54 protein-coding genes (2 of these 54 running past the window's edge) are annotated in these 55,978 nt (G+C 72.5%); 25 read left to right on the top strand and 29 right to left on the bottom strand.

From position 1 onward, the window contains the following. Nucleotides 1-543: the 3' portion of a L,D-transpeptidase gene (locus tag FKD65_RS36115; protein ID WP_141583313.1), read on the top strand. Its footprint begins 213 nt before the window's first position; only the last 543 of its 756 coding nucleotides appear in the window; its start codon lies off the left edge, out of view; the stop codon is at nucleotides 541-543. Between the two features lie 38 nt (nucleotides 544-581). Next, nucleotides 582-875: a hypothetical protein gene (locus FKD65_RS36110; RefSeq protein ID WP_141583311.1), complete on the top strand. Its 294-nt coding sequence runs from the start codon at nucleotides 582-584 to the stop codon at nucleotides 873-875. 53 nt (nucleotides 876-928) lie between these two features. Here FKD65_RS36110 and FKD65_RS36105 read toward each other — a convergent pair whose 3' ends face one another. The 4 genes from FKD65_RS36105 to FKD65_RS36090 all read right to left on the bottom strand — a co-directional run bounded on the left by FKD65_RS36105 (nucleotide 929) and on the right by FKD65_RS36090 (nucleotide 4,731). Next, entirely contained in the window at nucleotides 929-2,095 is a 1,167-nt protein-coding gene (locus FKD65_RS36105; protein WP_141583309.1) for a CU044_5270 family protein, read from the bottom strand. Further along, the gene (locus FKD65_RS36100) at nucleotides 2,095-2,649 is read right to left on the bottom strand and encodes an RNA polymerase sigma factor (RefSeq protein WP_141583307.1); all 555 of its coding nucleotides are present in this window, start codon (nucleotides 2,647-2,649) and stop codon (nucleotides 2,095-2,097) included. The genes FKD65_RS36105 and FKD65_RS36100 overlap by 1 nt, the downstream gene beginning before the upstream one ends. 109 nt (nucleotides 2,650-2,758) lie before the next feature. Next, nucleotides 2,759-3,466: a YafY family protein gene (locus tag FKD65_RS36095; RefSeq protein ID WP_141583305.1), complete on the bottom strand. Its 708-nt coding sequence runs from the start codon at nucleotides 3,464-3,466 to the stop codon at nucleotides 2,759-2,761. Nucleotides 3,467-3,780: 314 nt separating this feature from the next. Further along, nucleotides 3,781-4,731, bottom strand: coding sequence for an alpha/beta fold hydrolase (locus FKD65_RS36090; RefSeq protein ID WP_141583303.1), 951 nt, complete (start codon nucleotides 4,729-4,731; stop codon nucleotides 3,781-3,783). A gap of 173 nt (nucleotides 4,732-4,904) precedes the next feature. Here FKD65_RS36090 and FKD65_RS36085 point away from each other — a divergent pair, with 173 nt between their 5' ends. Next, nucleotides 4,905-5,693 (top strand): 3-hydroxybutyrate dehydrogenase, encoded by a 789-nt coding sequence (locus tag FKD65_RS36085; RefSeq protein ID WP_141583301.1) that lies wholly within the window; start codon nucleotides 4,905-4,907, stop codon nucleotides 5,691-5,693. 11 nt (nucleotides 5,694-5,704) lie between these two features. Further along, nucleotides 5,705-7,588 carry a helix-turn-helix domain-containing protein gene (locus tag FKD65_RS36080; protein WP_240809764.1) on the top strand — a complete coding sequence of 628 codons (1,884 nt, stop codon included), beginning with the start codon at nucleotides 5,705-5,707 and terminating at the stop codon, nucleotides 7,586-7,588. Nucleotides 7,589-7,719: 131 nt separating this feature from the next. Here FKD65_RS36080 and FKD65_RS36075 read toward each other — a convergent pair whose 3' ends face one another. The 5 genes from FKD65_RS36075 to FKD65_RS36055 all read right to left on the bottom strand — a co-directional run bounded on the left by FKD65_RS36075 (nucleotide 7,720) and on the right by FKD65_RS36055 (nucleotide 12,408). Then, nucleotides 7,720-8,709, bottom strand: a complete 990-nt coding sequence (locus FKD65_RS36075; RefSeq protein WP_141583297.1) for a branched-chain amino acid ABC transporter permease — start codon at nucleotides 8,707-8,709, stop codon at nucleotides 7,720-7,722. 124 nt (nucleotides 8,710-8,833) lie between these two features. Next, nucleotides 8,834-9,694, bottom strand: a complete 861-nt coding sequence (locus FKD65_RS36070) for a branched-chain amino acid ABC transporter permease (protein ID WP_141583295.1) — start codon at nucleotides 9,692-9,694, stop codon at nucleotides 8,834-8,836. Nucleotides 9,695-9,706: 12 nt separating this feature from the next. Further along, the gene (locus FKD65_RS36065; protein ID WP_141583293.1) at nucleotides 9,707-10,945 is read right to left on the bottom strand and encodes an ABC transporter substrate-binding protein; all 1,239 of its coding nucleotides are present in this window, start codon (nucleotides 10,943-10,945) and stop codon (nucleotides 9,707-9,709) included. A gap of 10 nt (nucleotides 10,946-10,955) precedes the next feature. Next, nucleotides 10,956-11,648: an ABC transporter ATP-binding protein gene (locus FKD65_RS36060; protein ID WP_141583291.1), complete on the bottom strand. Its 693-nt coding sequence runs from the start codon at nucleotides 11,646-11,648 to the stop codon at nucleotides 10,956-10,958. Next, nucleotides 11,635-12,408: an ABC transporter ATP-binding protein gene (locus FKD65_RS36055; protein WP_141583289.1), complete on the bottom strand. Its 774-nt coding sequence runs from the start codon at nucleotides 12,406-12,408 to the stop codon at nucleotides 11,635-11,637. The genes FKD65_RS36060 and FKD65_RS36055 overlap by 14 nt, the downstream gene beginning before the upstream one ends. A 261-nt stretch (nucleotides 12,409-12,669) precedes the next feature. Between FKD65_RS36055 and FKD65_RS36050 the strand changes: the two genes are divergently transcribed. Next, nucleotides 12,670-14,061, top strand: coding sequence for a tannase/feruloyl esterase family alpha/beta hydrolase (locus FKD65_RS36050; protein WP_141583286.1), 1,392 nt, complete (start codon nucleotides 12,670-12,672; stop codon nucleotides 14,059-14,061). On the opposite strand, the gene FKD65_RS36045 is transcribed toward FKD65_RS36050, so the two are convergent. Together FKD65_RS36045 and FKD65_RS36040 are read right to left on the bottom strand one after the other, a co-directional pair. Continuing rightward, nucleotides 14,051-14,311: a hypothetical protein gene (locus FKD65_RS36045; protein ID WP_141583284.1), complete on the bottom strand. Its 261-nt coding sequence runs from the start codon at nucleotides 14,309-14,311 to the stop codon at nucleotides 14,051-14,053. The genes FKD65_RS36050 and FKD65_RS36045 overlap by 11 nt on opposite strands. 304 nt (nucleotides 14,312-14,615) lie before the next feature. Beyond that, nucleotides 14,616-15,644 (bottom strand): PHP domain-containing protein, encoded by a 1,029-nt coding sequence (locus tag FKD65_RS36040; protein ID WP_205718368.1) that lies wholly within the window; start codon nucleotides 15,642-15,644, stop codon nucleotides 14,616-14,618. An 84-nt stretch (nucleotides 15,645-15,728) separates the two neighbouring features. On the opposite strand from FKD65_RS36040, the gene FKD65_RS36035 reads away from it, so the two are divergent. The 4 genes from FKD65_RS36035 (at nucleotide 15,729) to FKD65_RS36020 (ending at nucleotide 19,856) form a co-directional block, all read left to right on the top strand. Further along, nucleotides 15,729-17,042, top strand: a complete 1,314-nt coding sequence (locus tag FKD65_RS36035) for a sensor histidine kinase (RefSeq protein ID WP_141583279.1) — start codon at nucleotides 15,729-15,731, stop codon at nucleotides 17,040-17,042. After that, nucleotides 17,039-17,704: a response regulator transcription factor gene (locus FKD65_RS36030; RefSeq protein WP_141583277.1), complete on the top strand. Its 666-nt coding sequence runs from the start codon at nucleotides 17,039-17,041 to the stop codon at nucleotides 17,702-17,704. Before FKD65_RS36035 ends, FKD65_RS36030 begins: the two co-directional genes overlap by 4 nt. A 150-nt stretch (nucleotides 17,705-17,854) precedes the next feature. Next, on the top strand, nucleotides 17,855-18,838 hold the full coding sequence (locus FKD65_RS36025; RefSeq protein WP_141583274.1) for an alpha/beta hydrolase: 984 nt from the start codon (nucleotides 17,855-17,857) through the stop codon (nucleotides 18,836-18,838). After that, nucleotides 18,831-19,856, top strand: coding sequence for an acyltransferase (locus tag FKD65_RS36020; protein ID WP_240809763.1), 1,026 nt, complete (start codon nucleotides 18,831-18,833; stop codon nucleotides 19,854-19,856). The genes FKD65_RS36025 and FKD65_RS36020 overlap by 8 nt, the downstream gene beginning before the upstream one ends. Here the strand turns inward: FKD65_RS36020 and FKD65_RS36015 are convergent. Beyond that, on the bottom strand, nucleotides 19,853-20,323 hold the full coding sequence (locus FKD65_RS36015; protein WP_141583272.1) for an NUDIX hydrolase: 471 nt from the start codon (nucleotides 20,321-20,323) through the stop codon (nucleotides 19,853-19,855). The genes FKD65_RS36020 and FKD65_RS36015 overlap by 4 nt on opposite strands. 3 nt (nucleotides 20,324-20,326) lie before the next feature. Further along, nucleotides 20,327-21,073 (bottom strand): helix-turn-helix transcriptional regulator, encoded by a 747-nt coding sequence (locus FKD65_RS36010; protein ID WP_141583270.1) that lies wholly within the window; start codon nucleotides 21,071-21,073, stop codon nucleotides 20,327-20,329. Nucleotides 21,074-21,195: 122 nt separating this feature from the next. On the opposite strand from FKD65_RS36010, the gene FKD65_RS36005 reads away from it, so the two are divergent. Continuing rightward, nucleotides 21,196-21,486 (top strand): hypothetical protein, encoded by a 291-nt coding sequence (locus tag FKD65_RS36005; RefSeq protein WP_141587300.1) that lies wholly within the window; start codon nucleotides 21,196-21,198, stop codon nucleotides 21,484-21,486. Nucleotides 21,487-22,934: 1,448 nt separating this feature from the next. Here the strand turns inward: FKD65_RS36005 and FKD65_RS36000 are convergent. From FKD65_RS36000 to FKD65_RS35985, 4 genes are all read right to left on the bottom strand, one after another. Beyond that, entirely contained in the window at nucleotides 22,935-24,371 is a 1,437-nt protein-coding gene (locus FKD65_RS36000) for a replication initiator (RefSeq protein ID WP_141583268.1), read from the bottom strand. Continuing rightward, the gene (locus FKD65_RS35995; RefSeq protein ID WP_141583266.1) at nucleotides 24,368-24,616 is read right to left on the bottom strand and encodes a hypothetical protein; all 249 of its coding nucleotides are present in this window, start codon (nucleotides 24,614-24,616) and stop codon (nucleotides 24,368-24,370) included. Before FKD65_RS35995 ends, FKD65_RS36000 begins: the two co-directional genes overlap by 4 nt. A gap of 502 nt (nucleotides 24,617-25,118) precedes the next feature. Further along, nucleotides 25,119-26,222 carry a recombinase family protein gene (locus tag FKD65_RS35990; RefSeq protein WP_168221292.1) on the bottom strand — a complete coding sequence of 368 codons (1,104 nt, stop codon included), beginning with the start codon at nucleotides 26,220-26,222 and terminating at the stop codon, nucleotides 25,119-25,121. A 27-nt stretch (nucleotides 26,223-26,249) separates the two neighbouring features. Then, a complete protein-coding gene (locus FKD65_RS35985; protein WP_141583261.1) occupies nucleotides 26,250-26,633 on the bottom strand; it encodes a recombinase family protein in 384 nt (127 codons plus the stop codon). Between the two features lie 345 nt (nucleotides 26,634-26,978). Here FKD65_RS35985 and FKD65_RS35980 point away from each other — a divergent pair, with 345 nt between their 5' ends. The 6 genes from FKD65_RS35980 to FKD65_RS35955 all read left to right on the top strand — a co-directional run bounded on the left by FKD65_RS35980 (nucleotide 26,979) and on the right by FKD65_RS35955 (nucleotide 32,977). Then, the gene (locus FKD65_RS35980) at nucleotides 26,979-28,004 is read left to right on the top strand and encodes an alpha/beta hydrolase (RefSeq protein WP_141583259.1); all 1,026 of its coding nucleotides are present in this window, start codon (nucleotides 26,979-26,981) and stop codon (nucleotides 28,002-28,004) included. A gap of 54 nt (nucleotides 28,005-28,058) precedes the next feature. Then, nucleotides 28,059-29,249 carry a CdaR family transcriptional regulator gene (locus FKD65_RS35975; protein WP_141583256.1) on the top strand — a complete coding sequence of 397 codons (1,191 nt, stop codon included), beginning with the start codon at nucleotides 28,059-28,061 and terminating at the stop codon, nucleotides 29,247-29,249. A 138-nt stretch (nucleotides 29,250-29,387) separates the two neighbouring features. Beyond that, the gene (locus FKD65_RS35970) at nucleotides 29,388-30,317 is read left to right on the top strand and encodes an ACP S-malonyltransferase (RefSeq protein WP_141583254.1); all 930 of its coding nucleotides are present in this window, start codon (nucleotides 29,388-29,390) and stop codon (nucleotides 30,315-30,317) included. After that, a complete protein-coding gene (locus FKD65_RS35965) occupies nucleotides 30,314-31,282 on the top strand; it encodes a beta-ketoacyl-ACP synthase III (protein WP_141583252.1) in 969 nt (322 codons plus the stop codon). The genes FKD65_RS35970 and FKD65_RS35965 overlap by 4 nt, the downstream gene beginning before the upstream one ends. A 56-nt stretch (nucleotides 31,283-31,338) precedes the next feature. Next, complete coding sequence (locus FKD65_RS35960; protein ID WP_141583250.1) at nucleotides 31,339-31,590, top strand: acyl carrier protein; 252 nt, start codon at nucleotides 31,339-31,341, stop codon at nucleotides 31,588-31,590. Between the two features lie 79 nt (nucleotides 31,591-31,669). Beyond that, nucleotides 31,670-32,977 carry a beta-ketoacyl synthase gene (locus tag FKD65_RS35955; protein ID WP_141583248.1) on the top strand — a complete coding sequence of 436 codons (1,308 nt, stop codon included), beginning with the start codon at nucleotides 31,670-31,672 and terminating at the stop codon, nucleotides 32,975-32,977. A gap of 81 nt (nucleotides 32,978-33,058) precedes the next feature. Here the strand turns inward: FKD65_RS35955 and FKD65_RS35950 are convergent, their stop codons facing one another. The 3 genes from FKD65_RS35950 to FKD65_RS35940 all read right to left on the bottom strand — a co-directional run bounded on the left by FKD65_RS35950 (nucleotide 33,059) and on the right by FKD65_RS35940 (nucleotide 35,688). Continuing rightward, on the bottom strand, nucleotides 33,059-34,219 hold the full coding sequence (locus tag FKD65_RS35950; protein WP_141583246.1) for a SpoIIE family protein phosphatase: 1,161 nt from the start codon (nucleotides 34,217-34,219) through the stop codon (nucleotides 33,059-33,061). Beyond that, nucleotides 34,203-35,030, bottom strand: coding sequence for an alpha/beta fold hydrolase (locus tag FKD65_RS35945; protein WP_141583244.1), 828 nt, complete (start codon nucleotides 35,028-35,030; stop codon nucleotides 34,203-34,205). Before FKD65_RS35945 ends, FKD65_RS35950 begins: the two co-directional genes overlap by 17 nt. 163 nt (nucleotides 35,031-35,193) lie before the next feature. Beyond that, the gene (locus FKD65_RS35940; protein ID WP_141583242.1) at nucleotides 35,194-35,688 is read right to left on the bottom strand and encodes a DUF3145 domain-containing protein; all 495 of its coding nucleotides are present in this window, start codon (nucleotides 35,686-35,688) and stop codon (nucleotides 35,194-35,196) included. Between the two features lie 329 nt (nucleotides 35,689-36,017). Between FKD65_RS35940 and FKD65_RS35935 the strand changes: the two genes are divergently transcribed. Genes FKD65_RS35935 through FKD65_RS35920 form a run of 4 tightly spaced genes read left to right on the top strand, consistent with a single transcriptional unit; the run spans nucleotide 36,018 to nucleotide 40,719 of the window. Next, nucleotides 36,018-37,208, top strand: coding sequence for a S8 family serine peptidase (locus FKD65_RS35935; RefSeq protein WP_141583240.1), 1,191 nt, complete (start codon nucleotides 36,018-36,020; stop codon nucleotides 37,206-37,208). A gap of 33 nt (nucleotides 37,209-37,241) precedes the next feature. Continuing rightward, nucleotides 37,242-37,766, top strand: a complete 525-nt coding sequence (locus FKD65_RS35930; RefSeq protein WP_141583238.1) for an RNA polymerase sigma factor — start codon at nucleotides 37,242-37,244, stop codon at nucleotides 37,764-37,766. After that, a complete protein-coding gene (locus tag FKD65_RS35925; protein WP_141583235.1) occupies nucleotides 37,763-38,209 on the top strand; it encodes a hypothetical protein in 447 nt (148 codons plus the stop codon). Before FKD65_RS35930 ends, FKD65_RS35925 begins: the two co-directional genes overlap by 4 nt. Continuing rightward, a complete protein-coding gene (locus FKD65_RS35920; protein ID WP_240809762.1) occupies nucleotides 38,206-40,719 on the top strand; it encodes a CHAT domain-containing protein in 2,514 nt (837 codons plus the stop codon). The genes FKD65_RS35925 and FKD65_RS35920 overlap by 4 nt, the downstream gene beginning before the upstream one ends. Nucleotides 40,720-40,846: 127 nt before the next feature. On the opposite strand, the gene FKD65_RS35915 is transcribed toward FKD65_RS35920, so the two are convergent. From FKD65_RS35915 to FKD65_RS35905, 3 genes are all read right to left on the bottom strand, one after another. Beyond that, nucleotides 40,847-41,677, bottom strand: coding sequence for a sulfurtransferase (locus FKD65_RS35915; RefSeq protein WP_240809761.1), 831 nt, complete (start codon nucleotides 41,675-41,677; stop codon nucleotides 40,847-40,849). Between the two features lie 74 nt (nucleotides 41,678-41,751). Continuing rightward, the gene (locus FKD65_RS35910) at nucleotides 41,752-42,924 is read right to left on the bottom strand and encodes an alkaline phosphatase family protein (RefSeq protein WP_141583231.1); all 1,173 of its coding nucleotides are present in this window, start codon (nucleotides 42,922-42,924) and stop codon (nucleotides 41,752-41,754) included. Further along, nucleotides 42,921-43,502 (bottom strand): DUF5998 family protein, encoded by a 582-nt coding sequence (locus tag FKD65_RS35905; protein WP_141583229.1) that lies wholly within the window; start codon nucleotides 43,500-43,502, stop codon nucleotides 42,921-42,923. Before FKD65_RS35905 ends, FKD65_RS35910 begins: the two co-directional genes overlap by 4 nt. Nucleotides 43,503-43,590: 88 nt before the next feature. Between FKD65_RS35905 and FKD65_RS35900 the strand changes: the two genes are divergently transcribed. Continuing rightward, nucleotides 43,591-43,908: a hypothetical protein gene (locus FKD65_RS35900; protein WP_205718367.1), complete on the top strand. Its 318-nt coding sequence runs from the start codon at nucleotides 43,591-43,593 to the stop codon at nucleotides 43,906-43,908. A 26-nt stretch (nucleotides 43,909-43,934) separates the two neighbouring features. Here the strand turns inward: FKD65_RS35900 and FKD65_RS35895 are convergent, their stop codons facing one another. Further along, complete coding sequence (locus FKD65_RS35895; RefSeq protein WP_141583227.1) at nucleotides 43,935-46,373, bottom strand: GNAT family N-acetyltransferase; 2,439 nt, start codon at nucleotides 46,371-46,373, stop codon at nucleotides 43,935-43,937. 168 nt (nucleotides 46,374-46,541) lie between these two features. Between FKD65_RS35895 and FKD65_RS35890 the strand changes: the two genes are divergently transcribed. Then, complete coding sequence (locus FKD65_RS35890) at nucleotides 46,542-47,465, top strand: carbohydrate kinase family protein (protein WP_141583225.1); 924 nt, start codon at nucleotides 46,542-46,544, stop codon at nucleotides 47,463-47,465. Nucleotides 47,466-47,513: 48 nt separating this feature from the next. Here the strand turns inward: FKD65_RS35890 and FKD65_RS35885 are convergent, their stop codons facing one another. The 5 genes from FKD65_RS35885 to FKD65_RS35870 all read right to left on the bottom strand — a co-directional run bounded on the left by FKD65_RS35885 (nucleotide 47,514) and on the right by FKD65_RS35870 (nucleotide 53,861). Continuing rightward, on the bottom strand, nucleotides 47,514-48,551 hold the full coding sequence (locus FKD65_RS35885; RefSeq protein WP_205718366.1) for a LysR family transcriptional regulator: 1,038 nt from the start codon (nucleotides 48,549-48,551) through the stop codon (nucleotides 47,514-47,516). A 688-nt stretch (nucleotides 48,552-49,239) separates the two neighbouring features. Further along, nucleotides 49,240-49,371 carry a hypothetical protein gene (locus FKD65_RS46410; protein WP_302931569.1) on the bottom strand — a complete coding sequence of 44 codons (132 nt, stop codon included), beginning with the start codon at nucleotides 49,369-49,371 and terminating at the stop codon, nucleotides 49,240-49,242. Nucleotides 49,372-49,683: 312 nt separating this feature from the next. Continuing rightward, entirely contained in the window at nucleotides 49,684-50,028 is a 345-nt protein-coding gene (locus tag FKD65_RS35880) for a hypothetical protein (RefSeq protein WP_205718365.1), read from the bottom strand. 278 nt (nucleotides 50,029-50,306) lie between these two features. Then, nucleotides 50,307-51,527: an IS110 family transposase gene (locus FKD65_RS35875; RefSeq protein ID WP_141583222.1), complete on the bottom strand. Its 1,221-nt coding sequence runs from the start codon at nucleotides 51,525-51,527 to the stop codon at nucleotides 50,307-50,309. Nucleotides 51,528-51,767: 240 nt separating this feature from the next. After that, entirely contained in the window at nucleotides 51,768-53,861 is a 2,094-nt protein-coding gene (locus FKD65_RS35870) for a RecQ family ATP-dependent DNA helicase (RefSeq protein ID WP_141583220.1), read from the bottom strand. Nucleotides 53,862-54,054: 193 nt separating this feature from the next. Here FKD65_RS35870 and FKD65_RS35865 point away from each other — a divergent pair, with 193 nt between their 5' ends. The 3 genes in view from FKD65_RS35865 to FKD65_RS35855 are tightly spaced (at most 51 nt apart) and all read left to right on the top strand, a layout consistent with a single transcriptional unit that may run on beyond the window. Then, on the top strand, nucleotides 54,055-55,383 hold the full coding sequence (locus FKD65_RS35865) for a threonine/serine exporter ThrE family protein (RefSeq protein ID WP_141583218.1): 1,329 nt from the start codon (nucleotides 54,055-54,057) through the stop codon (nucleotides 55,381-55,383). A gap of 51 nt (nucleotides 55,384-55,434) precedes the next feature. Further along, nucleotides 55,435-55,761: a hypothetical protein gene (locus tag FKD65_RS35860; RefSeq protein WP_141583215.1), complete on the top strand. Its 327-nt coding sequence runs from the start codon at nucleotides 55,435-55,437 to the stop codon at nucleotides 55,759-55,761. A 10-nt stretch (nucleotides 55,762-55,771) separates the two neighbouring features. Beyond that, a protein-coding gene (locus FKD65_RS35855) for a DUF6745 domain-containing protein (RefSeq protein WP_141583213.1) crosses the window boundary here: on the top strand, nucleotides 55,772-55,978 show its 5' portion. Its footprint extends 945 nt past the window's final position; 207 of the gene's 1,152 nt are visible here — the first part of the coding sequence; the start codon lies at nucleotides 55,772-55,774; the stop codon falls past the right edge of the window.

Below are 55,978 nucleotides of genomic sequence, written 5' to 3'. Positions count from 1 at the left end.
GGCGACAGCGCGGTCTGGAAGACGCTGTCCAGCCCCAACGAGATGGGCGCCACCAGGGTCTTCCTCGTCGACGCCAAGGACGGCGACTGGCTGAAGGTGCTGCTGCCGGTCCGGCCCAACGGCAGCACCGGCTGGGTCAGGGCGTCCGACGTCAAGCTGTCGTCGACGTCCCACCGCGTGGAGATCGACCCGAAGGCGTTCACGTTCACCGTCTACGACGGCGACAAGGTGCTGCGCACCGGGAAGGTCGCCACCGGCGAGGGCGGCACCCCGACCCCGGCCGGCCGCTTCTACTTCACCGAGCTGGTCAGGCCGCCGGACCCGGGCGGGGCCTACGGCGCGTACGCGTTCGGGCTGAGCGGCTTCTCGCCGACGCTGAAGACGTTCGCCGGCGGCCCCGGCCAGCTCGCCGTCCACGGCACGAACCAGGCGTCGGCGCTGGGCGGCAAGGCCAGCCACGGCTGCGTGCGGGTCGGCAACGACGACATCACCTGGATGGCCAAGAACCTGGCGATCGGCACGCCCGTCGTCGTCAAGGAATGAATCGACAGCGGAATGAAACGACACCGGAAGGAACATCAATGCGTCTGAAGTCCCTCATCGCGGCCGTCGCGCTGGGCGTCGGCCTGGCCGGCACCGGCATCGCCACCGCCGAGGCCGCCACCGCCACCCCCCGCCCGACCGCCACACCCGGCGTCACGACCCCACCCCAGCGCCCCGGCGCTTCGACCCCGCCCCAGCGCCCCGGCGCTCCGGTCCCGTCCGCGCGTCCCAGCGCCCCGCCCCAGCGCCCCGGCGCCCCGGCGCCCAGCGAGCCGCCGAGGGCCATGCCCCCCGGCAAGGCCATCCCCAAGACGCCCAACTACACCGGCTGACCATGACCGCGGGCCCGCACGTCTCCCGGCGTGCGGGCCTCGCCGCCGTCTCGTCAGGACGCGGGGACGGCTCCGATCCCCTTCACCCAGCCCTGGTGCTCGAAGGCCAGGTACTCACTGCCCTCCACCTTGCCGGGGACGGCGGTGTACCGCTCCTCGTAGTCGAGGAGTTGGGCGCTCGTGCGGTCCACGACGAGCCGCACGTCCGTGCCCTGCGCGGTGATGGCCACGCCGGGCCTGCCCATCCGGTCCTTGACCTGTCCGGTCACGCGGACGGTCGGGGTGTGCGCCAGGATCCGGTAGAGGGCCGCCCGGGTGCCGGGAGTGGTCGGGGCCATGAACAGGTCCCAGGCGCTGACGAACACGTACTGGCCGAAATCGGCCGGGGCGGTGTAGCCGTGCGCGCCGCCCCGGAGGTCCTGCCGCCACAGCCCGCGAAGGTATTTCTCCAGACCGCTCTCGGTCGCCGGCAGCTTCGGGACCTGCTTCCACTCGATCTCGTGGGATCCGATGGAGGGGTTCACCAGGTGCGAGCCCTTGCGGTAGGTGACCGTGTCCGGCTTCGAGGCGGTCGTGCCGCCGTTGACGTCGAGCGGCGGCGAGCCCGCCGCCTTCCAGGCCGCCTCGTCCTTCTTCGTGGGGAAGGTGAGCTTGATGTCGAGCGGGCCGTGAGTACGGAACCGCATGCCGGTCCCGGACTGAGCGCACGCCCAGTCCTCGTAGCTGGCCGCGGTCCGCGCCTGGAAGTTCTGGGTCTTGCGCGCGGGCCTCGCTCCGCCCGGACCGGGCTTGTAGGGCAGGATGTCCTGCCACGTGCGGGTCCGCTTGTACCAGCAGGCCCCGTGGGTGGCGGGCTGCTTGGCGGCCGTCGTCGCGCTGGCCAGCAGGAACGAGCGGGTGTCGAGCGTCTCGTCGTGTCCGGCGCCGGGGCCGGGGCCGGGGCCGGGGCCGGGGCCGGGGCCGGGGCCGGGGCCGTCCGACGGTAGGCCGACGGCCAGCGCCGTCGCCGCAGCCGCCGCCACCGCGGTCACCCCGGCGGCGAGGGCCAGCCGCCGGCCCGGCCGCCGCGTCGGGACCGCGCGCCGGTGCGCGGTCGAGGCGACGGCGCGCGCCCGGACCTGCGCCGTGCCGGGGCGCCGCGCGAAGGCGTCGTCGGCGAGTTCGGCGACCGCCGCGGGCTTCAGGGCGACGATCAGGTCGTCGAGTTCGTCCTGCTTCATCATTTCTCCTGGATGACTCGCGGGCGCGGGGCGCGTCCGTGCGCTCGCGCGGTGCTTTCCTGGGACGCCTCGATCGCCCTGGCCAGCCGGCGGCGTCCCCGGTGCAGCCGGACGATGAAGGCGGTGCGGGAGCAGCCCGCGGCACGGGCCGCCTCCGCCGGGGCGAGACCGTGCCAGGCGGTCAGGGTGACCGCTTCGGCCTCCTTGGCGGGAAGGGAGCGCAGGGCGGCCACCGCCTGGTCGCGGGCTATGAGGTGGTCGGCGACGTCCCAGGCGTGCAGGTCGGTCTCGGTGGTGAGGCCGGCCAGCCGGTCGACCAGTCCGCGCGCCCGGCCCGCCGCGCCGTGCGACTGGCGGACCAGGTTCCTGGCCACGCCCAGCAGCCACGGGAGCGGCTGGTCGGGGATCTCGTCGATCTTGCGCCACGCGACGGTGAACACCTCGCCCGTCAGGTCTTCGGCGGCCTGAGGGGCGGCCCGCAGCACGACATAGCCGAAGACGTTGCGGTAGTACGTCTCGTAGAGGCGGGTGAATCGGGCCTCTTGCTCGTCCACGCCACCTCCTCTCTTCTCGGGGCCGGTACGCCGAGAAGTCGGAGAAGGCCGCGGCGGATTACACGACGGGCCGCGAATTCATCGGCGACCACGCCGCGGCCACGGATGCTCAGACGAATTCGAGAGGCCGGAAGGTGTAGTCGGGCGGGATGTCGTCGTGCATGGCCTCGACCGGGCGGTCGGGGGCGGTCTCCTCCAGGAGGGCGGCGCGGCGGACGCGGTCGGTGCGGAACACGCGGCGCTCGCCTCGCATGCGGCACCAGGCCGTCAGGTACCAGCCTTCGCCGGACGCGGTGAACGTGACGGGCTCGACGTCGCGTTCGGTCTCGGTGCCGCTCCGGTCGACGTAGGTGAGGCGGACGACCCGGCGGGTGCGGATGGCCTCCTCCAGGACGGTCGGCACGGAGGCCGGGCCGCCGCCTTCGGCGGGCGTCAGGAAGCGGACGCGCTGGGCGAGCTCGCGGGCCGAGGCGCTGTCGGCGGCCGACATCGCCGCGACGATCTTGTGCAGGGCGGTGCGGGCCGCCCGGGAGTACGGGGAGCCGCCGGCCCGGGACAGGGTGATCGCGAGTGCGACGGCCTCGGCGGGGGTGAAGTTCAGCGGCGGCAGCGTGCGGCTCTTGTCGATGCTGTAACCGCCGCCCCGGCCCACGTCCGCGAAGATCGGCACTCCGGCCTGCTGGAGCGCGCCGATGTCGCGCTCGATCGTGCGGACGCTCACCTCGTACCGCGCGGCCAGCTCCCGCGCGCTGACCCGGCGCGGGGCGCACGCGCGCAGCTCCTCCACCAGTGCGTACAAGCGGTCGGTGCGGTTCACGCGCCGACCGTACGCGCGGGGTCCGACAATCGGCACCCGACCGGGGAGCCAGCGAACCCGGCACGTCCGGGGGCCCGGCACCTCGGAGGACAGGGCACGTCAAGGAACGGGGCACGTCCGAGAGCACCGCACGTCCGAGAGCACCGCACGTCCGAGAGCACCGCACGTCCGAGAGCACCGCACGTCCGAGAGCACCGCACGTCCGAGAGCACCGCACGCTTAGAGAGCAACGGGCACGGTGCTCTCAGAGGGACAGGTGCGGCACCGTCAGAGGGACAGATGCAGCGCCGTCAAAGGGGACAGGTGCAGCGCCGTCAGAGGGCGCGGAGGAAGCCGATCAGGGCTTCGTTGACCTCGGCGGGGCGCTCCTGCTGCGTCCAGTGGCCGCATCCGGACAGCCAAACGGTCTCGCGCAGGTTCGGCACGAAGTCGCGCATCGAGTCGATCGCGTCCCGGGCGCCGACCGCGACGAGGTCGCGGTCGCCCGCGACGTAGAGGGCGGGCGGGCCGATGGGGGCGCGGTGCCAGGCGGCGGTGAGCTCCCAGTTGCGGTCGAGGTTGCGGTACCAGTTGACGGGGCCGGTGAAGCCGCTCTCCGCGTACTCCTCGACGTAGGCGGCGATGTCCTCCTCGGTGAGCCAGCCGGGCAGCTTCTCGGGGTCGGGGAGGCCGTCGAGGAAGCCGCCGCCCTCCGGGGCGATCAGCGGCGGGCACGGGCCGTCGCCCGACACCCCGTACAGCATCCGCCGGAACGTCGCGGCCCGGTCGCGGTCGAGCTCGGCCTCCGGGACGTCCGGCTGCTGGAAGTGCACCATGTAGAAGCCGTCGCCGAACATCCGGCGCATGGACTCCACGGGAGGCCTGCTGCTGCGCGGGCGGTGCGGCACCGACAGGCCGACCACGCCGCGCACCTTGTCGGAGCGCATCTGCGCGGCGGCCCAGGCGACGGGGGCGCCCCAGTCGTGGCCGACGACGACGGCGCGGTCCGCACCGAGCCGGTCGATGAGCCCGACCGCATCCCCGGCCAGGTGCAGGATCGAGTACTGGTTCGCTTCCGCGGGGCCGCCCGTCCGGGCGTAGCCGCGCTGGTCGGGCGCGACGGCGTGGAACCCGGCCTCGGCGAGCGCGGTGAGCTGGTGCCGCCAGGAGTACCAGCACTCGGGGAAGCCGTGCAGGAGGAGCACGAGCGGCCCTTCGCCCGCCTCGGCGACGTGCATGCGCAGACCGCTCTCCGAGCGGACGAAGCGGTGCGTGATCTCGTGCATTCATACCCCTCGCGGCATGGGCGGCCCGTGCGGGCCCAACGGTAGCCCCCCGGGTCGGCACAGGGGACGCAGGAGGAGGAAACGGCTGAATCCGGCGGGCCCATACCGTCCGGTGGTGGATTGTGTGCGCGGGCCACATGGGAGGGCGGGGCCGCGCTCCATAGGTTCTGCGCATGACGAGCGTGACACCGCGGTCTGCCGCGGGGACTTCGGGGACGCTGGATCTGGCGGGCAGGCGCGCCCTGGTCACCGGCGGCGCGAGCGGGATCGGGCGCGCCTGCGCCCGGCGGCTCGCGGCGGCGGGCGCCGAGGTGGTGGTCGCCGACATAGACGGGGCCGCGGCGGAACGGGCGGCGGCCGAGTTCGGCGGCGTCCCGCTGCCGGCCGATCTGTCCGACATGGACGCCCTCGACGGGTTGGCGTCCGGTGTGGACATCCTGGTCAACAACGCCGGGATCCAGCATGTGGCGCCCGTCCAGGACTTCCCGCCGGAGATGTTCTCGCGGATCCTGCGGCTGATGCTGGAGGCGCCGTTCCGGCTCGTGCGGGACGCGCTGCCCGGCATGTACGAGCGCGGCTGGGGCCGCGTCGTCAACATCTCGTCCGTGCACGGCCTGCGGGCCTCGCCGTACAAGTCGGCCTACGTGACGGCGAAGCACGGCTTGGAGGGGCTGTCCAAGGTGATCGCGCTGGAGGGCGCCCCGCACGGCGTGACGTCCAACTGCGTCAACCCCGCCTACGTCCGGACGCCGCTGGTGGAGAACCAGATCGCCGACCAGGCCCGCACGCACGGCATCTCCGAGGACGACGTGGTCGAGCGGATCATGCTCGACCACGCCGCCGTGAAGCGGCTGATCGAGCCGGACGAGGTGGCCGAGCTCGTCGCCTACCTGTGCTCGCCGCCCGCCTCGATGGTGACCGGCACGTCCCTGGCACTCGACGGCGGCTGGACGGCGCACTAAGAATGAGCCGTATGACCTGCGGCGTCTTCCTCGAACTGCTGGCCCGCGAGGCCTCCCCCGTCGAGTTCGAGGGTCCCCTCGTCCAGGCGCGGGCGGAGGGCGCGTCCCCGGCCGTCCTGGAGGAGCTGGAGGCGGCCAAGCTGGCCGCGCTGCGGGTCCGGATGATCATGCGGCGGCACGCCCGCCGGGAGACCGAGCTGGCGGCGCTGTTCGAGACGGCGGGCGACCTCGCCGGGCTGCGCGACCTCGACTCGGTGCTGGAGGCGATCACCCGCCGCGCCCGGCGGCTGCTGAGCGCCGACATCGCCTACCTGACGCTGAACGACGACGAGCGCGGCGACACCTACATGCGGGTGACCGACGGGGCGGTGTCGGCGGCGTTCCGGCAGCTGAGGCTGCCGATGGGCACCGGGCTCGTCGGCCTGGTCGCGCAGACCGCGATGCCCTACAACAGCGCCCACTACCTCGGCGACGCGCAGTTCGAGCACCGGGGGTTCATCGACGACGCGGTGGCCGAGGAGGGCCTGGTCGCGATCCTCGGCGTGCCGATGCGGCTGGGCAGCCGGGTCATCGGCGTGCTCACCGCCGCGAACCGCAGCGAGCGCCCGTTCGACCAGGAGGAGGTGGCGCTGCTCGGCTCGCTCGCCGCGCACGCCGCCATCGCCATCGACAACGCGCGCCTCCTGGAGGAGACCCGCACCGCTCTGGCCGAGCTCAGCACCGCCAACGAGGAGGTCAAGGCGCGCAGCGCGGCCGTGGAGCGGGCGGCGCGCGCGCACGACCGGATGACCGCCGTGGTGGTCCGGGGCGGCGGCGTGGAGGACGTCGGCGCCGTCGTGACCGAGCTGCTGGGCGGCACCCTCCACGTCCTGGACGCCGACGGCCGCAGGCTCGCCACGACCGGCGCCGCTTCGCAGCCCCTCACCGACGAGGATCTGGGCGGGGTCTCCGCCTCGGCGCACTCCGCCCGCGCCCAGGGCCGCACGGTCAGGCGCGGCGACCTGTGGATCGCCTCGGTCTCCACCGGCGACGAGATGCTCGGCACGCTGGTCCTGCGGACCGCCGAAGAGGTGGACGACGCCGACCAGCGGATCCTGGAGCGCGCGGCCCTCGTCACCGCCCTGCTGCTGCTGTTCCAGCGGAGCGCCACCGAGGCCGAGGGCCGGGTGCGCGGCGAGCTGCTGGACGACCTGCTGTCCGGCCGCCGGACGGGCGCCGAGGCGCTGACGGCCCGGGCCCGGCGCGTCGGCGTCGACCTGGGCGCCCCGCACGTGGTGCTGTGCGCCAAGTACGACTCCCGCGAGCACCGGCCCCGCGCCGCCTTCTGGGCGTCGTCGTTCGCGGCCGTGGAGCACGGCCTGGCCGCCTCGCGCGCGGAGGAGATCGTCCTGCTGCTGCCGGGCGACCGGCCGGGCGACGCGGCGCGCCGGGTCGCCAAGGAGCTCGGCGCCTCCCTGGGCGGCCCCGCCACGGTCGGCGCGGCGGGGCCGGTGCTCGACCCGGGCGGGGTCGCCGCCGCCCACCGGGAGGCGCAGCGCTGCGCAGACGCGCTGCTGGCCCTCGGCCGCCGCGGCGACGGCGCCGGCGCGTCCGAACTCGGCTTCGTCGGCCTGCTCATCGGGGACGACCGCGACGTGAGGGGCTTCCTCGGGAGCGCGCTCGGACCCGTCCTCGACTACGACGAGCGGCGCGGCACGGCCCTCGTCCAGACCTTGGAGGCCTACTTCGGGACGGGCGGCAGCCTGTCGCGGACGGCCGAGCGCATGCACATCCACGTCAACACCGTGAGCCAGCGCCTCGACCGCATCGCCCGCCTCCTCGGCGACGACTGGCAGACGCCCGAGCGGGCACTCGAACTCCAGCTCGCCCTGCGCCTGCACCGCCTCTCCCGCTAGTACGCCTCTCCCTCAGAACCGCCCCTCCCGGAGAACCGCCCCTCCCGCAGAACCGCCCCTCCCGCTGGAACGCCCGCATGCCGAAGCGGCGCGCCGCCCTTTCGGGACGGCGCGCCGCGCTCGGTCAGGTGTCAGACGGAGGCCTCCACCTTGGCGTCGTTCTTCTCGGGTTCCGGACGGGAGCGGGACGAGCGTGCCGCCAGGACGTCGCGGGCGGTGCCCCAGACGCCCCGGCGGAACAGCAGCACCACCACGATGAAGATCGCGCCGGTGATGATCCCGGTCTCCTCGAACCCGGCGGTGGCCAGGTAGTCGTTCAGCTCCACGATCAGCGCGGCACCGATCGCGCCGCCCCACAACGTGCCGATGCCGCCGAGGACGACCATCATCACGGCCTGCCCCGAGGTCGTCCAGTAGACGCCCTGGAGGGACGCGAAGCCGTGCCCGACGGTGAACAGCCCGCCCGCGAGGCCCGACAGGGCCGCCGACAGGACGAACGCCAGCAGCTTGTAGCGGTCGATGCTGTAGCCGAGCGCCCGCGCCCGGTTCGGGTTGTCGCGGATGGACATCAGGACCCGGCCGAAGGGCGACCGGACGATGCGCCAGGCGATGAACAGCCCGACCAGGACGAACGGCAGCGCCGCGTAGTAGAAGAAGAACGGGTCGGACAGGTCGAGCCCGAACAGCTCCCTGGGGATGCCCTGGAGGCCGTTCTCGCCGCCCGTCGCGTCCCTCCACTGGTTGGCGATGAAGTACACCATCTGCGCGAAGGCCAGCGTGACCATCGCGAAGTAGATGCCGCGCAGCCGGACCGACAGGAAGCCGATCGGGACCGCGAGCGCCGCCGCGAAGGCGGCGCCGCCCAGCACGGCCACGGGGAACGGCAGCCCGGAGTGCAGCGCGATCAGGCCCGTGGCGTAGGCCGAGCCGCCCCAGAACGCCGCGTGCCCGAACGACAGGAGCCCGGTGAAGCCGAGCAGCAGGTCGACGGCGGCCGCGAACAGCGCCCAGCAGACGATGTCGAGCGCGACCGGCGGGTAGATGAACCAGGGCAGGACGAGCGCCACCACGAGCCCCGCGGCCAGCAGGACCGGCCGTCCGGCCAGCTTGGAGAGGATCACGAGACCTCCTCGGCGGTCACGGGCTCTCGGGCAATCACGGGGTCTCGGGCGGTCACGGGCTCTCGGGCGGTCACAGGGTCTCGCGCGGTCACGGGCTCTCGGGCCCGCACGGGGTCTCGGGCGGTCATAGCGCCTCCTCGCGTCCGAACAGGCCGGCGGGGCGCCACAGCAGCACGGCGGCCATCAGGATGAACACCAGCGTCTGCGACAGCGACGGGACGTAGTAGTTGCCGAGGGCCGAGACGAGCCCGACCGCGAACCCGGCGGCGACCGAGCCGAACACCGAGCCGAGGCCGCCGATCACGACCACCGCGAACACCGTGATGATCAGGTCGGAGCCCATCAGCGGGTTGACCGCCCGCATCGGCGCGGCGAGCACGCCCGCGAACCCGGCGAGCGCGATGCCGAACCCGAACACCGGCGTCACCCACCGGGCGACGTCGATGCCGAGCGCGCGCGACAGCTCGGGCCGCTCGGTCGCCGCCCGCACGATCATGCCGACGCGGGTCCGGGTCAGCACCACCCACACGGCGCCGCACACCAGCACCGACACCGCCAGCACGAACACCTGGTAGGTCGGGTAGGTGAACAGGCCGAGGTCGATCGACCCGTCCAGCGCGGACGGGCGCGGGTAGGGCTGCGACTGGACCCCGTACTTGCGCTTCACCAGGTCCTGGAGGATCAGCGCGAGCCCGAAGGTGAACAGGAAGTTGTAGAGCGGGTCCAGCGGCGCGAGCCGGTGGATGAACAGCCGCTCGACCACCACGCCCGCGATGCCGAGGACGAGGGGCACGATCAGCAGCGCGAGCCAGAAGTTCACGCCGAAGGAGTCGAGCAGCACGAAGGAGCCGAACGCGCCGAGCATGTAGAACGCGCCGTGCGCGAAGTTGACCACGCCCAGCATCCCGAAGATGACGGCCAGGCCGAGGGCGAGCAGGGCGTAGAACGCCCCGCCCACCAGCCCGTTGAACGCCTGTTGCAGCACGTCGCGGCCCGCCTAGAGGGAGCAGGACGGGTCGGGCTGCTGGAACGCCTCCGCCGCCGGGATCGTGCTGAGGATCTTCTCGTAGTCCCACGGCTCCTTGACCTCGCTCGAGGGCTTGACCTCGGCGACGTAGGCGTCGTGGGTGAGCAGGTGGTCCTCGGCGCGGATCGTGCCGGTGGAGGTGAAGGCGTCGTTGACCTTGGCGCCCTCGAGCTGCTTCACGACGTCGTCGGACTTGTCGGTGCCGCCGCGCTGCACGGCCTCCAGGTACTGGAGGGCCGCCGAGTAGTCGGCCGCCTGCACGGCCGTCGGGCGGGCGCCGGTCTTGGCCTTGAACTTGTCGGCCCAGGCGCGGTTGCTCTGGTTGGCGTTCCAGTACCAGAAGTCGGTGAAGCGCGTCCCGGCGAGGGCGTCGGAGCCGAGCGAGTGGATGTCGGTGATGAACATCAGGCCCGCGGCGAGCTTCACGCCCTTGTCGCGCAGCTTGTACTCGTTGTACTGCTTGACCAGGTTGACCAGGTCACCGCCGGCCTGCATGGCGCCGAGCACCTGGGGCTTGGGCTTCAGGCCCGGCGCCTTCAGCAGGAACGTGGAGAAGTTGTCGTTCGGGAACGGCGTGGGGTCGCTCTTCACGACGCTGCCCCCGGCGCCCTTGATGGCCGTCGTGAACGTCTTCTGCATGTCCTGCCCGAACGCGTAGTCCGGGTAGACGATGTACCAGTTCTTACCGCCGTCCTTGGTGACGCCGGTGCCCGTGCCGTGGGCCAGCATGTAGCTGTTGTAGCCGTAGTGGAAGGTGTACTTGTTGCACTGCTTGCCTTCCAGCTCGGTGGTCGCGGCGCCGACGTCGATGAACAGCTTCTTCTTGTTCTTGGCGACGGTCGCGACGGCGAGCGCGGCGGACGAGGTCGGCACGTCCAGGATCAGGTCGGCCTGCTTGCGGTCGTAGAGCTCCTGGGCCTTGGAGTTGGCGACCTCGGGCTTGTTCTGGTGGTCGGCCGAGATGACCTCGATCTTGTCGGTCACGGCCTTGTCGCCGTACTTGGCCTTGAAGTCGGCGACGGCCATCTTCACCGCCTCGACGGCGTTCTTGCCCGACAGGTCGGCGTACACGCCGGACTGGTCGGTCAGCACCGACAGCACGATCTTGTCGTCGCTGATCTTGCCCCCGCCCCCGCCGGGTCCGCCCGCGCAGCCGGCCAGCAGCGCTCCGGCGGTCGCGAGCGCGGCGCAGCGTCCGAGATCTCTCATCGGGGTCTCCCTATATTCCGAGGTACTGGAGGAGTTCGCTCTCGCGGGCGCGGACCTCGTCGTTGTCCATGGACTCGACGATCCGGCCCTCGGCGAGCAGGTGGTGGCGGTCGGCGACGGTCGCGGCGAAGTGGACGTTCTGCTCGATGAGCAGGACGGTCACCCCGGCCGCCTTGACCTCGCGGAGGATCTCGCCGATCTGCTGGACGATCAGCGGCGACAGGCCCTCGGTGGGCTCGTCGCACAGGAGCAGGCGGGCGCCGGTCCGCAGCACCCGGGCGAGCGCGAGCATCTGCTGCTCCCCGCCCGACAGCTTCGTCCCGGGGAAGCGACGCCGCTCGCGCAGCCGCGGGAAGGTCTCGTACACCCGCTCCAGCGACCAGGGGTCCGGTCCCATCACGGGCGGCAGGGTGAGGTTCTCCTCAACCGAGAGCGTCGCGAAGATGCCGCGGTCGTCGGGGACGTAGCCGAGGCCTCGCCGGGCGCGCTTGTGGGGGCTCATCGCGGAGATGTCCTCGTCCAGGAACCGGACCGTTCCGGACGCGCCCTTGTGCAGCCCCATCAGGGAGCGCAGGAGGGTGGTCTTGCCGGCGCCGTTGCGCCCGACGAGGGTGACGATCTCCCCTTGGTCGACGTGCAGCGACACCTCGCGCAGGGCCTGCGCCTCGCCGTACCAGGCGGACAGTCCGTCAATGCGCAGCATTGGAGTCTCCGAGGTAGGCGGTGACGACGCGGGGGTCGTGGCGGATCTCGGCGTAGGGGCCCTCCACGAGCACCTGGCCGTGCTGCAGGACGGTGACCCGGTCGGCGAGGCTGGAGACGACGCTCATGTTGTGCTCGACCATCACCACGGTCCGCCCGGCCCGCACCTTCTTGATGAGCTCGACGGTGCGGCCGACGTCCTCGACGCCCATGCCGGCGGTCGGCTCGTCCAGGAGCAGCACCTTCGGGTCCAGCGCGAGGGCCAGCGCCAGTTCGAGGGCGCGCTTGCGGCCGTAGGCCAGGGCTCCCGCCGGGACGTCGGTGTGCCCCTCCAGCCCGACCTGCCCGAGCAGCTCGGCGGCGCGGTCGGAGTGGCGGTGCAGCGCCTTGTCCGACCGCCAGAACCGCCACCCGAGGCCCGTCCGCCCGGCGAGTGCGAGCTCGACGTGCTGGCGCGGGGTGAGCTCGGCGAACAGGCTCGTGATCTGGAAGGACCTCGCGAGGCCCAGCCTCGCGATCAGCTCGGGGCGCCGCCCGGCCAGCTCGTGCGCGCCGAGGCGCACGCTGCCCTCGGTCGGCTTCAGGAATCCGGTGAGCAGGTTGAACAGCGTGGTCTTGCCCGCGCCGTTCGGCCCCACCAGCGCGTGGACGGACCCTTCGGCGATGTCGAGGTCCACGCCGTCCACGGCCCTGAAGCCGCGGAACTCCCTGACCAGGCCGCGTGCCGCCAGCACCGGGGCCTCTCGGTCCGGGTCGCCCATGCGCCCTCCTCGCGCTCGTCGTGGACGGCCCGAACCACACTCGGGCCGCCGTGACCGGGAACGCTAGGTGGGACCCGTGGACCGGACCATGTGAGCCGACCCCACATTCGGACGCCCGGATACGGGTGTGAGACACATCACGCGCAGGTCACGACCACGGGCACATCGCGACTTCGGCGGATATGTGGGTGATCCACGTGGCAGCGGTCACAGGCTGCGCCCACCATGGCGGGCACCTGACATCCGTCCCGAGGAGCCGGAATGCCGATCGTCCGCCCCGCCCTTACCGCCGGCCCCGCCCTTGCCGCCAGGACTGCCCTTACCGCCAGGACTGCCCTTACCGCCGGCACCGCGGCCGGCGCCCTCACCGCGGCCCTGGCCTTTCCCCTGGGCCCGGCCGCGCACGCCGGCGCGCGGCCGGACCCCGCCTGCGCGCCCGGGCTCGCGGTGCCGGGCGCGGAGAAGCAGGTGGCCGCCTGCCTCGACGACCTCACGACCGCGGGGACGGTCGGCTCGGGCCACACGGTCCCCGCCGACTGGGCCGGGCTGCACGCCGCGGGCACGCGCAACCCGTCCGGGGTCCCGGGCATCCAGCTGGACGGCTACTTCCCGGACACCTCGACGTTCAACACCAACAACGGCTGGAACCACGACGCCCAGTTCGTCATCCGCCTGCCCGAGCGCTGGAACGGCGGGCTCGTCGTCGCGGGCTCGCCCGGCAACCGGCGGCAGTACGCCAACGACTTCACCATCTCCGACTGGGCGCTCGCGAAGGGCTACGCCTACGCGGCGACGGACAAGGGCAACAGCGGCACGGAGTTCTACAAGGACGGCCGCCGCCCCGGCGACGCCGTCGTGGAGTGGAACGACCGGGTGACGCAGCTGACGCGGGCCGCCAAGAAGGTCGTCGCCAAGCGGTACGGCCGCACGCCCCGGCGCACCTACGCGGCGGGCATCTCCAACGGCGGCTACCTCGTCCGCTGGCAGCTGGAGAACCGCCCGGAGCTGTACGACGGCGGGATCGACGCCGAGGGCACGCTCTGGCGCGCCGACGGCCCGAACCTGTTCACCTACCTGCCGAAGATCCTGCGCGCCTACCCGTCCTACGCGGCCACCGGCGACCCGTCCGCGCACAAGGCGCTCCTGGACGCGGGCCTCGCACCGGGCTCGGAGTTCCTCTGGCCGTTCCACAACCAGGTCTACTGGGAGCTCACCCAGCGCATCTACCGCGCGGAGTTCGACCCGGCCTACACGGGAGAGGAGGCCGCCTACAACTACGCCGCACGCCCGAAGGAGGTCCGCCGCGCCGTCGCCCGCGTGGCGCTCACGGGCCGGATCCGCAAGCCCCTGATCACTCTCCACGGCACCTACGACACGCTCCTGCCCATCACCACCGACTCCGACGTCTACGCCAAGCTCGTCCGCGCCAAGGGGAAGGCGCCCTACCGCTACTACCGCCTGGAAGCCGCCAACCACGTCGACGGCCTCTACGACTCCTTCCCCGACCGCCTGCGCCCGCTCCTGCCCTGCATGCGCACGGCCTTCACGGCCATGGAGTCCTGGACCCAGCACGGAACCACCCCGCCCAAGAGCGCCACCCTCCCCAACCCCACAACGGGCGACCCCGTGAACACCTGCTCCCTCACCTCCTGAAAATCCTGAACACCATGTAGGTGATGCCGAGGATGACATCGGCCGCCACCCAGAGCGCGATGATCAGCCCCACCCCGATCGTGGTGCCCGCCTCACACGCCTCGTCACCGCTGCAGTCGTTCGCCATGGCCCCGAGGATCACCCAGATCAGAAAGCCGATCTGGACGGCCAAGAAGATCCACGGGAACACGCGGTGCCTGCGCCTGGCCGGCGGTGCGTCTGGCTCCGGCAGTGTCTTTCCCTTGCTCATCACTCCCTCCTTCCACTGGAACCGCCGGTTTCTTCCAGGGGAACAGGAGGCCGACCAATGAGACCGCCCAAGCCAGCAACCAGGCGACAAAACATCAATGCGCTTGGTCGATCACCAGAGGAGACACCGAGACCAACGACATGATCGTGTTGTATTCGCCGGCCACCCCCGGCCGGCCGGCCGGGGCAATCCGCAGGGATGCTGGAACCGGTGAGGCTACGCGGGCGACACAGCCTCCTGCCTGAAGAGCGGCAAGCAAATCGAGACGATCATGCGGATGGTCCACTCCCTCGGCGGTTGAGGGTTACCGCTTGTCGCGCGTCCAGGTGAGCAGGTCGTCGGCGGGGAGGGTGTTGACGATCTGGGACGCGGGGACGCCGCAGCGGGCGGCTCGCTCGCAGCCGAAGGGCTGCCAGTCGAGCTGCCCGGGCGCGTGGGCGTCGGAGTCGACGGAGAACCGGCAGCCCGCCTCGACCGCCAGGCGCAGCAGCCGCTTGGGCGGGTCGAGGCGCTCCGGGCGCGAGTTGATCTCGACGGCGACGTCGTAGGCGGCGCAGGCGTCGAAGACGAGCGCGGCGTCGAACTCCGACTCCGGGCGCAGGCCGCCGCGCTTCCCGCCGGCCTTCACGATGCGGCCGGTGCAGTGGCCGAGGACGTTCACGCGCGGGTTCGCGACCGCGGCGACCATCCGCTTGGTCATCGCGACGCGGTCCATGCGGAGCTTGGAGTGGACGCTGGCGACGACTACGTCCAGGCGGTCGAGCAGGTCGGGGTCCTGGTCGAGGGCGCCGTCGTCCAGGATGTCGACCTCGATGCCGGTCAGGATGCGGAACGGCGCCAGGGACTCGTTCAGCTCGGCCACGACGTCGAGCTGGCGGCGCAGGCGGTCGGCGGACAGGCCGTTGGCCACCTTCAGGCGCGGCGAGTGGTCGGTGAGGGCCAGGTACTCGTGGCCCAGGGAGCGGGCCGTCTCGGCCATCTCCAGGATCGGGGACCCGCCGTCCGACCAGTCGCTGTGGGTGTGCAGGTCGCCCTTCAGCGCGGAGCGGAGGGCGGCCGTGGCCTCGTCCAGCGGCTCGCCCTCGGTGGCCTCGAGCCGCCGCAGGTAGACGGGGGTCTCGCCGCGCAGCGCCTCCTCGATGACCAGGGCGGTGACCTTGCCGATGCCGGGCAGCGCGGTGAGCGTCCCGTCGCGGGCGCGGTCCGCGAGCTCGTCCGGCGCCGTCTCCTCCACGCGGTCGGCGGCCGTGCGGAACGCCCGTACGCGGTAGGTCGGCTCATGGGCGCGCTCCAGCAGGAACGCGATGCGGCGCAGCGCTTCGACGGGCTCCACGCCTCGCACCGTACCCAGGTATCACCCGGCACGTCCCACCACGGTGTCATCCGAGTGAGACCCGGGCTCCCTAGCCTGGTCCCCATGGCCGGGGAGAACCTCACACTGCGCGGCGCCCTGAAGGACGTGCTGCTCGCCGCCGCCGTGACCGGCAGGGCCGATCCCGCCCCGCTGAACCGGCCGTGGCCCCTGCTGCTGCGCTGGACGCGGTACATCGGCGTCGGGCGGCTGCCGTACGGGGTCGTGGCGAACCTGTTCGGGCTGGCCCTAACCGTCGGGCTCGTCGCCGGGACGGTGTCGCTGCTGTCCACCGAGACGCTGCGGCGCGGGATCTACGTCTCCGACGGGACGAAGCTCTTCATCGCGGTGGCGGTGACGGCGCCGCTCGCGCTGCGCGACCGGCATCCGCTCGGCGCCTGGCGGCTGAGCTTCCTCGCGATGGCGCTGATCGACGTCGACGGCTGGCTGACCGTCCCGTACGTCCCGGCGGGCTCGTTCGCGGCGGTCGTGACCGTGTACACCGTCGCGGTCCGCTGCTCGCGCGACATCACGCTGGGCGTCGGGATCATCTCGTTCGCCGGGCTGTGGATCAAGGACCCGGAGACCGGGCCCGGGGCGTCGGTGCTGCTCCTGCTGCCGCTCGCGGTGGGGTACGCCGTCCGCGTCCGGCAGACGTCCCGCCGCGAGCTGGCCGAGCAGGAGAAGCGGCACCAGGACGCCGAGGCGGTGCTGACCGAGCGGCAGCGGATCGCGCGGGAGCTGCACGACGTCGTCGCGCACCACATGTCGATGATCGCGATCCAGGCGGAGGCGGCGCCCTACAAGGTGGAGACCCTCCCGGACGAGACGCGCCGCGACCTCGCCGAGATCCGCGCGACCGCGCTGGACGCGCTGACGGAGCTGCGCCGCGTCCTCGGCGTCCTGCGCGCGGAGGACGGCGCCGAGACCGCTCCGCAGCCCAGCCTGGAGCGCCTGGACGAGCTGGTCGGCAACGCGCGCGGCGCCGGCCTGCGCGTCCACACGAAGGTGAGCGGCGACCTCGGCGCGCTTCCCCCCGGCGTCGGGCTCACCGCGTACCGGATCCTCCAGGAGGCGCTGAGCAACGCCATGCGGCACGCGCCCGGCTCCCGCGTCGAGGTCGTCGTTACCTGTGATGGCGGCGTCTCCCGCGATGGCGGCGCGTCCGGTGATCGCGGCATAGTGTGGCTCGGCGTCGTCAACGGCCCGCCCGCCGGCGGCCCGGGGTCGGTTCCGCCGCTTCCGGGCGGCGGACACGGGCTGGTCGGGATGCGCGAGCGGGCGGCCGCGCTGGGCGGCGAGCTGACCGCCTGCCCCACGTCCGAGGGAGGGTTCGCCGTGACCGTATCGCTGCCGGTGAAGGCGCGGGACGCGACGTGACGATCCGGGTCGTGATCGTCGACGACCAGGGCATGGTGCGCACCGGCTTCGGCGTGCTGCTGAACGCCCAGCCCGACATCGAGGTCGCGGGCGAGGCCGCCGACGGCGCGGAGGGCCTGCGCCGCATCGCCGAGCTGCGTCCCGACGTGGTCCTGATGGACGTGCGGATGCCGGTGATGGACGGCCTGGAGGCGACCCGCCGCCTCCTCGCGGACGCCGGGGACGGCGCCCCGAAGGTCCTCATGCTGACGACGTTCGACCTGGACGACTACGTCTACGAGGCCCTGCGGGCGGGCGCCAGCGGGTTCCTGCTGAAGGACGCCTCCGCGACCGAGCTGGCCGAGGCGGTGCGGGTGGTGGCGGCGGGCGACGCGCTGCTGTCCCCGTCGGTCACGCGGCGGCTCATCGCCGAGTTCTCCCGGCTCGGGGGGCCGCGCGCGCCGTCGCGCAAGCGGCTGGAGCAGCTGACCCAGCGGGAGACCGAGGTCCTCGCGCTGGTGGCGCGCGGGCTGTCCAACGGCGAGATCGCGGGGCGGCTCGTCGTCGCCGAGCAGACCGTCAAGACCCACTTCGGGCGGATCCTGATGAAGCTCGGGCTGCGGGACCGCCCGCAGGCGATCGTCTACGCCTACGAGGTGGGGCTGATGCGGCCCGGCGACTGATACCGGGCCTTCCCCGTAGTACCCGGGGTGCATCCCGTCGTACCGGGGTCCAATGGCACGGAACGGCACCGCGGGCCGATGTGCTCTTATCCGTCCGATTTCTACCTTCCTGATCAGTGCCCCACCCGCTGACCAGGAAGGACGCGCGGGATGCCCAGCGCTCGCAGGACCCTCGCCGCTCGCAGGAGCGTCGCCGCTCGCAGGAGCGTCGTCGCCGTGTCTGTACTGGCCGCCACCGGTGCGGTGACCGCCGCGGGACATGCCGAGGTGTACGCGCCCCCGGCCGCGGCGCCCGCTCTGTCGGCTCCGGCCCTCGGCGCCCGCTACGAGACGACCGGCCGGGACATCGCCCGCGCCCTGGCCACCGCGAGGCGCGTCCACGACGAGGGACGGGCGCGGGCCCTGGCCTCCTTCCTGGCGCCCGGCCGCCGGTTCCTGTCCTTCGACCCGCGAGGCGACGGGATCGCCGTGGAGGTCCTGGGCGACCTTGAGCACGCCGACCGGGTGGCGGTCGTGGTGCCCGGTGCGGACAACTCGCTCGGCAACTACGACTCGCCCAAGTTCGTCGGCGGCGGCAGCCGGGCGCTCTACCGGCAGGCCCGCGCCTCCGCGCCCGGCGCGCGGATCGCCGTCATCGCCTGGCTCGGCTACGACTCGCCCTCGACCCTGAGCACCGGCGCCCTGACGGCCGGGCACGCCGAGAAGGGGGCGCGCGGTCTCGAAGGACTCCTCGCCGGCCTGCACCGCGTGAACGGGAAGGCCCGCTTCGCCCTTCTCTGCCACAGCTACGGCTCGGTGGTCTGCGGCAAGGCCGTCCCGCGGTTCGCGCCCCTGCCGGTGGACGAGGTCGCCCTGTTCGGCAGCCCCGGCACCACCGTGCGCCACGCGTCCGACCTCGGGACGCCCGCCCGCGTATGGGCAGGCCGGGCCAAGGGCGACTGGATCCAGTACGTGCCCCACGTCCGCTTCACCGGGGTCGGGTTCGGCGCCGATCCCGCCGCCCCCGGCTTCGGCGCCCTGCGCTTCGACGCCGGGACGGGCCCCCACAGCGGCTACCTGAAGCCCGGGTCCCTCGCGCTGTGCAACCTCGCCCTGATCGCCCTCGGCCGCGACGCGGAGGTCACCCGTGCCTGAAGACCAGCCTCCCGGCTCAGAAGGCACCCGTGTAAAGGACGACGACAGGGACGCCGACCGCGACGCCGACAACGACCGCGACGGGGCGGTGGACGCCCTGCGCGCCTTCGCGATCCTCGGTGTCGTGCTCGGCCACTGGCTCGTCACCGCCCTCGTCGTGGACGGCCCCAGCCACCGGTTGCACGTCACCAGCCCTCTCAAGACGATGCCCGAACTGACACCGATCTCTTGGGTCCTGCAAACGCTCGCCGTCTTCTTCTTCGTCGGGGGCTACTCGGCGGCGAAGAGCCTGCGTCCCGGCGAGCCCTGGAGCCGCCGCCTGCTGCGGCGGCTGGCGCGCTTCGCCCGGCCCCTCCCGGCGCTGGTGATCGTCTGGATCCCCGTCGCCGCGGCCCTGTCGTGGGCCGGGTTCCCAGGAGGCGGCATCCGCGTGCTGATCGAACTGGTGCTGAGCCCCCTGTGGTTCCTGTGCGTCTACGTGGTGCTGACCGCCCTCACCCCGCTCGTCGCCGCCGCCTGGCACCGGTTCGGGATCGCGGGCGCGGCGGTCCCCGTCGCCGCGACCGCCGGGATCGACCTCGGCCGGTTCACCCTCGGCGCGCCCGGCTGGACGGGCTGGGCCACCGTCCTCACCGCCTGGCTCCTGCCGTTCTACCTCGGGATCGGCTGGGCGGACGGGGCGCTGCGGTCCCGCCGGGCCGGGCTCGCCCTGCTGGCCGGGGGCACCGCGGCGGCCGTGCTCCTCGTCCTTCTCGCGGGGTACCCGGCGAGCATGGTCGGCGTCCCAGGCGCCGCGGTCTCCAACCTCAGCCCGCCGACCCTCGCCGCGGTCGCCTTCGGCCTCGCCCAGACGGGCCTCGCGGTCCTGCTGCACGGGCCCCTGACCCGCTGGACGCGGCGCGCCGGGGCCCGGACGGTGATCGCCGCGGCCAACCGCTCCGCGATGCGGATCTACCTCTGGCACCAGAGGATATCCACAGGCTACTTCTACTGCCACCCCTGCGGCCTGCCGGTCTAGCCGAGAAAGGGGGTATCTCGCCCAGCGCGGTAGTGGCGCAGTCTCAACCGCTGGGTGTGGTGCATGGGCAAGGCGTCCAACTCGTCGGCTGGCACCCAACGCACCTCTAGGGACTCGTCGCTCACCTGGAGGTCGCCACCGAGTAGGCGGGCCTTGAAGCAGACGTTGAACTGTCGGCGTACCTCACCGTCTGAGTAGGCGATGATGTGGCGCGGGTCTGTGTAGGTACCGACGAGCCCGGTGACCTCCACGTCGTACCCGGTCTCCTCTTTGACCTCCCGGACTGCCGTGCCTGGAAGCGACTCGTCTAGGTTCATGCCTCCACCGGGCAGTGCCCAGAGACCGGAGTCGGCTCGTCGCTGCATGAGCACTTCGCCGTGCTCGTTGATGACGACTGCGGAAGCGGCCACGACCATGGAGTTCGGGGCCGGTGCGTCTGGGTCGTCGTAGTACTCGGTACGCGCCACTGTTCACTCCTTGACGGCCTGGCGGGAGAGTGCCCATACCGCTTCAAAGCTCTCGGCGTAGCGGTCGAACACGCCTCCCTCCGACTCTCGGCGCAGGTGCCAGACGGGCGTGCCGTAGGCACTCATCCCGAACAGGTGCGCGTTGACGAGCATCTGATCGTCACCGCGATAGATCGAGTTGTAGAGCGTGGTCCCGTGCTGGTGCACCTCGACGCCCGGCGTGCCGATCAGCGGGGCGTAGTGCAGAAGCGCCACGCGGCACCGGGACTCGATGCCGTGCCCGTAGGTCTCCTCCTCGCCCCGCTCGCTGACAGCTGGCGCTTCGGCGTCCCCCAGGAGGATGCGCACGCGGCACCCGGCGGCGGCCTTCTCCCGAAAAAGGTCGTTGAGGTCGGGCCACTGCTCGTGGAGGAAGACACCCGCGTAGACGAGGATCTCGATCCGTTCGTGTGCCTTGGCGAAAAGGGACCGCCAGAGGTCGAACGGAGCGTCTGCACGGGTGTCATGGAGGGCGATCAACTCGGGATGGAGCCCCCGCCTTCGCCGTCCCTGCTCTAAGGACGGCCATAGGTACGCCATGTCTTCGCGGAGCGCGCGGGCGGCCTTGTAGGCGGTTGTCCGGTGGGGGGTTCTGCCGGTGCTGACCCAGCGCTCGGCGGTCTTGGGGTCCACTCCTATGGCTTCGGCGAACTGGGCGTAGTTCAGTCCGGCGCGTGCCAGCGCGGTGCGTAGTCGCTCGTTGACGGCCATAGGGACGTTTATATGTCACCAAGACGTCCCCAGGGTGCCCTTCTGCGAAGTTCCGGCGTCCCCGCGTCCTACCGAAGCCTTGACGTGCATTGACAGCCGATGGAAGGAGGTTCGCCGTGGCAATGGGGACTTCGGAGGTAACGGAGGCGCGGCGTTTGCGGGTCTGGGCGCTGGCGCAGGCGCTGAAGTCGCACGGGTACGCGGTGGAGGTGGCCGAGTCTCTCCCTCTGCTGGCGGTCCCGGCCGCCTTCGGGGAACCGGTGGCGGTGCGCTGTGATCAGCGGGCGGTATGCGGTGGTGAGTTGTGGTTCGTCTTCGGTGGCGGGGGTGCGATCGCTCCGGCCGACGACGCGCACCTGGCCGATGTGGTGGTGGCGGTCAAGGGCAAGCTCGCCGCACAAGTCGATGGGTAGGCACTCGTCGGCCGGAGTGGTCGCCTGGTACGGGCGGGCCACGGGGGCATGGTGGGCCATGGTCCCCTCGTCGGACGGTCCACGGCTGGTGGAAGCGGCCAACCCTCGTGAACTGCGGGAAGCGATCGAGAATCCGTCGACCTGGCCATGGCCCCAACGCAAGTTCTCGGCTCGTCCGTCCGGCCGGTGACGACGTGAGGGCCGCGGCTTCCCTCGCGCGCTGACAGGGTCGGGGCCGGTCGATGGCCGCAGGCCACCCCGCAGGGGCGACCGGAGGGAGTCAGCCGGCGCCGTTGCGGCAATTCCGCCTCAAGCGTCGCCCGGCCTGGAAGCCGCTGCCCGGCACTTCATGCGGCGAGCCTTCGCGCGGGGCCTGCCTCGGCTTGCGCGGTGCGGCACGGGCGGGCCGTCCACGGTGGGGCGGGGCGGTGGTCGGGGCCGCGCCGCGAACGGCCCCCAAGGCCGCACGCGCAAGGCGCGGCGGCCGTCCACGGTCCCGCCCTGCGGTGGACGGGCCCAACCCCGCACCCGGCCCCGCGCCACCCCTGACGAGATCGCCCCTGAGCATCGGACCGCCGCAGATTAAAGCTGGACGGTTCCGGACTTGCGCGGGGGCGGGGGCCGCTAGCCTAACCGGCGAACGGGCTGGCTCTTGGCCTGCCCGCAATGGCCCGACGGCGGCCCCCGCAAGGGGCCCCCGAGCAAGTACGGAACCGGCCAGCGGCGCTAGGCGGACCTATTAACGGAAGCCGCCGCCGTTCGAGTCCCAGGGCTGAGCCCCTTGGGACTGCCCCCCATACGAGTCGTAGGGCTGAACCCCCTGGGACTGCCCCCCATACGACTCGTAGGGCTGAACCCCCTGGGACTGCCCCCCATACGACTCGTGTTGCGTGTACTTGCTAGCGAGCCCACTTTCAGCAGGGGGAAGACTAATCGGATACTTCTTTCGGCAAGTGCACTTGTACTCGGAGGTGTGGGTAGAGGTGTAGACCTTGACGATTCCGCTGCCTCCGCATTTGTAGCACCCAGGTTCGGCGACCCACCGATAGGTGCCGTCCTTTTCGCCACCTCCCGCAACGGCCGAGACGAGCAGGAAGAGGAGTCCGAACGAAGCGAACGCTTCGATGAGGTTCTTCATGACCACCCCTAGCCCTTGCCACCCACACCATGTCGGTGACCTTAGGGCTCCATCAAGATGGTAAGCACTTGTCGTCACACCGACAAGCAAACAGCAGCGCTCTACGCGGATAGAAAGAAGATCATCAAAACGATCAAGGCTACCCGTGAGACGCAAGACATCTCCGGTCTTTAGATGGCCAGATTGATTTATGTGTACTGGATGCAGCAGAGTCAGGGGTGAAGGGCCACACCCAGCCCCCTCGTGCATGCGACCGCGCAGCGGGCGCCTTGACCTTGTAATGAAACTCCTCGACGTCGGATGGTCTGAGCTAGCTCGCCTTGCGCTCCTCGTCACGCTCGGTGAGCCCTCGGCGGATGGCTCGGGCTTGCTGGATGCGGTTGCGGGCTTGTTCGGCCCAGAAGTGTTCGCCGTGCATGAGGCCGATTCCGAGGTACTTCCATTGCCCGGTGGTCACGGTGGTGCGGTTGGGGTCGGGCTCGGGTTGGCCTTCGGCTTGGCGGGCTGCCTGGGTGGCGTGGTCGGTTCGGGCCTGGCGTAGTTCGGTGAGGGTGACCGAGTAGCGGCGGGACGTGGAAGAGAAGTGCCCGCCGTACCCGAGCATGTGAGCCCAGTTGCGTAGCCGTAGGTCGTGGTACTCGGGCATGTCGGCCAGCGTGAAGCACGTCCAGATCATGCGGCGCGCGTGCTCGGACACCTTCAGCGAACTGATCTGGGTGACGTAGCGGATGGGCCGGTCTACGGTGCCGGAGTCCTCGGCGCCCTTGGTGGCGTACTTGGCGATGTAGCGGGCTACGTGCTTGTCGGCGATGCCGTCCAGCTCGGCGGCTACCTGGATGGCCTGGGTGTCGAGTTGGCGGCCCCACCGCAGGACGAGCGGCGGACTCGCCTCGTCCGGGTGTGGGGCCGGTACCTCGACCTGTGCGGCGGCGGTGCGCAGGGTGCGTTCTAGGAGTTCGGTGGTGGCCCATGGGGGCGGGGGCTGGTCGGGGCCGTCGGGTCCGTCCAGGCGCACCACGGCGTGGAAGTGGATCAGGCCGCGCCGCTGGTACTCGATCACGCGGGCATACGACAGGCGGGCCTGCTCGCGTAGGGCCTTGTGGGTGATGCCCAGCTCGGCCGTGATCAGCCTGGGGACGGTGAGGGTGAGGCGGCGCCACAGCTCGGGGGCGTGGGCGTTCCACAGCACGGCGGCGGGGTAGTCGTAGCAGTCGACGCAGATCGGTTGCCCTACCTGCGGGTCGTCGGCCTGGTGCCGCGCCCGGCACCCCTCGGGGCGGCCGTGCGCACACACGGGGTCGTCTCGTCGGGGTCGGCAAGGCTGGGTCTTTCCGGCCTTGGCCCGGTGGGCGTGCACGGCGCCGAACGAGGGGGCGGTGAGGGTGAGGAACACGCGCGGGTGTCCGCTGACCTCCTCGGGGACGCCCTTGCCTCCGGTCAGTCCGGAGATGATCAGGTGGTAGGTGTCGTCCCGGTACACCTCGGCGCACGCGGCGCACCTGGACGCGCGGCGGTTCCCGCACGCGATGATCAGGAACCCGGTCGGCTCGTCGTCAGTGGAGTAGGACTCGATCAACTCGCCGGTCTCGCCGTCCAGCGTGATCCGCTCACCGCGCAGGCGTACGGGCTGCTCGCACCCTCCGGTGGAGCGGATCATCTGGTGCCAGCGGTCGAAGTCGGGCATGGCTGCGCGCTGGACGGCGGCCGCCAGCTCGGGCGGTAGGTCGGGCATCTGCGGGCCGCTCATGCAGCTTCCCGCATGGTCTCGTTGTCCTGGCCGATGGCGGCCTGGTCCTGCTCGGCGGGGACACTCTCGGGGGACAGCGCAACCCCGAAGATCGTCCCGACCTGACGCCATTTGGCGTCTGTCCAGCGCGGGGAACGCTCGGCCTGGCGCTTGCCCCATGCGATGGCTTCCGGACTGGGTTCCAACCCTGGTCGCTCCTTCTCTCGGTGGAAGGAGTGCGCGGTGTGCTCCGCGACCTTGGGCACCTGATAGAAGGCATGCTGACGCCAACCCGGTGGTCAGATGCTTCAGCGAGTGGCGTATCTGAGAGAAGTTGGTAAGGGCGATCTGTGTGTGAGGCTTGTTCAGCGGAACGCCTTCCGCCTGGCGCCTATCTCCGGTGCCGGGAGCCCACCCCGGCGGCAACTGCCCGTGCGTAAGTGATGTTGTGTTGTACGGCTGCCTGTTTGTCTGAGGTCCCCTCACGAGGTCTCGGTGCCGGTGCCGACCCGGCGTGCCACTCGCCTGCCACGAAGACGCTCGCGCGACTCCGTGATCAAGATTGCCACGTCCAGGCGCCGACCAAACCTCCACAAACCCGGGCCTGCGGGCGTTCCGGACTGTGTGGGGTTGTCCGGGAGTGACCGCTGGCGTCCGCTGGTGTCCGGTGGTGACTGCTGACGTACGGCTGCCTAGCGCTCTAAAGTGGCACAGATCACACAAATGCCCCGAGAGTCCAGCTCCCGGGGCGTTCTTGCCTTGCCGCGCTCAGCCCTCGCGCCATACGGGCTCGATCAAGTCGGGGTCGAACGTCCCCCGACTACCGTGCCCCTTGCCTGCGGGGTGCACGATGACCGCGCTGAAGCACTCACGGATGTAGGTGCGCTTCTGCGCCAGGTCCAGACGGTCTTCGTCGGTCTCGGAGTACCAGCGGCGCCGAATGTCGCTCAGATCTGTGGCGGCTTGCTCTGCTGTCAGCAGGTACCGCTGACGTTCGGTGCGAAGTCGGTTGATGTCGGTCTCAAGCCTCTCTACCTCGTCGAAGTAGAAGCTGTTGCTGATCCGGCGCTTGCGGAAGCGGTCGCGTAGTTCCTGCATGGCCTCTTCCCACTGCTCCAACTCCTGCTGCCCTGGCCACGGCTGGACCTTCTTGCGCCGACGAACGGACCGTTCCTCCAGCTTCGCTAGGACCGCTTCCGAGATGAATTCGTCCAGCTTCTCGCCCCGGCGCGACAACCGGCCGCATCCTCCCTGGGTCTTGTCCTTGCAGTAGTAGCGGTAGGTGCCCTGCTTACGGTTGTTGACGACCCGCAGCCTGGCACCGCACATGGTGCCGTCGGGGAGGATGCGTCCGCATCGGAGAATGCCCGAGAGCAGGTGCTTGTGCTCCCTGTGGTCACGAGCCAGAGTGCCCACCACGCCAGCGCTGGTGACCGCCTTGCCCAGACGGGCCTCATAGAGGGCACGGATGGCCTGCGACTGCTCCGGCGTGATGATCGGCTCCCACTCGCCGACCACAGGCTTGCCGTCCACCTCGATGATCTCACCCTTGATCATCCGCCAACCGCACAGGCGGGGGTTCATGAGCATCTTCCGGAGACTCGCACGGGACCAGTCGTTGCCCTGCGGGGTCTTGACCCCCTTCTCCAGCCATTCACGCAGGACGGTTCCCTGGGACTTGCCCGCGAGTAGGTCCTCAACCGCCTTGATGATCAGAGCCTTCTCGCGGCCGTCGGCGATGATGCCGTCATCTGTCCAGCCGAACGCCCGGTGCCCTCGGGGGGCTGCTCCTCTCTCAGCCCGTCCCCGGTGCCACGTCCTGACCCGGCGACGGATCTTCTTGACCTCCATGCGGGAGAACACGGCACCCATGAGGCCCATGCTCTCGACGTCTTCGCTCTAGAGGTCCTTGAAGCCTCGCTTGTCGGCGAACACCCGGCCGTCGTCGTACGTGATCGCGTCCACGAAGCGCTCGTAGTCTCCGGCGCGGCGGACAAGACGGTCGTCGGCCACGACGACGCACCCCATGACCGGGGTCCCATCCGCCAGCTTGCCCTTACGCAAGACTCGGAGCATGGCCTCGAAGTCGTGGCGGCGTACCCCTTCCTTGGAAGCCGACTTGTCGTTGTCCGAGAACCTGGCGACGATCCGGCAGCCGAGAAGGGCGGCGGTCTTCTCGTTGATGGCCTGCTGGTCCGCGACCGTGTGGGCGTCCTTCGCCTTGTCGACACTGGCACGGGCGTAGTCGACGACGGGAATCAGGTCACTGTCGGTAGCCGTCACTGGAGCCTCCTAGAAGTAGCCTAAATGGATCTTCTGGCACCAGTCCGCGATGATCTTCGTGGCCGTGGCGGCGCTGCTCGCGTTCGGTAGGCTGAATGGACTGCACTTCGTGCCCGACCAGCCGGAATGGGTCCTCTGGCGCCTCGCGTGGCTCGTCGCCTTCGGTGGCGCGCTCGCCGCCGCGCAGGCGGCGGCCGCCGGCCGCCGGAGGCCGCGTCCGCGCGGGCGGTACCGCCCCGGGAACCAACCCGGCCCCCGGGCCGTACATCTCCAGAGGCGTCTCCCGACCCGCCAGGGGGTGAGCCGAACCCACGCTGAACGATCTTCGATGGTAGAAAGGCGACGATGCCGCCGCACCTCACGACGACCTCGCCGCGCCCTGGGCGACGACACGCCCGCCGGATCCGGCGGGCCACGGCCGCCGCCGCGTCCATCGGAGTGGTGCTGCTGACGACCGCGGGCACGGGCCACGCCGACCCCTATGCGCCGCCCGTCGCGGTCCCCAAGATGGCCCCCTCCACGCTGGACGTCACGTACGCGGCCGAGCGCGGCTCCATCGAGAAGGCCCTCAAGACGGCGCAGAAGGTCGGCGACGCCCCCCGGCAGAAGGCGCTCGGAGGGTTCCTCCAGCCCGGACGCCACTTCCTTTACTTCGACCCGCGCGGCCGGGGCCAAGCCATCGAGGTGGTCGGCGACCTCACCCGGGCGCAGCGCATCGCGGTGCTCGTCCCGGGCGCCGACACCACGCTCGCCTCGTTCGACAAGCGGGGCGGCAAGCCGTGGTCAACGCCCGGCGGAGGCGCCCGCGCCGTCTACGCGCAGGCCCGCGCGCAGTCCCCGAAGCCCGGGCTGGCGGTCGTCGCCTGGCTCGGCTACGCGGCCCCCAAGACCCTGAGCGGCGACGTCCTCACCAGCGACCGGGCCGCCCAGGGAGCCGTCCAGCTCCGCAAGTTCATGAAGGGCGTCCACCAGGTCAACCCCGGCGCGAGCGTGAGCCTGCTCTGCCACAGCTACGGTTCCGTGGTCTGCGGTCGGGCCGCATTGGACGGCTCCAACAGCGCCGCCTGGAAGCAGGTCACCGACATCGCCCTCTACGGCAGCCCCGGAACGACCGCCTGGTCGGCGTCCAGGTTCGGCGGGACGGCCCGCATCTGGGCCGGGCGGGGCGCGACCGACTGGATGGAGGACGTCCCGCACGTGCGGATCTTCGGGCTCGGGCTCGGCCCCGACCCGGTCTCGCGCGGGTTCGGCGCGCGGGTCTTCGACGCCGGGCACGGCGGCCACAGCGACTACCTCGCCCCCGGCTCGGCGCCGCTGCGCAACCTCACGGGCATCGCGCTCGGACACGCCTCCGAGGTGACCCGCGGCTGACGCGTTTGCTCACTTCCGGCTAAGACACCGCAGGTGTGGTGGCACTCTGGGGTGGTGAACACCGCGAACGAGGCCGAGATCCGCGAGCAGACCACCCAGCGCCTGGAGAAGGCGATGGGGACCTTCGGCACCGCGGCGCTGAGCAGCATGGAGGAGCAGCTCCCCTGGTTCCGGCGCATGCCGGCCGACCAGCGCTCCTGGATCGGGCTCGTCGCGCAGGCCGGAATCGCCGCGTTCGTGGAGTGGTTCAAGAGCAACGAGCGGAGCCGCCCGGCCATCGCCGGGGAGGTGTTCGGCACCGCGCCGCGCGAGCTGCTGCGCTCCATCAAGCTCCAGCACACCATCGACATGATCCGCGTCATCATCGACGTGGTGGAGACCCGGCTGGCCGAGCTGGCCGCGCCCGGCGGCGAGGCCCAGCTGCGCGAGGCCATCCTACGCTACACGCGCGACGTGGCGTTCGGCGCCGCCCAGGTCTACGCCCGCGCCGCCGAGACCCGCGCCGCCTGGGACGCCCGCCTGGAGGCCCTCGTCGTCAACGCGGTGCTGCGCGACGAGGTCGACGACGGCATGCACTCCTGGGCCGCCGCCCTCGGCTGGACGTCCAAGCCCGTCACCGTCATCGCGGGATTCACCCCGGAGGACGAGGAGCCCGAGGTCACCATCGACCAGATGCAGCTGGCCGCGCGCCGCGCCCGCGCCGACGTGCTCGCCGGCGTCCAGGGGCACCGCGTCGTCGTCATCGTCGGCGGCGACACCGACCCCATGGACGCCGCCCGCCCGATCGCCGCCAAGTGCGGGCCGGGCCCGGTCGTCGTCGGCCCGCAGGTCGCCGACCTCTACGAGTCCACGGCCTCCGCCCGCGCCGCGGTCGCCGGGCTCCGCGCCGCCGCCGGGTGGCCGGACGCGCCCCGCCCCGTCCTCGCGTCCGAGCTGCTGCCCGAGCGCGCCCTCGACGGCGACGACGAGGCCCGCCGCTACCTGGTGGAGAGCGTCTACAACCCGATGCTCGCCGCCGGGGCCCCGCTGCTCGACACGCTCACCACCTACCTCGAGCAGGGCTCCTCCCTGGAGGCCACCGCACGGCTGCTGTTCGTCCACCCCAACACCGTCCGCTACCGGCTGCGGCGCGTCAGCGAACTGACCGGCCTCGCTCCCACCGACGGCCGCAACGCCTTCACCCTCCGCATCGCGCTCGTCCTCGGCAGGTTCCACTCCCGAGCCCCGAGGGGCCCCGGGCAGTGACCAGGGTCGCACCGGCGCCTTGGCCGGGAGTTACAGGCCCCCACCAGGGTTCCTTGTAGGGGTCGTACAAAGCGCCGATCCCAAAGTTCGTCGTGATCGGCATCGTGGGCGCGACCACATGACGGCAGGCTGGACGCTGTGATACTCCTCGCATCGCCCGGCCAGGGCGCCCAAACCCCCGGCTTCCTGCAGCCATGGCTAGAGATACCCGGAGTCGCCGACCGGCTCGCCTGGTGGTCGGCGGTCACGGGGCTCGACCTGGTCCGCTACGGGACGGTCGCGGACGCCGAGGAGATCCGTGACACCGCCGTCGCGCAGCCGCTGCTCGTCGCCGCCGCGATGGCCGCCTGCGAGGTGCTCTACGAGGACGCCCCGGCCGGCAGGTCCGGGCCGGACGCCGTCGCCGGGCACAGCGTGGGCGAACTGGCCGCCGCCGCGATCGCCGGGGTGCTGACCCCCGAGGCCGCGCTGGTCCTCGTCCGGGAGCGGGGCCGGGCGATGGCCGAGGCCGCCGCCGTCACCGAGACCGGCATGACGGCCGTGCTCGGCGGCGAATCCGAGGAGGTCCTCGCCGCGATCGAGAAGCACGGGCTCACCCCCGCCAACGTCAACGGCGCCGGCCAGGTAGTCGCCGCCGGGACGACCGAGCGGCTCGCCGGGTTCGCCGAGGAGCCGCCCGCCAAGGCGCGGCTCCGGTCGCTGTCGGTCGCGGGCGCGTTCCACACCGAGCACATGGAGCCCGCCGTCGGCGCGCTCCGGCGGCTCGCACCCGGCGTCCCCGTCGACGATCCGCGGGTCAAGCTGCTCCAGAACCGCGACGGCGCCGTCGTCGAGGACGGGCGCGAGTTCGTCGCCCGGCTCGTCGACCAGGTCAGCGCCCCCGTCCGCTGGGACTCGTGCATGGCGACCATGCGCGAGCTCGGCGTCACCGGGATCATCGAGCTGCCGCCCGCCGGCACGCTCACCGGGCTCGCCCGGCGCGAGCTGAAGGGCGTCGAGCTGGTCGCCCTCAAATCCCCGGCGGACCTGGACAAGGCCCGCGAGCTGATAAAGGCGGACGCGTCATGACCTCCGCGATCACCATCCCCGACGCGGCGCCCGGCGCCCGCATCCTGGCGTTCGGCGACTACCGCCCCGCCCGCATCGTCACCAACGACGAGCTGGCCGAGACGGTCGACACCAACGACGAGTGGATCCGCAGCCGCGTCGGCATCGCCGAGCGGCGCATCGCCGGAGACGACGAGGGCATCGTCGAGCTCGGCGTGCACGCGGCGGGCAAGGCCCTCGCGAACAGCGGCCTCGCCCCCTCCGACATCGACCTCGTGATCCTCGCGACCTGCTCGGCGGAGACGCCGATGCCGGGCCACGCCGCCCAGGTCGCGCACCGCCTCGGCATCGAGGCGCCCGGCGCCTTCGACCTCAACGCCGCGTGCGCGGGCTTCTGCTACGCGCTCGGCACCGCCAGCGCCGCCGTCCGGGCCGGCAGCGCCCGCAACGTGCTGGTGATCGGTTCGGAGAAGATGTCCCAGTGGGTCGACTGGACCGACCGCTCCACCTGCATCATCTTCGCCGACGGGGCGGGCGCGGCGGTCGTCACGGCCAGCGAGACCCCCGGCATCGGCCCGGTGGTGTGGGGCAGCGCCGGCGACAAGTACGACAAGATCATCATTGACGACCGCAACTCGTTCATCCGGCAGGAGGGCCAGGCGGTGTTCCGCTGGGCCACCAGCGCCATCGCGCCCGTCGCCCTCCAGGCGTGCGAGCGGGCCGGGGTGCGGCCGGAGGAGCTCGCCGCCGTCGTCCCGCACCAGGCCAACCTGCGGATCATCGAGGCCATCGCCCGCAAGGTGAAGGCGTCCAACGCCATCGTGGCCGACGACATCGTGCAGTCCGGCAACACCTCGGGCGCCTCGATCCCGCTCGCCCTGTCCCGAATGATCGAACGCGGCGACGTGCCGTCCGGTGCCCCGGCCCTGCTGGTCGGGTTCGGCGCCGGACTGTCCTACGCTGCCCAAGTCATCCAGATCCCGTAGGCCGTCACGCCTGCTCGCAGGCTCTGGACCAACCCACCGAAGGAGAAAGCGGAACCATGGCAGTCGCCACCGAACAGCAGATCCTGGACGGCCTCGCCGAGATCATCGATGAGATCGTCGGCATCGACAAGTCCGAGGTCACCCCGGAGAAGAACTTCATCGACGACCTCGACATCGACTCGCTGTCGATGGTCGAGATCGCGGTGGCCGCCCAGGACAAGTTCGGCGTCGAGATCCCCGACGACGAGCTGCGCAACCTGAAGACGGTCAAGGACGTCATCAACTTCGTCCAGAACCTGCAGAGCTGAGCCGCGGGAGGGCGCGCCGCCACCCTGGAGGCGGCGCGCCCTGCCCTCCTCCCCTCACAGTCCGCAAGGAGCACCCACTATGAGCAAGAGCCAGACCAGGGTCGTCGTGACCGGTCTCGGTGCAACGACCCCACTCGGCGGCGACATGCCGTCGACCTGGTCCGCCCTGCTCGCCGGCGAGTCCGGTATCCGCAAGCTGGACTGGGAGGGCGTCGAGGACCTGCCGGTCCGGTTCGCCGCGACGCTGAAGGTCGACCCGTCCGAGGTGATGCCGAAGCAGAACCTGCGCCGGCTCGACCGCAACCAGGCGATCGCCCTGATCGCCGCGCGCGAGGCCTGGACGAGCGCCGGGTTCGCCGCGCCGACCGGCGGCAAGCCGCAGAAGGGCATGGACCGCCCCGGCGTCGACGGCGGCTTCACCGTGGACGGCGAGCGCCTCGGCGTGGTGCTGTCCAGCGGCATCGGCGGCCTGCACACGGCCCTGAACAGCTATGACGTCTTCCGGGAGAAGGGCTGGTCGCGGGTCTCGCCCTTCACCGTCCCGATGCTGATGCCGAACGGCGCCTCCGGGCACGTCGGCATCGAGTTCGGCGCGATGGCCGGCTCGCACGCCCTGGTCAGCGCCTGCGCGTCCAGCGGCGAGGCCGTCGGCTACGCCATCGACATGATCCGCGCGGGCCGCGCCGACGTGGTGATCTGCGGCGGCACCGAGTCGTGCATCCACCCGCTGCAGATGGCCTCGTTCGGGGCGATGCGCGCGATGTCGACCCGCAACGAGGAGCCGGAGCGCGCGTCCCGGCCCTACGACAAGAACCGCGACGGGTTCGTGCTCGGCGAGGGCGCCGCAGTGATGATCCTGGAGTCCGAGGAGCACGCCCGCGCCCGCGGCGCGAACATCCACGGCTTCGCGGCCGGCTGCGGCTACTCCGGCGACGCCTACGACATCGTGCTGCCCGACCCGTCCGGCTCCGGGCAGGCCAAGGCGATGCAGCGGGCCCTCAAGGACGCGGGCCTGGAGCCCACCGACCTCGTGCACATCAACGCGCACGCGACCTCCACCCCCGCCGGCGACGTCGCGGAGCTCGCCTCCATCAAGGCGGGGCTCGGCGAGGAGGCCGCCCGCCAGGTCGTCATCACCGCGACCAAGTCGATGACCGGGCACCTGCTCGGCGGCGCCGGCGCGCTCGAGTCGATCTTCACGGTGCTGGCGCTCAAGGAGGGGCTCGTCCCCGCCGTGGCGAACCTGGAGGACATCGACGACGAGGTCGACCTCGACATCGCGCGCGACGAGCCGCGCAAGCTCCCGGGCGGTCCGGCGGCGGCGCTCAACAACTCGTTCGGGTTCGGCGGCCACAACGTGTCGGTCGCCTTCCAGCGCGCTCTCTGACCCACCTCGTGGAACGGCCCGGCGGGTGCACACCCGCCGGGCCGTTCGCACGTCCGTCCCGGTCCGTTCGGCAGCCGTCCGTCATGGGACCTTGAGGGCGACCAGCGCGGTGTCGTCGCGGGGCACGCACTGCTGGAAGTCGAGGACGGCGTTGACGATGCGCCCGGTGATCTCGGCGGCGCGCAGGGTCCGCACGCCGGACAGCAGGTCGGCGAGCCGCTCCTCGCCCAGGAGCTCCTCCTGGTCGCGGCGCGCCTCGGTGACGCCGTCGGTGAAGAAGAGGACGGCGTCGCCGGACCGCAGTTCCACTGATGCGTCAGACACGTCCACCTCGTCGAACACGCCGAGCAGGTCGCCGGGACGGCCGATGGGCCGCACCTTGCCGTCGGGGGTGGCCAGAAGCGGCGCGGGATGCCCGCCGAGCGCGACGGTCAGGAACGGACCCCCGTCCGGACCCCGCTCGATCCCGGCGTAGAGGGCGGTGCAGAACCTTTCCGTGCCGTGGTCCAGCAGGGACGAGTTCAGCCTCCGCAGGACGTCGGCGGGCGACTCGGCCTCCGTAGCGACCGCCCGCACCGTGTACCGCGCCAGGCTCGTCACCACCGCGGCCTCGACCCCCTTGCCGCACACGTCCCCCAGCACCAGGCCCCAGCGGTCGGGGGAGACCTCGAACAGGTCGTAGAAGTCTCCTCCAACCTCGTCGCCGGCCCCGGCGGGGCGGTAGGCGTCGCCCACCTCCAGGCCGGGCACGGGCGGCAGCGCGGGCGGGATGAAGCTGCTCTGCAGGGTCTCGGCGAGCCGCCGGGCGCGCCCCTCCGACTCGCGCGCGCGCCGGCGGGCATGGAGCAGTTCGCGCTCGTACTCCCTGCGGTCAGGGGCGGGGAAGACGCACACCAGGACGGCGGCGGACCCGCCCGGCTCCTCCGGACGCAGAGTCATATTGACCAGTACGGGCCGCTTTCTACCGTCCGCGGACCTCACGTCGACCGCGATCTCGCGGATCTCGCCCTGCATGGTCAGCAGCGGCGCGAAGTGCGTCTCGTAGTAGATGCGGTCACCGATGGGGAGCAGGTCCTGGAAGCGCCTGCCGTCCAGCAGCTCATCGGCGCTGTAACCCGTCCAGTCGAGGAACGTCCGGTTGACCCTGGTGATGGCGCCGGTGGGCCGGAGTGACAGGTAGCCGCACGGAGCATGCTCATAAAGGCTGCGGAAGCGAGCGGAATCGTCAACGGTGGAGGACACCGCGGCCACCCGGGACCTTCGCGAGAAAATCCTTCATCGCCGCGACCGTCTCCTCGGGCGCGCTCAGATTGGGGCAGTGCCCGGTCGCCCGCAGCCTCACCAGCTCGCTCCCGGGGATGGCACGCTGCACGTACTCCCCCACCGCCTCCGGAGCGATGATGTCCTCAGAGCACTGCAGGAGCAGTGCGGGCACCCTCACCTTCGGCAGGTCGGCGCGGTTGTCGGACAGGAAGGTCAGGCGAGCGAACTGCCGCGCGATGTCGGGGTCGGTCTGGCAGAAGGAGTTGGTGAGCTCCCGCCCGAGCTCGGGCCGGTCCGGATTGCCCATGATCAGCGGCGCCATCCGGCTGGACCAGCCGAGATAGTTGCTCTCCAGCGACTCCAGGAGCTCGGTGATGTCGGCTTCGCTGAACCCGCCGACGTAACCCGCGTCGTCGATGTAGCGGGGAGAGGGGCCGACCAGCACGAGCCCGGCGAAACGGTGCGGTTCCAGGTTCGCCGCCAGCACACCGATCATCGTGCTGACGGAGTGCCCCACGAAGACCACGTCATTCAGGTCGAGTTCATGGATGATGTCCAGTACGTCCTCGGCGTAGGCGTCCAGGGCGCTGTACCGCTCCGCCGAGTAGGCCGCCAGATCCGAGTGCCCCATCCCGACGTGGTCGAACAGGACGACCCGATGGTCGGCCTCGAAGGCCGGTGCCGTGAGCCGCCACATCGTCTGGTCGCAGCCGAACCCGTGCGCGAAGAGCATGGGCTGCCCAGAGCGTCGCCCCAGGTCGCGGACGTTGTTGCGGGTCAACACGCTCATTTTCCGCCCATGCCCGGTATATCCGGATCCCACACCTCCGGCGATCGCGAAGCGCGCCACGACCGTCGGGTGTATCGCGCGGGGCGTGCGCGTTGCGGGACGGGTACGCTCCGCACCGGCGGCGCCCGGGGCGTCCGCCGGGCCGCCCAGGCGGCCCGGCGGGTCAGACGGCGGCGTGCAGCCAGCGGACGGGCGCGCCGTCGCCGGCCCTGCGGAAGGGCTCCAGCTCGTTGTCCCACGGCGTGCCGAGCAGCCGGTCGAGCTCCTGCTCCAGGGCGGTCTTGCCGACGGCGGCGTTCGCCATCACCGCGCGGAGCCGGTCCTCGGGGATCATGATGTCGCCGTTGGCGCCGATGACCCCGGTGAACACCCCGAGGGTCGGGGTGAAGCTGAAGCGGACGCCGTCGGTGCCGGGCGTCGGATCCTCGGTGGCCTCGAACCGCACCAGTTTCCAGTTGCGCAGCGCGGAGGTGATGCCCGCGGCGGTACCGGGCCTGCCCTCCCAATGCAGCTCGGCGCGCAGGGTTCCGGGCGCGGCCGGCTGATCTGCCCACTCAAGGGAAACGGGCACCCCGAGAACACCTGCGGCGGCCCACTCGATGTGCGGGCTCAGCGCAGGTGGCGCGGAGTGGACGTAAAAAACGCCACGTGCGGTCACCGGACCTCCTGGATCTGTACCGAGGCTCGTCTTCCCCTACGGCCTCGTACGTCCCAAGTCGGCGTCCGCGTCCCTCATTGTGCATCATCGGCCCGACTCGCACCACCGGGTGTTAGCAGTTTGTTGAACGCTTGAACACACGATGCACATCGTTCACCCGGCACTTCCGGCAAGATCCACTATTGCGGACGGATCGGCGGCGTGCCCGCGCTCGGGGGTGAGTCTCCTCACCGGGGCGCGTCCGGCCACCTTCGGCCCTCGACTGGACACGCTGAGTCATGAGGCGGGCACGATGGGCGAAGGGGTCGGTTCGGGGAGAGCGAGGATCGATGTTCGATCAACAGGCGCGCCTGGACAGGGTGCTGGCCCGGCATCCCGACGCGGTCGTGGTGGAACCGCTGCCGGGGCGGCCCGCGCTGGTCCGCCGGGACGAGATCCTGGTCGCCGGGCGGGACGCCGGCGCGGCCGAGTCGCTGGTCCGGCGCTGGTACGACTCGCGCCACGACGAGGGCGGCGTCGCGCGGCTGCGGCTGCGCGCCCCCTCGAAGGTCGACGTGTGCGAGCTGGCGGCCGTGCTCGGCGGCGCGGACCGGCGGCACCGCGGGCTGAGCGTGTCGCCGAACCACCTCGTCCTCGGCCAGCCCATGTGGTGGAGCGGGCCCGCCGACCTGCCCCGCCCGGCCGCTCCCCTGCCCCCGCCGAGGCGCGTCCCCGTCCGGCGGGACGTGACGGTCGCGGTCCTGGACACCGGTCTGGCGCCGCATCCCTGGTACGAGGGCGAGGAGTGGTACCGCGAGCAGCGCGAGGAAGTGGCGGAGGTCCTCGACGCCGATCTCGACTTCATGCTGGACGCGCAGGCCGGTCACGGGACGTTCGTCGCGGGCGTCGTCCTGTCGCAGGCGCCGTCGGCCGTGCTGCGCGCCCGCCGCGTCATCGGCGGCGACGGGGTCGGCGACGAGCTGGAGGTGATCCGGGCGCTGGAGTGGCTCGCCGCCTGGGGCCGCGCCGACGTCGTCAACATCTCGCTCGGCTGCCACACCTACGACGACCGGCCCTCGCAGGTGCTGTCCCAGGCGGTCGCCGCGCTCGGGCGCCGTACGGTCGTCGCGGCGTGCGCGGGGAACGCGGCGACGGACCGCCCGTTCTGGCCCGCCGCCATGAAGCCGGTCATCGGGGTCGGGGCCCTGGACGGCGACGACCGCGCCTGGTTCTCCAACCACGGATGGTGGGTGGACGCGTGCGCGCAGGGCGTCGGCGTGGCCAGTTCCTTCGTCCGTTTCGACGGCCCCCGCACCGCGGCGAACGGATCCGATCCCGACCGGTTCGACGGCTATGCGACATGGAGCGGGACGTCCTTCGCGACGCCGGTCGTGGCCGGGCGGATCGCCGCCGTCGCGGCGGAGGAGGGCGTCGGCGCGGCCGAGGCGGCCGACCGGGTCCTCGATCCCGCGCGGCACCCGGTTCTTCCGGGTCTCGGCACCGAAGTCCACACTGTGTCATCGCTCGATGCCCTAGGGTGAAGGAGGAGCAGGGGGCCTCGATAGGAGACTTCGGTGGCCCATCGGGACGATACGGACGAGCTGGTGGTCCGGGCACGCGACGGCGACGGGGACGCGTGGGCCCGGCTGGTCGAACGGCACAGCGGGCTGCTGTGGTCGATCGCCCGCTCGTACGGGTTGAACGACGCCGACGCGGGCGACGCGGTGCAGACCACGTGGCTGCGGCTGGTGGAGCGGATCGGCGAGCTGCGCGAGCCCGCGGCGGCGGCGTGCTGGCTGGCCACGACGGCGCGGAACGAGAGCCTGCGGCTGGCCCGGCGGCGCGGCCGCTCGCTCCCGCCGGTCCCGGCGCCGCGCGCGGCCGAGCCCGGCCCCGACCGGGTGGTCGCGGCGCGTGATCGGCTCGGCCGGGTCGGCGCGGCGCTGGAGAGGCTGCCCCCGCGCTGCCGCACTCTGCTGCGCCTGTTCGCACTCGCCCCGAGCCACGCCGAGCTGGCCGCCGCCCTCGGGATCCCCGTCGGCAGCGTCGGCCCCACGCGGGCGCGCTGCCTGGAGTCGCTGCGGAGGCTCGTCCCGTGAACGACGACGAGCTGGTGGCGGGGATACGCGAGACGTTCGAGACCCTCGATCCCGTGCCGGCGGCCGTCCTCGCGGCGGCCCGCGCGTCGATCGCGTGGCGGGCGCCGTCCGCGCGGCTGGCGGAGCTGGCGCACGACCGCGACGGGCACGCCGCCGGGGTGCGCGGCGGCCGGCCCCGGACCCTGACGTTCACCTGCCCGGACGCGACCGTCGAGATCGAGGTGTCGCCGGAGGGCCGGTACCGGGAGATCCACGGGCGGCTGGACCCGTCCGCGGCGGCGCTCGTCGAGGTCCGCCACCGCGACCTGCCGCCGGGCGGGATCACGGCGCGCACCGACCCGGCGGGCATGTTCTGGCTGCCGCGCGTCCCGGCCGGGCTGGTGAGCCTGATCCTGCGGCTGGACGACGGGACGTCGATCGTCACGAGCTGGATCCGCCTGTGACCGGGCGCGACGAGCGCGCCCTGCTGCTGATGGCGGCCAAGGACCCCACGACCGCCTTCACCCGCGCCCTCGCGCTGCTGGAGGACGGCGGCGGGGTCCTTCCGCTGCGCGTGGCGGGTCTGGCCGCCAAGGAGCTGGGACGGCTGGACGAGGGGGTCGCGTTCCTCCGGCGCGCCCTGGAACTGGCGTCCGGGTCCGACCCCTATGCGGCGGCGCAGGTGCGGATGAACCTCGTCGGCCTGCTCACGGCGCGCGGCGACATCACCGAGGCGCTCGCCCACGCGCGGCGGGCCGCGACCGTCCTGCACGGGCCCGACGCCGACCGCCTGGCCGCGAACACCGCGGGCGCCCTCGCGCGGGCCGGGCGGCTGGAGGAGGCGCACGACGTCGCCGTGCGGGCCCTGCCCCGGTTGCGTGAGGGGCAGGACCCCGCAGCGCTCAACGGCCTGCTCACCAACATCGGGCTGGCGCGGGTGTTCCGCGGTGACTACGACGGCGCTGAGGAGGCCTTGGCCGAGGCCGTCGCCGTGGGGGAAGCCGCCGGGTTGCGCCACCAGACGGCCATGGCGAAGGGGAACCTGGCCTTCACGGTGTCGCGGCGTGGGGACGTCCCGCGCGCGCTCCGCCTCTTCGCAGAGGCCGAACCGGGGCTGACCGGCGAGCGCCTGGCGCAGTGCCGTTTCGACCAAGCGGAGACCCTCATCATGGCCGGGCTGCCAGGGGAGGCTCGTCCCGTCCTCACTGCCGCCCTGGAGGCCGCCACAACGAACGGATACGGATGCGACATCGCGGACGGCTACCTGCTCCTCGCCCACGCCGAACTGGCCGACGGGAATCCTGAGCAGGCCACCGTGGCGGCCGAGCGGGCCCGCACGACGTTCGCCCAGCAGAACCGCACCGGATGGGCGATGTTGGCCGAGCACGTCCTGCTCAAGGCCCGGTGGGCGTCCGGCGAGCGCTCCGCCGTCCTGCTCCGCTCGGCCACGGCCGCGGCGGAGCGGCTGGAGAGGGCCGGCTGGGCGGACGCCGCCGACGAGGCCCGCATCATCGCCGCGCGCGTGGCGCTGTCGCTGGGCCGCCCGGCGGGCCATCTCCTCGCCTCCATCCGGCGGACGGGCGGCCCCGCCTCGGCCCGGATCGCCGCCTGGCACGCGATAGCCCTCGAACGCTCCTCCCGGGACGCCCGCCGGGGCGCGGTGGCGGCGGTGCGCGCCGGGCTGGAGGTCACCGAGGAGCACGCGGAGGTCCTCGACGCGCTGGACCTGCGCGCCCGCGCGGCGGGCCTCGCCGCCGAGCTGGCCGAGCTCGGCCTCCGGCTCTCGGTGTCGGCGCGGGAGCTGCTCGCCGTGGAGGAGCGGCGGCGGGCCATCGCACGGCCGGTCCGCGTCCGCCCGCCGAGGGACCCCGAGCGCGCCGCGGCGCTGGCGGCGCTGCGCGCCCTCAGCGTCGACCGCACGGCCGACACCGCGCGCGGCGGAGCCCCGACCGCCCCGGCCGACCTGGCCGAGCTGGAGGGCAGGATCCGCGAACGGACGCGCCGCCGCCCGTCCGGCGCCTCCCCCGGGCGCCCGGCCGCGGCCGGCGCGGTCGCCGCCGCGCTCGGCGACCGCGCCCTGGTCGAGCTGATCGCGATCGGCGGCGAGCTGCACGCCGTCACCGTCGCGGGCGGCCGCGCCCGCCGCCACCGCCTCGGCGCGCAGGAGGAGGCGCTGCGCGAGACCGTCCTGCTCCGGTTCGCCGCCCGCCGCCTCGCCGAGGACGGCGCCCCGCCGGAGCCGTCCGCCCCCGCCTGCGCGGCCGAACGCCTCGACCGCCTCCTGCTCGGCCCGCTCCGCCCCGTCCTGGGCGACCGCGAACTGGTGATCGCTCCGACCGGCGTGCTGCACGGCCTGCCCTGGGCGGCGCTCCCGTCCCTGGACGGACGCCCGTTCACGATCGTCCCCTCCGCCGGGGCCTGGCTCCACGCCCGCACGCGCGCCCCCTCGGGCGGACACGCCGTCCTCGTGTCGGGTCCCGACCTCCTGCACGCCGACCGCGAGGTCACCGCCCTCCGGCCCCTCTACCCGGACGCCGTCGTCCTGGACGGCCCGGACGCCCGCGCCGAACCCGTCCGCGACGCGCTGGAAGGGGCCGCGCTCGCCCACATCGCCGCCCACGGCGAGTTCCAGCAGGGCAACGCCCTGTTCTCCCGCCTGCGCCTCGCGGACGGCCCGCTCATGGTCCACGACCTGGACGAGCTGACCGACCCGCCGCACCTGATCGTCCTGTCGGCGTGCGACATCGGCCGCGCCGACGAGGGCGACGCCGTCCTCGGCATGGCCGGCGCCCTCCTCGCCCTCGGCACCGCCACCGTCATCGCCAGCGTCCTGCCCGTGCGGGACGACGCGACCCCGGCCTTCATGACCGCCTTCCACGCGGCACTCGCGAACGGCCTGGCCCCCTCCCGGGCCCTGGCCGCCATCCCCCGGACCCCGGCCACGACCGGCTTCCTCGCCATGGGCTCCGGCTGACCCATGGAGAGAAAGCCGGAGCCCGTGGGCGCCGCCGTACCGCGGCCCATCGGCACCGTTGACCGGTGGTCCGGCGGCCCCGGTGTGATCCGTCGTCCGTGGGCGACGGATCACACCGGGGCGCGGTTCAGCCGTCGCCGGTGGCGATCGGGTTGGCGGGGTCGGTCACCCAGTTCGACCAGGACCCCACGTAGAGGGCGGCCGGGATGCCCGCGAGGTGCAGGGCGAGGATCTCGTGCGCGGCGGTGACGCCCGAGCCGCAGTAGGCGCCGACGTCGAGCGCGTCGGTGGCGCCGAGCTGGGCGAAGCGCTCGCGCAGCAGCTCCGGCGGCAGGAACCGGCCGTCGACGCCGACGTTTCCTGAGGTGGGAGCGTTCCGGGCGCCCGGGATGTGCCCGGCCACGGGGTCGACGGGCTCCTGCTCGCCGCGGTAGCGCTCGGCGGCGCGGGCGTCCAGCAGCACGCCCGCCCGGGCCAGCTCCCCGGCGCCCTCGGCGTCGAGCACGGGCAGGCGGCCGGGGTAGGCGGTGAAGTCGCCCGGTTTGACCTCGGGCTCGGCGGTGCTCACCGCGTGGCCGGTCTCGCTCCAGGCGCGGTAGCCGCCGTCCAGGACGCGGACCCGGTCGTGCCCGAAGTAGCGCAGCGTCCACCAGACCCGGGCCGCCGACGTGGAGTCGGCGTCGTCATAGACCACGACCAGGCTGTCGGCCGAGACTCCCGCGCGGCGCATCGCCGCCTCGAAGGCGGCGGAGTCCGGGAGGGGGTGGCGGCCGCCGGGACCCGGCGGCCCGGCCACGTCGCGGTCGAGGTCGACGAACACGGCGCCGGGCAGGTGCCCCCTGCGGTAGGACTCGATCCCCGGCGGTCCCGCCAGATGCCATCGGACGTCCAGCAGGACCACGTTCGCCTGTCGTCGGAGCAGCCGGTCCAGCGCGGGCACTTCGATGAGAGGGTGCACATCGCCAGTTTGGCCGCCGTTGCCCCGATTAGGGAGGGGCGAATCCGGGTTCATCTCAACTCCCGCACGGGTTCTCAGGGACGGGACGCGGTGAGCAGCGGAACCAGCTGCTCGGCCGGGACTAGGGAGCCGTGCATGCCGACCATCCGGTCGAGCCAGGGCTCCCGCTCGGACGCGGTGATCGCGAGATCGGCGTGCGGGACGGCGATCACGTCGCCGACGCGTTCCAGCATCCCGGGACCGATCCGGCCGAACCACCCGTTCTCGGCGGCGGCCTCGCGGCTGACGACCCAGGCGCGGTCGCCCAGCACGGCCGTCCAGGCGGCGAGCACGTCGTCGTGGGCGCCGGGCTCGCTGTAGACGTAGCGGGCGCGCGCGTCCCCGCCGAGCAGGGCGACGCCGTCGGCCAGGCCGGGGACGGTGTCGGCGTCGATCCGCTCCGCAGGGTCGACCATGCCGTGGTCGGCGGTCACGTGCAGGGACGAACCCGGCGGCAGGACGGCCGCGATCTGCTGCGCGAGGAGGTCGACGAACCGCAGCTGGTACCGCCAGTCTGCCGAGCCGACGCCGAACCGGTGGCCGGTGGCGTCGAGGTCGGCGTGGTACACGGTGACGTAGGACCGGTCGCCGCGGCGCAGGGCCAGCTCGGCGCGGCCGACGAGCTGGCCGAGGCCGGCGGCGCCCACGTAGTCGGCGCCGCGCGCGGTGGCGCGGCTGAGGCTCGACTTCCGGTACAGGGGGTTCGAGACGTACGCCACCTCGACGCCCGCTGCCGCCGCCCGCCCGTAGACGGTCGGGACCGGCTGGAACTCCTCGGGGTCGACGGCGTCGTCCTGCCAGCGCAGGAGGTTCAGCAGCCGGCCGGTGCCGGGGACGGCGACCTGCACGCCGAGCAGGCCGTGCTCGCCGGGCGGGGCGCCGGTCGCCAGCGAGCCGAGGCTGCTGACGGTCGTCGCCGGGAACCCGGCGGTGATCGGGCCGCCGTCCATCGCGTTCAGGAACGGCGCCTCGGCGGGGTGGGCCTTCAACTGCTCCCAGCCGAGGCCGTCGACCAGCAGGACGCAGACGCGCGGAACGGCGGGCAGGCCGAGCACGTTCGCCACGCCTGGGACGCCCAGCGCCGCCAGCGCGGAGGTCGGAAGGTCGGCCAGCGCGGCGTCCCCGTACCGCGGGACGGGCGGCCCGGCGGCGGGCGCGCGCTCCCCCGGGCGGGCCTCGCCGCGGTCCTCGGCGGCCGCCCCGCTCACCGGGCGGTCGCGGCGGACAGTTCCTCGGCGAACGCCAGCACCTGGCTCACCGCGTCCGCGCCGTCCGCGGCCTCGCTGACCCGCAGCGACAGGTCGTCGGCCGTGACGCTGCCGGTGTAGCCGTGGTCGGCCTCGCAGTTCTCGTCGCCGCACGTCGCGGGTTCGAGGTCGATGTGGGCGATGGCGCCCCAGCCGATGGTCAGCACCACCTCGGTGGGCGGCACGCCGGGCACGTAGGAGGCCGGGTCGGGGACGACGCGCGTCACCGCCACCGACTGGACGCGCTCCAGCTTGACGGCCTCGGTCGTGGTGGACGCGTGCGGGCGGGTCATGCCCTCGCCGGGCGGGTGCTCGTCGGTGTGGCACACCAGCAGCCGGCTCGCCGACAGCACGAGCACGGTGACGTGCCGCCGGACCTCCATCGCGGGGTCGAAGGTCGCCTCGTGGTGGACGACGTAGGCGGTGACTCGCTCGTCCCCTACCGCCGACTCGACCGCGTCCGCGACCAGGGCGGGGTAGTAACCGCTGCGCTCGATCGCCGTGCGCAGACCACTGACGGTCGCTCGGGTTTCCCTCATGGCCCCATCCTGCCCTGTCCGGGGCCGGGCGCGCACATGACCGGCACGGCACACGGTCATATGTGCCCGTGCGGGGTAGGGGGTGGGCATGGACGAGCATCCCCTGCCGACCCCGCCGCCGGTGCCCCCGCCCACGCCGGACCCGGCCCCGCCCCCGCAGCCCCCGGTGCCGCCCGAGCCCCCGCCCGGCCCCGCGCCGGGGCCCGCGCCGCAGCCCCCCGGCCCCATCCCGCCGGGTCCTTCGCCCGAGCCCGTCCCGCCCGGACCGCCGCCGGAGCCGACCCCGCCCGGCCCCGCACCGGAGCCGACGCCGCCCGCGCCGCCTCCCGACCCGATCCCGCCGGGGCCCGAGCCCGACCCCGTCCCGCCGACGCCGCAGCCCAGCCCTCCCCTTCCCCCGGGGTAAGGCGCTAGCCCTTCCCCAGGAAGGGCTCAGAGGTGGCGCGGCTCCAGTTCGGGACGCGGCCCCAAGGGGCGTTCCAGCGTGAGTCCCACCGCGCGCACCGCGACGCCGGACGCCCCGACCATCACGGGGTCGAGCTCCAGCCGCGCCACCTCTGGAAGGTCGTAGCCGAGGCGGGAGGCGCGCAGCAGCAGTTCCTCCAGGGCCCCGAGGTTCACGGGGTCGGCGCCGCGGTGCCCGAGAAGCAGCGGGGCGGTGCGGATCGCGCGGATCATCTCCGCCGCCTCCGCGTCCGCGAGCGGGGACAGGCGGTAGGCGCGGTCCTCCAGCAGCTCGGCGGTCTCGTCGGCGATGCCGAAGGAGACCAGCGCGCCGAACGAGGGGTCCTCCCTGACCACGACGCGGGTCGCGACCCCCTCCGTGCCGCCGGCGAGCGCGATGCCGTAGCAGGCCAGCAGCTCCGCCGCCTGCTCCGGCGCGACCTCGGCGGGGCCGCCGTCGCCCAGCCAGGCGGCGACCAGCTCCCGCGCCTTGGCGCGGTCCACGTCCTCGAACACCGGCATGCGGCCGGGCGGGCGCTGCCTCCACTGCGCGTACCGGATCACGTAGGCGAGCGCCCTGACCGCGTCCTCCGGCGAGGTGTAGGACGGCACGGAGCCTTCCGCGGCCATGCCGTCCGGGCCGGTGACGCGCAGCTCGGCGGGCATGCCCTCGGTGCCGAGGTAGGTCGCCACGATCGGCTTCCTGCCCTCGGCGGCCAGCCGGAGGATCTTCTCGGGGACGCGGACGTCGAAGCCGCCGATCGTCGGGGGCGTGAACAGCGCCACGACCGCGTCGACCGTGTCGTCGTCCAGCGCCCCGGCGAGCGCGGCCTCGTAGTCGTCGGCGTCGGCGCGGGGGCCGAGGTCGATGCGGGGCCGGACCTCCAGGCCGAGCGCGACAGCCTCGTCCTGCGCCAGCAGGCCCAGCGAGTTGGAGTTGTCGATGATCGCGATGCGGTCGCCGGCGGGGAGCGGCTGGTAGGCCAGCACCTGCGCCACGTCGAACAGCTCGGCGAGGTCCTCCACCCGGATGACGCCGGCCTGCTCGAACAGCGCGCTGACCGCGTGGTCGGGCAGGGTGAGCGCCCTCGCCGCGTGCCCGATCGGGACGCCCTGGGTGCTGCGACCGCTCTTCACCGCCACGATCGGCTTGCGGCGGCCGAGCCTGCGCGCCAGCCGCGTGAACTTGCGGGGGTTGCCCAGCGACTCCAGGTAGAGCAGGACGGCCCTGGTCGCCGGGTCCTCCTCCCAGTACTGCATCAGGTCGTTGCCGGAGACGTCCGCGCGGTTGCCCGCCGAGACGAACGTGGACAGCCCGAGGCCGCGCTCGGCCGTCCGCTGCAGGATGGCGATGCCGAGCGCGCCGGACTGGGAGAAGAACCCCACCGGGCCGCGTCCCGGCATGGTCGGCGCCAGCGTCGCGTTCAGCCGCACGTCGGTGTCGGTGTTGGCGATGCCGAGGCAGTTGGGGCCGACGACCCGCATCCCGTAGGCGCGCGCGAGCCGCACCAGCTGCTCCTGGGCGGCGCGTCCCTCCTCCCCGACCTCGCCGAAGCCGGACGACACGACGACCAGCCCCCGCACGCCCTTGCCCGCGCACTCCTCCACGACCTCGTGGACGGCGTCGGCGCGCACGGCCACGACCGCGAGGTCCACGTCGTCCGGGATCTCCAGGACGGACGCGTACGCGCGGACGCCGGCCACCGCGACCGCCGACGGGTGCACCGGGTACACCGGCCCGCTGAAGTCTCCCGCGAGCAGGTTCCGCAGGACGGTCTGGCCCACGCTGTGCTCGGCGCGGCTCGCCCCGACCACCGCCACCGACCGCGGGAACAGCAGCCGCTGGATCGACCGCGACTCGGCCCGGTGCTCGCGCGCGCTCATCACCTCCAGCGAGGTGTCGGTCGGCTCCAGGTCGAGGACGAGCTCGATCACGCCCTCCTCGAAGCGCTGCTCCGCCCGGTACCCCGCCTCCCGGAACACCCGGGTCATCCTGCGGTTGTCGGGCAGGACGCTCGCCACGAACCGGCGCACCCCCCGCTCCCGCGCCGCCGCCGCGATGTGCTCCAGAAGGACGGCGCCGAGCCCGCGGCCCTGGTGCGCGTCCTCCACCAGGAACGCCACCTCCGCCGTCTCGGGGCGGTCCGCCAGGCTGTCATAGCGGACGACCGCCACCATCTCCCCCGCGATCGTGGCGATCAGTGCGACACGCCGGTCGTAGTCGACGGTCGTGAAGTGCTCGATCTCGCGGTCCGACAGGTGGGGGCGCGGCGAGAAGAACCGGTAGTAGATCGACTCCGGGGACAGCCGCGCGTGGAAGGTGCGCAGGAGGTCGGCGTCCTCGGGCCGGATGGGACGCAGATGGGCCGTCCCGCCGTCGCTGAGGACGACGTCGGCCTCCCACTGGTCCGGGTAACGCTCGGTCACGTACCCGAGGGTAAGGCACGTATGCGTCACGGCCTCCGGGAAGAAAAACCGGCTTCCTCGGTTTCGCTGCGCGTTCGAGACCTAATCGGGGCTCGAGAGCTGTTACGGTCGAGCACACGCCCAAGAATTGCCGCTCGCGCGGGCCGTGTTGATCGAGGTGATGACTCCATGACGCGCGTGGTCGTGGTCGGCGATCTTATGACAGACACCGTGGCGCGTGCCGCGTTTCCCTTGGCAAAGGGGAGCGACACGCCCGCGGCCGTGACGACCCACGGTGGCGGCTCCGGTGCCAACGTGGCCGCATGGCTCGCCGTCGAGGGGACCGACGCCGCCTTCGTCGGACGCCGCGGCTCCGACATCGCAGGCCGTAACCGGGACATGGAACTGATGGGCTACGGCGTCGACGCCCGCCTCGTCATGGACCAGGAGCGGCCCACCGGTACCTGTGTGGTCATGGTCACCCACAAGGGCGACCGGACGATGCTGTCGGACCCCGGCGCCAACGCCGCCCTCCTCCCTGAGGACATCGAGCGCTGCAAGGACCTGTTCACCCAGGGCACCCACCTGCATCTGTCGGGGTACTCCCTGATCAACGAGGGCTCCCGCAAGGCGGCCATCCACACCCTGGACATCGCCCGCAAGGTGCAGATGTCGGTCTCGGTGGACGGCGGCTCGTCCTCCCCGCTCAAGCGGATGGGCGCCGAGCCCTTCCTCGAGTGGACGCAGGGCGCCCGCCTGCTGGTCGTCAACGCCAAAGAGGCCGAGATCCTCACCGGCCGCGACACCCCCGAGCAGGCCGCCAAGGTGCTGACCGCCTGGTACCCCCAGGTCGTCATCAAGAGCGGCCCTGACGGCGCCCTCTGGTACACCAACGGCCGCCCCGAGCCGGTGACCGTCGCGGCGGAGCCCGTCGAGAAGATCATCGACGGCACGGGCGCGGGCGACGCGTTCGTCGCCGGCCTCCTGCCGCCCTGGCTGGACGGCAAGCAGCCGGCCGACGCGCTCACCGCGGGCTGCCGCCTCGCCGCCCGCGCCATGCAGCACCTGGGCGCCCGGCCCACCCTCGACGTGGTCGACAACCAGATCAAGTAGGCGCATCCCGGCCCGCCCGGCGGCGCTCGCCCGGCGGGCCCGCGCCCGTCAGGCGAGCGGGGTGTAGGTGCGGACGTCCTCCTTGACCGCGTCCCAGAGGCGGTTGAGGGGATGCCCCGCGTCGTAGCGTTCGAGGTCGGCGCGGCGGACGAAGGCGCCCGTCATGAGCTCGGCCTTGGGCTCCAGGTCGTCGTGCAGCCTGATCGCGCGGAGCGGGACGGCGTCGGGGTCCTCCTGCGCCGCCATCCCCCGCCCGATCGAACCCGTGACGATCATGCAGCCGCGCACGAACCCGGACCTCAGCAGCGACAGCCCGTAGTGCAGGTCGTCGATGTCGGCGACGACGCTCAGCCGCTCGCGGAAGTTCGTCCCGTACCAGGTGGCGAGCAGGTCGGCGACGAGCCCGGCGGGCGGCACCACCAGCGGGATCCGGCGGAGGCTGCTCGTCTGCACGGGCGTGTCGGGCAGCTCGCCCTCCGGCAGGTTGGTCAGCAGCAGCGCCTGCCCCCGGGCGTACTCGATGACCTCGTACTCCTTCAGGCGGAGGTCGCCCTCCGGGGTGCTGACGATGCTGCCGCAGATCAGGTCGACCTGGCGGGTCTCCAGCCGGGACCACAGGTCCTTGGTGCGGACGTGGGCGACCTTGAACTCGACCTCGCGCTGCCGGAACTCCTCCGAGACCCGGTCCCACGCCCGGGAGACGATCGGCAGGGTGAACTCGGTCGTCCCGACCGTCAGCATGCGGCCGAGGCGGCGCCGGCTCCAGTGAATGGACTCCAGCCATTTCTCGAAGGTCGTGCGCGCCAGTTCGACCGTCGTCTCCCCGGTGGGGGTGAACAGGTAGTCCTTCCCGCGCCCCTGCCGGACGGTCAGGACCTCGCCGCACAGCACCTGGCTGTTGCGGTTCAGCGTGTCGAGCTGCTTCTGGACGCTCGACTGCTCGCGGCCGAGCACCCGGGCCGCCCTCAGCGCCGACCCTGTCTCGTGCACCACCAGCAGGGTCCGGAGCTGGTCGAACGTCATGTCGAGCAGGCCCGGCGGACACTCCAGCAGCGAGTCGAGGGACGGGGACATGGCCAGGGACATTAACACCTCATCCGGCGGGCCGCGGAAATGGCCGAGCGGCCAACCAAGCGGGAAATGATGACATTTCCGCCTGAACTTATCTCAAGATGTTCTCCTAAACAACTGGACAGAGTTTTCTAACCTCTAGAACACTTTCCTTCGAGCAGGCCCACTCCTCGCCGCCGTCACCCGTCCCTTTCAGGACGGCGGCGCTCCCGGGCGTGCCCCGGCGGTGCCGGCCGCCGGGGCCGCCGCCCGGCGCCCTGGACTCCCGTTCGCCGCGGCTCTTCTCCGCCGCGGCGCCGGGACCGGACGCCGGCCCGTGCGCGGGGCCGCGCGCACGGGCCGGCCCGAAAACTCCGCCCGCGCCTACAGGGGCGCGCGGGCGGCCCACCTTCCCCGGCCCACGGGCCCGCGCCCCCGAAGACGCCACCCCCGGCGAGCAAGGCCGAACCGGACGCAGCCGGGGGCGGACGCAGGCGGGGCCAGGCGCAGGCAGGGACAGACCGGACGCAGGCAGGGCTGGACCGGACGCAGGCAGGGCTGGACCGGACGCAGGCAGGGCCCCCCGGGTTCAGGCGCCGGGCCGAACCCGGCTCGGGCGGGGCCGGGCCGGGTTCAGGCGTCAGGCCGGGCCGGGTTCAGGCGTCAGGCCGGGCGGGTTCAGGCGTCAGGCCGGGCCGGGTTCAGGTCGCCGGCCGGGGCGGGTTCAGGCACCGGGGCGGTGCCACAGTTCGTCGTACGGGACCGGATTGCAGGGGTTCACCGGGCCGCGCACCTGGTACAAGCCGACCTGCACTGCCGTGACGTCCTCGGTGCGGGTCACGGCCATGGTCCACACCAGTGTCACTCCCCTGACGCCCGTTATTGCCCGCCCGCTCGATCCGCCTTCACAAGAACGGCCTCCGTGGCCGGAAGGGGCCGGGAGACACCTGAGTCCGCTCGGCAGCGAACCGGGTCGGTCGTTCGCGGTCCTACCGGAGGGACGTGCTGAGACGTCCCCAGGAAGTGCTGCAGACGTCCCCGGGACGTGCTGAGACGTCCTCTGGCGCGCCGTGGACGTCCGGCGGACGTCCCACGCAGCTGTGGCGGCATGTCCGAGTCGTCCTGCACCAGCGGTGATGGAGGAGAGGTCGCTTCGGATCGGCCGAGGTCAGGTGGGGTCGTCGGTCTGCCAGGGGTAGAGGAACCGGTCGGGGCGCAGATTCCACGCCTGGAGGATGGCGGTCAGTTCTTCTTCGCCCGTGGCTGCCGCCCGTTGGACGACAACGGCCCCGAGGTCGTAGTCGAAGCCGTCGAGGACCTCGGCGTCGTAGTCCCGGTGCGTCAGAAGGTATTCGCGCGCGCGGTCGGTACGTTTCCAGCCTTCTCGGCGCGCGAGGTCGTCGGCCGGCGTGGTCACCGGGTGAATGGTGACGAAGGCTCGTCGGCCAGGGCCGCCGGCGGGGACCTCGACCGCCAGCCGCTGGCCGAGGCGCAAAGCGTTCAGCTTCTCCACAGGCCAGCGTGGTTCGTCGTCAGGGGTGCCCATACAGCCCGCCCGAGTGGTTTCCGTGGAGCAATGAATCGTTCGGCGAACCTCATCATCATGATCCGCGGTCAGTAGCTCAAAGGCTTTTCCACATCACGGGCGACTTTGATGCGTTCCTTCGCGACCTGCCCGTGGCGGGGTCGCGCCCCGGGACATGGCGCAGGCGGGCGTCACGCGCGACGGGGACGGAAGGCACCCGGAACCCCGGATGGCGGGAAGGGTCAGACATCCCTGGAGGTTGGATGTCAAGCGGCGAGGTCGTGGTCGTGGTGTGACCAGGCGGTTGCTTGGTCGTAGATGCTGCCGGTTTTGAGGCAGCCGTGGAGGATGCCGACGAGGCGGTTGCCGACCTGGCGGAGGGCGGCGTTGTGGCTGATGTCGCGGGCTTTGAGCTGGTCGTAGTAGGCGCGGACGTGCGGGTCGTGGAGGATCGCGCACGAGGCTTGATTGTGGAGGGCGTCGATGAGCCGGTCGTTGTGGACGAACCGGGCCTGGACGGTCTTGGTCTTGCCGGACTGGCGGGTGATCGGGGAGGTGCCGGCGTAGTTCTTGCGTGCCTTCGCCGAGGCGTAGCGGCCGGGGGCGTCTCCGAACTCGGCGAGCACCCGGGCGCCGAGGATCACACCCAGTCCCGGCTGGGAGAGGATGATCTCAGCGTCCGGGTGTCGGCCAAAATGGGCCTCGACCTCGCCTTGGAGGGTCTTGATCTCGCTGTTGAGGACGGTGATGATCGCGACCAGTGACTTCACCGTGGCCGCGTAGGCGGTCGTGACCAACGGCGCTTGCCCGAGGTGCTCAGCGCGCAGGACGTCCTGGATCGCTGCGGCTTTGTCCGGGATGCCGCGGCGGCCCTTCAGACAGGCCGTGATCTGAGAGATCGTCAGCTTCGCCGCGGCCTCGGGCGTGGGCGCCTTGACCAGCAGCCTCAGCACCGCGTCGCTGGTGAGGTCCAGGGACTTGTAGGCGGCCAGGGCGGCGGGGAAGTACTCCCGCAACGCCACCCGAAGGCGGAGCATGTGGCGGGTCCGTTCCCAGATCAGTGTCTGATGCGCCCTGGTGACGACCTTGACCGCCTCGGCGATCCCGGAGTCCCCGGCGACCTCGCGCAACTGGTGGCGGCGGGTGCGGATCATGTCGGCCAGGGCGTGGGCGCCACCCTTGTCGCTCTTGGCCCCCGAGCTGCCGAGGATCTCCCGGTGCCGGGCCGCCTGCTTGGGGTCGACGCCGAACACCCGGTACCCGGCCGCGACCAGCGCCCGCACCCACGGCCCCCGATCGACCTCGATACACACCAGCACCTCCGACGCCTCAGCGTCGTCAGCGACGAACCGACCGAGGAGGTCGTGGAACCGGGCGATCCCGGCCATCCCCTCGGCCAGCCGAGCCCGCTTCAACACCCGGCCCGTCTCGTCCTGGGCCTCGATGTCGTGGTGGTCCTCAGCCCAGTCATCCCCGACCAACAGCACCCAGACCTCCAACATCGACAACGGGACACAGCAGCCCGCAGGAGCGCGTCGGCGACCTAATGGACCAGTGCTCACCCCAACGTTCGGGGGGCACGACATCCCATCAGCGATCAACAGCCCCTGACCACCGGTGAGGGCACGCTCTGACCCCAGGACTCGAAGTCCAGGTGGCGGAAGTGCTCACTCACCAGCGGCTACCAGGCACCGAGTCTGCCTGAACGGCAACCCCGGCACTTCCCATTAGGTGGGGGTGGCCAGGGCCAGGGGGAGGGTCGAGTGGGCACCGGCCTCCTTCAGGAGGCGGGTGGCGACGGTCATCGTCCAGCCGGTCTCGATGCGGTCGTCGACCAGGAGGATGTGGCCGGGGTTGTCGGAGAGGGCTTCGGCCAGGCCTTGCGGGACGGCCAGGGCGTTCCAGACGGAGGCGAGGCGCTGGGCGCTGTTGTGGCGGCGCGGGACGGGGTCGCCGACGGGGGTCAGCTCGCCCAGGTAGGGCAGGCGCCCGATCTCGGCGATGCGCCGCCCGAACGTCGTGACCAGGCGGGGGCGGGAGCGGGAGCCGATCGTGACGACGCCGGTGGGGCGGGTCGGCCAGTCCCAGGCGGCGAGGACCTTCACGACGGCGTCGACCAGGTCGGCGGGGACGTCGGTGTCGCCCGCGGCGAACAGCTCGCGCAGGCGGTTGCCCCAGCCGATGTCGGTGAGGCGGCCGAGGGCCCGGCCCGTCTCGGCCTGGAGCTCGGACTTGATGCGGCCGGAGACGCCGAGGTCGCCCTTCACGCCCGTGGGCCACATGCGGCGGGGGGCGATGTCGACGCCGGGGCGGTGCAGGCGGTCGCGCGCCTGGGTCGTGCTCTCCTGCGTGACGTCGGTGGGCCAGTGGCGGCCGGTGCAGTTGTCGCACCTGCCGCAGGGGGCGGCGGCGGGGTCGTCGAGCTGGCGGCGCAGGAACTCCTCGCGGCAGCCCTGGGTCGCGATGTAGTCGAGCATCGCCTGCTGCTCGCGGCGGCGCTCGGCGGTGACGCGCTCGTAGCGCTCGCGGTCGTAGGACCAGGGTTCGCCCGTGGACGTCCAGCCGCCCTTGACGCGGCGGGCCGCGCCGTCCACGTCGAGGACCTTGAGCATCATCTCCAGGCGGGCCCTGTTGAGGTCGACCATCGGCTCCAGGGCCGTGGTGGAGAGCGGGCGGTCGGCCATGTCGAGGACGTCGAGCGTGCTGCGGACGACGTGCTCCGGAGGGAACGCCAGGCTCGCGAAGTAGGCCCAGATGTCGCGGTCCTCGCGGCCGGGCAGCAGGATCACCTCGGCGCGGTCGACGCCGCGGCCGGCCCGCCCGATCTGCTGGTAGTAGGCCACCGGCGACTGCGGGGCGCCCACGTGGACGATGAAGCCGAGGTCGGGCTTGTCGAAGCCCATGCCGAGGGCGCTGGTGGCGACGAGGGCCTTGAGCTTGTTGTCGTGGAGGTCGCGCTCGGCCTGGAGGCGCTCGGCCTGCTCGGTCTGGCCGGAGTAGGCGGCCACCTCGTACCCGCGGTCGCGGAGCCAGCCGGTGATCTCGTGGGCCGCCGCGACGGTGAGGGTGTAGATGATGCCGGAGCCCGGGAGGTCGCCGAGGTGCTCGCCCAGCCAGGCGATGCGCTGCTCGGCGGAGGGGACGTTCACCACGGCGAGGTGCAGCGAGTCGCGTTCGAGGGGGCCGCGCAGGACCAGGGCGTCGTCACCGGCGAGCTGCTCGGCGACGTCGCCCGTGACGCGGGCGTTGGCGGTCGCGGTGGTGGCGAGCACCGGGATGCCGGGCGGCAGCTCGGCCAGCAGGGTGCGCAGCCGCCGGTAGTCGGGGCGGAAGTCGTGGCCCCAGTCGGAGATGCAGTGCGCCTCGTCGACCACGACCAGCCCCGCCCCCGCGGCGAGCTTGGGCAGCACGAGATCGCGGAAGTCGGGGTTGTTGAGCCGCTCGGGGCTCACCAGCAGGACGTCGACCTCGCCCTCCTCGACCTCGGCGAAGACCTGGTCCCAGTCGCCGGTGTTGGAGGAGTTGATCGTGCGGGCGCGGATGCCCGCCCGCTCGGCGGCCTCGATCTGGTTGCGCATCAGCGCCAGCAGCGGCGAGACGATCACGGTCGGGCCGGCGCCGCGCTCGCGCAGCAGGCGGGTCGCCACGAAGTAGACGGCGGACTTGCCCCAGCCCGTCCGCTGGACGACGAGGGCGCGCCGCCGCTCGACGACCAGCGCGCTGATCGCCGTCCACTGGTCGTCGCGCAGGCGCGCGTGGTCACCGGCGAGGGCGCGCAGGCACCGCTCGGCCTCGTCCCGCAGGCCGTCCGAAGAGCTCATGCGTCCTTGGTACCAGTGCCGCGGACGGGCCCGCACCACAATCGCGGCCTGTGGACAAAGGTGGGACGCAGCCCACGATTGGGGACGCCGCGCAGGTGGGTAGCCTGCCAGTCAAGATCAGTTCATGGGCGGGAAGGGACATCGGGGGTTAATGGGCGCGTCTGATCGCTTGCGGCGGACATGGCAGGTCCTGATGGACACGGTGCCCCCCGAACCGCCGGAGGACGAGCCGAGCGAGATCGTCGACGCGCGCGTCATAGACCTCGTACTGCGGGTGGGCGAACTCCTCCTGGCCAGCGGCGAGACCACGGAGCGCGTGAACGAGGCGATGCTCGGCCTGGCCGTGGCCTACGAACTCCCCCGCTGCGAGGTGCAGGTCACGCTGACGAGCATCCTCGTCTCGGCGCACCCCGGAGGGGGCGCGGCGCCGATGACCGGGACGCGCGCCATCCGGCGCCGGACCCCGGCCTACTGGCGGCTCACCGCGCTGCACAAGCTCGTCCAGGACGCGTCCATCGGCATGCTCGAACTGGAGGAGGCCCACAGGCGGCTCGCGGAGATCAAGAGGGGCCGGCCCCCGTATCCTGCCTGGCTGCTGGTGGTGTCGTTCGGGCTCATCGCCGCGTCGGGCAGCGTGCTGTCCGGTGGCGGGCCGCTGGTGGCGACCACGGCGTTCGTCGCGACGATGCTGGGCGACCGCACGGCCGCCGCGCTGGCCCGCCGCGGAGTCGCGGAGTTCTTCCAGCTGTCGGTGGCCGCCGCGATCGGCGCGGCGGCGGCCGTGGTCGTGGTCGCGCTGGGCAACCCGGGCCAGGCCGCCGCGGTCGTCACCGGCTCGATCCTGGCGCTGCTCCCGGGACGCCCGCTGGTGGCGAGCATCGAGGACGGCATCACCGGCGACCTGGTCAGTGCCGGAGCGCGGATGCTGGAGGTCTTCTTCATGATCGCGGCGATCGTCGCCGGGCTGGGCGCCGTGGTCTACATCGGGGTGAAGGTGGGCGTGCCGATCGACGTCAGCCACCTGCCCACCCCCGCGGCGACCCTGGAGCCCGTCGCCGTCATGGCCGCCGCCGCCATCTCCCTGACGTTCGCGGTGTCCCTCGCCGCCCCCCGCGACGTGCTGACCACCGTCGCCCTGGGCGGCGCGATGATCTGGGTGCTGTACGTCCTGGCCCGCGGATGGCACGTTCCACCCGTCCTGGCGGCGGCCGTCGCCGCCACCCTCGTCGGGACCATGGCGAGCTGGCTCGCCCGCAGGCACCGTGCGCCCGTCATGCCGTTCGTGGTCCCGGCCATCGGCCCGCTGCTGCCGGGGACGGCCCTGTACCGGGGCATGGTCGAGCTCAACACCGGTTCGCCGCAGGCGGGCGTGCTGAGCCTGATCGGAGCGGTGTCGGTGGCGCTCGCGCTCGGCGCCGGGGTGAACCTCGGCGGCGAACTCGTCCGGGCGTTCCAGCACGTCGGCCTGAGCGCCTCGGGCCGCTGGGCGCGCCCGGCGGCCCGCCGCACCCGCGGCTTCTGACGCCGGGAGCGGCCGGGCGGTTCTGTCGGTGGCGGGCGCTACGTTCGCGGCATGTACCGACAGGGAGACGTCCTGATCCTGCCCGTGCCAGAGGAATCGGTTCCGCGGGCCGTCCGCGAGACGCCGCCGTCCCCGCGCGACGGCCGGGGCCGCATGGTGCTCGCGCTCGGCGAGGCCACCGGGCACGCGCACGCCCTGGCCGCGCCCGGCTCGCTGCTGCGCACCCCCGACCCGCTCGCGCCCGACCACCTGCACCTGCCGTCCGGCGGGCGGCTGGTGCACGAGGAGCACGCGGCGATCACGCTGCCCAAGGGCTGGTACCGGGTGATCCGCCAGCGCGAGTACGTGCCCGGCGCCGTCCGCGTCGTGGCCGACTGAGGGGGCGGCGATGCTCACCGGAACGGTACGCGAGACCCACTTCGTGGTCGGCGACTGGCAGGCCGCGGCGTTCGCCACCGGCCCCGCCGACCGCGCCCGCGCCGAGGCGGGCGTGGCCGCCGCCTACGCCTCCGCCGGGCTGGCGGCCCCCGAGCGGTACCTGTGGGTGCCCTCCCCAGCGCGAGGCGCCGTCGCGGCGGCCGTCATCGCCGGGCAC

It is taken from the genome of Actinomadura sp. WMMA1423, assembly GCF_006547145.1.
Classification (GTDB): domain Bacteria; phylum Actinomycetota; class Actinomycetes; order Streptosporangiales; family Streptosporangiaceae; genus Spirillospora.
Note: the sequence above shows the minus strand (reverse complement) of the source record. Positions and strands in the feature narration are given on the sequence as shown.

Bases quoted from the DNA above. Each gene is read 5' to 3' on its own strand.
- FKD65_RS35860 (WP_141583215.1), top strand. From the start codon at position 55,435: ATGTACCGACAGGGAGACGTCCTGATCCTGCCCGTGCCAGAGGAATCG.
- FKD65_RS35905 (WP_141583229.1), bottom strand. From the start codon at position 43,502: ATGAGGGAAACCCGAGCGACCGTCAGTGGTCTGCGCACGGCGATCGAG.
- FKD65_RS36105 (WP_141583309.1), bottom strand. From the start codon at position 2,095: ATGAAGCAGGACGAACTCGACGACCTGATCGTCGCCCTGAAGCCCGCG.
- FKD65_RS35945 (WP_141583244.1), bottom strand. From the start codon at position 35,030: ATGAGCGTGTTGACCCGCAACAACGTCCGCGACCTGGGGCGACGCTCT.
- FKD65_RS35885 (WP_205718366.1), bottom strand. From the start codon at position 48,551: ATGTCCCTGGCCATGTCCCCGTCCCTCGACTCGCTGCTGGAGTGTCCG.
- FKD65_RS35990 (WP_168221292.1), bottom strand. From the start codon at position 26,222: ATGGGTGCCGTGTTCTCCCGCATGGAGGTCAAGAAGATCCGTCGCCGG.
- FKD65_RS36045 (WP_141583284.1), bottom strand. From the start codon at position 14,311: ATGAGCAAGGGAAAGACACTGCCGGAGCCAGACGCACCGCCGGCCAGG.
- FKD65_RS35870 (WP_141583220.1), bottom strand. From the start codon at position 53,861: ATGAGCTCTTCGGACGGCCTGCGGGACGAGGCCGAGCGGTGCCTGCGC.
- FKD65_RS36025 (WP_141583274.1), top strand. From the start codon at position 17,855: ATGCCCAGCGCTCGCAGGACCCTCGCCGCTCGCAGGAGCGTCGCCGCT.
- FKD65_RS36060 (WP_141583291.1), bottom strand. From the start codon at position 11,648: ATGCTGCGCATTGACGGACTGTCCGCCTGGTACGGCGAGGCGCAGGCC.
- FKD65_RS36035 (WP_141583279.1), top strand. From the start codon at position 15,729: ATGGCCGGGGAGAACCTCACACTGCGCGGCGCCCTGAAGGACGTGCTG.
- FKD65_RS36010 (WP_141583270.1), bottom strand. From the start codon at position 21,073: ATGGCCGTCAACGAGCGACTACGCACCGCGCTGGCACGCGCCGGACTG.
- FKD65_RS36005 (WP_141587300.1), top strand. From the start codon at position 21,196: ATGGGGACTTCGGAGGTAACGGAGGCGCGGCGTTTGCGGGTCTGGGCG.
- FKD65_RS35965 (WP_141583252.1), top strand. From the start codon at position 30,314: ATGACCTCCGCGATCACCATCCCCGACGCGGCGCCCGGCGCCCGCATC.
- FKD65_RS36055 (WP_141583289.1), bottom strand. From the start codon at position 12,408: ATGGGCGACCCGGACCGAGAGGCCCCGGTGCTGGCGGCACGCGGCCTG.
- FKD65_RS35935 (WP_141583240.1), top strand. From the start codon at position 36,018: ATGTTCGATCAACAGGCGCGCCTGGACAGGGTGCTGGCCCGGCATCCC.
- FKD65_RS36000 (WP_141583268.1), bottom strand. From the start codon at position 24,371: ATGAGCGGCCCGCAGATGCCCGACCTACCGCCCGAGCTGGCGGCCGCC.
- FKD65_RS36080 (WP_240809764.1), top strand. From the start codon at position 5,705: ATGACCTGCGGCGTCTTCCTCGAACTGCTGGCCCGCGAGGCCTCCCCC.
- FKD65_RS35890 (WP_141583225.1), top strand. From the start codon at position 46,542: ATGACGCGCGTGGTCGTGGTCGGCGATCTTATGACAGACACCGTGGCG.
- FKD65_RS36065 (WP_141583293.1), bottom strand. From the start codon at position 10,945: ATGAGAGATCTCGGACGCTGCGCCGCGCTCGCGACCGCCGGAGCGCTG.
- FKD65_RS35955 (WP_141583248.1), top strand. From the start codon at position 31,670: ATGAGCAAGAGCCAGACCAGGGTCGTCGTGACCGGTCTCGGTGCAACG.
- FKD65_RS35980 (WP_141583259.1), top strand. From the start codon at position 26,979: ATGCCGCCGCACCTCACGACGACCTCGCCGCGCCCTGGGCGACGACAC.
- FKD65_RS35960 (WP_141583250.1), top strand. From the start codon at position 31,339: ATGGCAGTCGCCACCGAACAGCAGATCCTGGACGGCCTCGCCGAGATC.
- FKD65_RS35900 (WP_205718367.1), top strand. From the start codon at position 43,591: ATGGACGAGCATCCCCTGCCGACCCCGCCGCCGGTGCCCCCGCCCACG.
- FKD65_RS35865 (WP_141583218.1), top strand. From the start codon at position 54,055: ATGGACACGGTGCCCCCCGAACCGCCGGAGGACGAGCCGAGCGAGATC.
- FKD65_RS36050 (WP_141583286.1), top strand. From the start codon at position 12,670: ATGCCGATCGTCCGCCCCGCCCTTACCGCCGGCCCCGCCCTTGCCGCC.
- FKD65_RS36090 (WP_141583303.1), bottom strand. From the start codon at position 4,731: ATGCACGAGATCACGCACCGCTTCGTCCGCTCGGAGAGCGGTCTGCGC.
- FKD65_RS36085 (WP_141583301.1), top strand. From the start codon at position 4,905: ATGACGAGCGTGACACCGCGGTCTGCCGCGGGGACTTCGGGGACGCTG.
- FKD65_RS36110 (WP_141583311.1), top strand. From the start codon at position 582: ATGCGTCTGAAGTCCCTCATCGCGGCCGTCGCGCTGGGCGTCGGCCTG.